50 protein-coding genes (1 of these 50 running past the window's edge) are annotated in these 57155 nt (G+C 64.6%); 25 read left to right on the forward strand and 25 right to left on the reverse strand.

Annotation, left to right across the window (positions count from 1 at the left end; genetic code table 11):
• The 8 genes from A3E1_RS0132445 to A3E1_RS0132480 all read left to right on the forward strand — a co-directional run.
• Positions 1-1350, forward strand: partial view of an FAD-binding oxidoreductase gene (locus tag A3E1_RS0132445; protein WP_020524993.1) — the 3' portion only. It extends 147 nt beyond the left edge of the window; 1350 of the gene's 1497 nt are visible here — the last part of the coding sequence; the start codon falls outside the window, past its left edge; it ends in the stop codon at positions 1348-1350.
• Complete coding sequence (locus A3E1_RS0132450) at positions 1347-1844, forward strand: methyltransferase family protein (RefSeq protein ID WP_020524994.1); 498 nt, start codon at positions 1347-1349, stop codon at positions 1842-1844. Before A3E1_RS0132445 ends, A3E1_RS0132450 begins: the two co-directional genes overlap by 4 nt.
• Before the next feature lie 9 nt (positions 1845-1853).
• Complete coding sequence (locus A3E1_RS0132455) at positions 1854-2612, forward strand: thioesterase family protein (protein ID WP_020524995.1); 759 nt, start codon at positions 1854-1856, stop codon at positions 2610-2612.
• Between the two features lie 212 nt (positions 2613-2824).
• The gene (locus A3E1_RS0132460; protein WP_020524996.1) at positions 2825-3733 is read left to right on the forward strand and encodes a cation diffusion facilitator family transporter; all 909 of its coding nucleotides are present in this window, start codon (positions 2825-2827) and stop codon (positions 3731-3733) included.
• Positions 3730-4425 (forward strand): ankyrin repeat domain-containing protein, encoded by a 696-nt coding sequence (locus A3E1_RS0132465; protein ID WP_020524997.1) that lies wholly within the window; start codon positions 3730-3732, stop codon positions 4423-4425. The genes A3E1_RS0132460 and A3E1_RS0132465 overlap by 4 nt, the downstream gene beginning before the upstream one ends.
• 10 nt (positions 4426-4435) lie before the next feature.
• Positions 4436-5470 carry a WD40/YVTN/BNR-like repeat-containing protein gene (locus tag A3E1_RS0132470; protein ID WP_020524998.1) on the forward strand — a complete coding sequence of 345 codons (1035 nt, stop codon included), beginning with the start codon at positions 4436-4438 and terminating at the stop codon, positions 5468-5470.
• Positions 5471-5491: 21 nt separating this feature from the next.
• Positions 5492-5875 carry a YunG family protein gene (locus A3E1_RS0132475; RefSeq protein ID WP_020524999.1) on the forward strand — a complete coding sequence of 128 codons (384 nt, stop codon included), beginning with the start codon at positions 5492-5494 and terminating at the stop codon, positions 5873-5875.
• Positions 5875-6723, forward strand: coding sequence for an LLM class flavin-dependent oxidoreductase (locus A3E1_RS0132480; protein ID WP_020525000.1), 849 nt, complete (start codon positions 5875-5877; stop codon positions 6721-6723). Before A3E1_RS0132475 ends, A3E1_RS0132480 begins: the two co-directional genes overlap by 1 nt.
• On the opposite strand, the gene lpdA is transcribed toward A3E1_RS0132480, so the two are convergent.
• Positions 6713-8098 carry a dihydrolipoyl dehydrogenase gene (gene lpdA / locus A3E1_RS0132485; protein WP_020525001.1) on the reverse strand — a complete coding sequence of 462 codons (1386 nt, stop codon included), beginning with the start codon at positions 8096-8098 and terminating at the stop codon, positions 6713-6715. The two genes, A3E1_RS0132480 and lpdA, sit on opposite strands and share 11 nt — an antisense overlap.
• Positions 8095-8880 carry a DeoR/GlpR family DNA-binding transcription regulator gene (locus A3E1_RS0132490; protein ID WP_026209049.1) on the reverse strand — a complete coding sequence of 262 codons (786 nt, stop codon included), beginning with the start codon at positions 8878-8880 and terminating at the stop codon, positions 8095-8097. Before A3E1_RS0132490 ends, lpdA begins: the two co-directional genes overlap by 4 nt.
• Positions 8881-8916: 36 nt before the next feature.
• On the opposite strand from A3E1_RS0132490, the gene A3E1_RS43245 reads away from it, so the two are divergent.
• Positions 8917-10095, forward strand: a complete 1179-nt coding sequence (locus A3E1_RS43245) for a YibE/F family protein (RefSeq protein WP_157631881.1) — start codon at positions 8917-8919, stop codon at positions 10093-10095.
• On the forward strand, positions 10092-10523 hold the full coding sequence (locus A3E1_RS43250; protein ID WP_020525004.1) for a DUF7144 family membrane protein: 432 nt from the start codon (positions 10092-10094) through the stop codon (positions 10521-10523). Before A3E1_RS43245 ends, A3E1_RS43250 begins: the two co-directional genes overlap by 4 nt.
• On the opposite strand, the gene A3E1_RS0132505 is transcribed toward A3E1_RS43250, so the two are convergent.
• Together A3E1_RS0132505 and A3E1_RS0132510 are read right to left on the reverse strand one after the other, a co-directional pair.
• Complete coding sequence (locus A3E1_RS0132505) at positions 10504-10947, reverse strand: SRPBCC family protein (RefSeq protein WP_020525005.1); 444 nt, start codon at positions 10945-10947, stop codon at positions 10504-10506. The two genes, A3E1_RS43250 and A3E1_RS0132505, sit on opposite strands and share 20 nt — an antisense overlap.
• Positions 10944-11330: a hypothetical protein gene (locus A3E1_RS0132510; protein WP_020525006.1), complete on the reverse strand. Its 387-nt coding sequence runs from the start codon at positions 11328-11330 to the stop codon at positions 10944-10946. Before A3E1_RS0132510 ends, A3E1_RS0132505 begins: the two co-directional genes overlap by 4 nt.
• A 72-nt stretch (positions 11331-11402) precedes the next feature.
• On the opposite strand from A3E1_RS0132510, the gene A3E1_RS43255 reads away from it, so the two are divergent.
• The 4 genes from A3E1_RS43255 (at position 11403) to A3E1_RS0132530 (ending at position 15338) form a co-directional block, all read left to right on the forward strand.
• Entirely contained in the window at positions 11403-12128 is a 726-nt protein-coding gene (locus A3E1_RS43255) for a TetR/AcrR family transcriptional regulator (protein ID WP_020525007.1), read from the forward strand.
• A gap of 55 nt (positions 12129-12183) precedes the next feature.
• Positions 12184-12930, forward strand: a complete 747-nt coding sequence (fabG, locus tag A3E1_RS0132520) for a 3-oxoacyl-ACP reductase FabG (protein ID WP_020525008.1) — start codon at positions 12184-12186, stop codon at positions 12928-12930.
• Positions 12931-13008: 78 nt separating this feature from the next.
• Positions 13009-14565, forward strand: a complete 1557-nt coding sequence (locus tag A3E1_RS0132525; protein ID WP_026209050.1) for a S15 peptidase family protein — start codon at positions 13009-13011, stop codon at positions 14563-14565.
• A gap of 95 nt (positions 14566-14660) precedes the next feature.
• Positions 14661-15338, forward strand: a complete 678-nt coding sequence (locus tag A3E1_RS0132530; RefSeq protein ID WP_020525010.1) for a response regulator — start codon at positions 14661-14663, stop codon at positions 15336-15338.
• On the opposite strand, the gene A3E1_RS45335 is transcribed toward A3E1_RS0132530, so the two are convergent.
• Genes A3E1_RS45335 through A3E1_RS0132545 form a run of 3 tightly spaced genes read right to left on the reverse strand, consistent with a single transcriptional unit; the run spans position 15339 to position 18240 of the window.
• Positions 15339-15797, reverse strand: a complete 459-nt coding sequence (locus tag A3E1_RS45335; protein ID WP_020525011.1) for a T6SS immunity protein Tdi1 domain-containing protein — start codon at positions 15795-15797, stop codon at positions 15339-15341.
• Between the two features lie 7 nt (positions 15798-15804).
• Entirely contained in the window at positions 15805-16797 is a 993-nt protein-coding gene (locus A3E1_RS0132540) for an SMP-30/gluconolactonase/LRE family protein (protein ID WP_026209051.1), read from the reverse strand.
• 9 nt (positions 16798-16806) lie between these two features.
• Positions 16807-18240, reverse strand: a complete 1434-nt coding sequence (locus tag A3E1_RS0132545) for a sugar transferase (RefSeq protein WP_020525013.1) — start codon at positions 18238-18240, stop codon at positions 16807-16809.
• Positions 18241-18471: 231 nt separating this feature from the next.
• On the opposite strand from A3E1_RS0132545, the gene ddaH reads away from it, so the two are divergent.
• A complete protein-coding gene (gene ddaH / locus A3E1_RS0132550; protein ID WP_040392523.1) occupies positions 18472-19281 on the forward strand; it encodes a dimethylargininase in 810 nt (269 codons plus the stop codon).
• A 5-nt stretch (positions 19282-19286) separates the two neighbouring features.
• Entirely contained in the window at positions 19287-20486 is a 1200-nt protein-coding gene (gene rocD / locus A3E1_RS0132555; RefSeq protein WP_020525015.1) for an ornithine--oxo-acid transaminase, read from the forward strand.
• On the opposite strand, the gene A3E1_RS0132560 is transcribed toward rocD, so the two are convergent.
• Positions 20473-21519, reverse strand: coding sequence for an FHA domain-containing protein (locus tag A3E1_RS0132560; protein ID WP_020525016.1), 1047 nt, complete (start codon positions 21517-21519; stop codon positions 20473-20475). The two genes, rocD and A3E1_RS0132560, sit on opposite strands and share 14 nt — an antisense overlap.
• Before the next feature lie 69 nt (positions 21520-21588).
• The gene (locus A3E1_RS0132565) at positions 21589-24912 is read right to left on the reverse strand and encodes an SCO7613 C-terminal domain-containing membrane protein (RefSeq protein WP_157631882.1); all 3324 of its coding nucleotides are present in this window, start codon (positions 24910-24912) and stop codon (positions 21589-21591) included.
• Positions 24913-25005: 93 nt separating this feature from the next.
• Between A3E1_RS0132565 and A3E1_RS0132570 the strand changes: the two genes are divergently transcribed.
• Positions 25006-25512 (forward strand): HdeD family acid-resistance protein, encoded by a 507-nt coding sequence (locus A3E1_RS0132570; protein WP_020525018.1) that lies wholly within the window; start codon positions 25006-25008, stop codon positions 25510-25512.
• A 308-nt stretch (positions 25513-25820) separates the two neighbouring features.
• On the opposite strand, the gene A3E1_RS0132575 is transcribed toward A3E1_RS0132570, so the two are convergent.
• The 5 genes from A3E1_RS0132575 to A3E1_RS0132595 all read right to left on the reverse strand — a co-directional run bounded on the left by A3E1_RS0132575 (position 25821) and on the right by A3E1_RS0132595 (position 33343).
• Positions 25821-26645 (reverse strand): patatin-like phospholipase family protein, encoded by an 825-nt coding sequence (locus A3E1_RS0132575; protein WP_026209054.1) that lies wholly within the window; start codon positions 26643-26645, stop codon positions 25821-25823.
• A gap of 113 nt (positions 26646-26758) precedes the next feature.
• Positions 26759-29368, reverse strand: a complete 2610-nt coding sequence (locus tag A3E1_RS0132580; RefSeq protein WP_026209055.1) for a glycosyl hydrolase family 18 protein — start codon at positions 29366-29368, stop codon at positions 26759-26761.
• A 109-nt stretch (positions 29369-29477) separates the two neighbouring features.
• Positions 29478-31205, reverse strand: coding sequence for a serine/threonine protein kinase (locus A3E1_RS0132585; protein WP_020525021.1), 1728 nt, complete (start codon positions 31203-31205; stop codon positions 29478-29480).
• A gap of 81 nt (positions 31206-31286) precedes the next feature.
• Positions 31287-32663, reverse strand: coding sequence for a sensor histidine kinase (locus A3E1_RS0132590; protein WP_020525022.1), 1377 nt, complete (start codon positions 32661-32663; stop codon positions 31287-31289).
• A complete protein-coding gene (locus A3E1_RS0132595) occupies positions 32660-33343 on the reverse strand; it encodes a response regulator transcription factor (RefSeq protein ID WP_020525023.1) in 684 nt (227 codons plus the stop codon). Before A3E1_RS0132595 ends, A3E1_RS0132590 begins: the two co-directional genes overlap by 4 nt.
• Before the next feature lie 103 nt (positions 33344-33446).
• Between A3E1_RS0132595 and A3E1_RS0132600 the strand changes: the two genes are divergently transcribed.
• Together A3E1_RS0132600 and glpK are read left to right on the forward strand one after the other, a co-directional pair.
• The gene (locus A3E1_RS0132600) at positions 33447-36545 is read left to right on the forward strand and encodes an efflux RND transporter permease subunit (protein WP_020525024.1); all 3099 of its coding nucleotides are present in this window, start codon (positions 33447-33449) and stop codon (positions 36543-36545) included.
• 130 nt (positions 36546-36675) lie between these two features.
• Positions 36676-38118: a glycerol kinase GlpK gene (gene glpK, locus A3E1_RS0132605; RefSeq protein ID WP_020525025.1), complete on the forward strand. Its 1443-nt coding sequence runs from the start codon at positions 36676-36678 to the stop codon at positions 38116-38118.
• Between the two features lie 95 nt (positions 38119-38213).
• Here glpK and A3E1_RS43265 read toward each other — a convergent pair whose 3' ends face one another.
• The 3 genes from A3E1_RS43265 to A3E1_RS0132620 all read right to left on the reverse strand — a co-directional run bounded on the left by A3E1_RS43265 (position 38214) and on the right by A3E1_RS0132620 (position 41926).
• The gene (locus tag A3E1_RS43265; RefSeq protein WP_020525026.1) at positions 38214-39716 is read right to left on the reverse strand and encodes a S1C family serine protease; all 1503 of its coding nucleotides are present in this window, start codon (positions 39714-39716) and stop codon (positions 38214-38216) included.
• A gap of 63 nt (positions 39717-39779) precedes the next feature.
• Positions 39780-41240, reverse strand: a complete 1461-nt coding sequence (locus A3E1_RS0132615) for a sensor histidine kinase (protein ID WP_020525027.1) — start codon at positions 41238-41240, stop codon at positions 39780-39782.
• Positions 41237-41926 (reverse strand): response regulator transcription factor, encoded by a 690-nt coding sequence (locus A3E1_RS0132620; RefSeq protein WP_020525028.1) that lies wholly within the window; start codon positions 41924-41926, stop codon positions 41237-41239. Before A3E1_RS0132620 ends, A3E1_RS0132615 begins: the two co-directional genes overlap by 4 nt.
• A gap of 389 nt (positions 41927-42315) precedes the next feature.
• Between A3E1_RS0132620 and A3E1_RS43270 the strand changes: the two genes are divergently transcribed.
• Positions 42316-42849 carry a hypothetical protein gene (locus A3E1_RS43270; protein WP_157631883.1) on the forward strand — a complete coding sequence of 178 codons (534 nt, stop codon included), beginning with the start codon at positions 42316-42318 and terminating at the stop codon, positions 42847-42849.
• Here the strand turns inward: A3E1_RS43270 and A3E1_RS0132630 are convergent.
• Entirely contained in the window at positions 42846-43661 is an 816-nt protein-coding gene (locus A3E1_RS0132630; protein ID WP_020525030.1) for an MBL fold metallo-hydrolase, read from the reverse strand. The two genes, A3E1_RS43270 and A3E1_RS0132630, sit on opposite strands and share 4 nt — an antisense overlap.
• Before the next feature lie 63 nt (positions 43662-43724).
• Positions 43725-44648: a LysR family transcriptional regulator gene (locus tag A3E1_RS0132635; protein ID WP_020525031.1), complete on the reverse strand. Its 924-nt coding sequence runs from the start codon at positions 44646-44648 to the stop codon at positions 43725-43727.
• 89 nt (positions 44649-44737) lie between these two features.
• Between A3E1_RS0132635 and A3E1_RS0132640 the strand changes: the two genes are divergently transcribed.
• Complete coding sequence (locus A3E1_RS0132640; RefSeq protein ID WP_020525032.1) at positions 44738-45517, forward strand: alpha/beta hydrolase; 780 nt, start codon at positions 44738-44740, stop codon at positions 45515-45517.
• On the opposite strand, the gene A3E1_RS43275 is transcribed toward A3E1_RS0132640, so the two are convergent.
• The gene (locus tag A3E1_RS43275) at positions 45495-46337 is read right to left on the reverse strand and encodes a lysophospholipid acyltransferase family protein (RefSeq protein ID WP_020525033.1); all 843 of its coding nucleotides are present in this window, start codon (positions 46335-46337) and stop codon (positions 45495-45497) included. The genes A3E1_RS0132640 and A3E1_RS43275 overlap by 23 nt on opposite strands.
• A complete protein-coding gene (locus A3E1_RS0132650; protein ID WP_026209057.1) occupies positions 46334-47074 on the reverse strand; it encodes a GNAT family N-acetyltransferase in 741 nt (246 codons plus the stop codon). Before A3E1_RS0132650 ends, A3E1_RS43275 begins: the two co-directional genes overlap by 4 nt.
• A gap of 50 nt (positions 47075-47124) precedes the next feature.
• Between A3E1_RS0132650 and A3E1_RS0132655 the strand changes: the two genes are divergently transcribed.
• The 3 genes from A3E1_RS0132655 (at position 47125) to A3E1_RS47815 (ending at position 51718) form a co-directional block, all read left to right on the forward strand.
• Entirely contained in the window at positions 47125-47811 is a 687-nt protein-coding gene (locus tag A3E1_RS0132655) for a hypothetical protein (RefSeq protein WP_020525035.1), read from the forward strand.
• Between the two features lie 74 nt (positions 47812-47885).
• Positions 47886-51536, forward strand: coding sequence for a multifunctional oxoglutarate decarboxylase/oxoglutarate dehydrogenase thiamine pyrophosphate-binding subunit/dihydrolipoyllysine-residue succinyltransferase subunit (locus A3E1_RS0132660; RefSeq protein ID WP_020525036.1), 3651 nt, complete (start codon positions 47886-47888; stop codon positions 51534-51536).
• Positions 51537-51541: 5 nt separating this feature from the next.
• Positions 51542-51718, forward strand: a complete 177-nt coding sequence (locus A3E1_RS47815) for a DUF6104 family protein (protein ID WP_020525037.1) — start codon at positions 51542-51544, stop codon at positions 51716-51718.
• Positions 51719-51738: 20 nt separating this feature from the next.
• Here the strand turns inward: A3E1_RS47815 and A3E1_RS0132670 are convergent, their stop codons facing one another.
• The 4 genes from A3E1_RS0132670 to A3E1_RS0132685 all read right to left on the reverse strand — a co-directional run bounded on the left by A3E1_RS0132670 (position 51739) and on the right by A3E1_RS0132685 (position 54989).
• Complete coding sequence (locus A3E1_RS0132670) at positions 51739-51981, reverse strand: hypothetical protein (RefSeq protein WP_157631884.1); 243 nt, start codon at positions 51979-51981, stop codon at positions 51739-51741.
• Positions 51982-52161: 180 nt separating this feature from the next.
• The gene (locus A3E1_RS43280; protein ID WP_020525039.1) at positions 52162-53121 is read right to left on the reverse strand and encodes a hypothetical protein; all 960 of its coding nucleotides are present in this window, start codon (positions 53119-53121) and stop codon (positions 52162-52164) included.
• A gap of 63 nt (positions 53122-53184) precedes the next feature.
• Entirely contained in the window at positions 53185-53829 is a 645-nt protein-coding gene (locus A3E1_RS0132680) for a response regulator transcription factor (protein WP_020525040.1), read from the reverse strand.
• Positions 53826-54989, reverse strand: a complete 1164-nt coding sequence (locus A3E1_RS0132685; protein WP_020525041.1) for a sensor histidine kinase — start codon at positions 54987-54989, stop codon at positions 53826-53828. The genes A3E1_RS0132680 and A3E1_RS0132685 overlap by 4 nt, the downstream gene beginning before the upstream one ends.
• Positions 54990-55028: 39 nt before the next feature.
• Here A3E1_RS0132685 and pta point away from each other — a divergent pair, with 39 nt between their 5' ends.
• The gene (gene pta / locus A3E1_RS0132690) at positions 55029-57089 is read left to right on the forward strand and encodes a phosphate acetyltransferase (RefSeq protein ID WP_020525042.1); all 2061 of its coding nucleotides are present in this window, start codon (positions 55029-55031) and stop codon (positions 57087-57089) included.
• Positions 57090-57155 lie beyond the last annotated feature (66 nt).

A 57155-nucleotide genomic window follows, 5' to 3' on the forward strand; every position in this document is an offset into this window, starting at 1 on the left:
CCGGCGCTCCCGCAGCCGCCCGTGGAAAGTCGCGGCGACACCGAAGCCCGTGCGGCACACACGCACGGCAAGGCTTTCCGTGACGTCGTCCGCAATCTAAACGCCGATCTCAAGCGCCCGCCCGAGTGGGTTATCTACCCACAACATGAAGAAGACATCACACGAGTCTTCGAATGGGCGATCGCCAATAACGCCAAGGTGATTCCGTTCGGCGGCGGTTCCAGTGTGACCGGCGGGATTGAGTATCGCGGGGACGAACCGTTTGTCAGCCTCGATTTGTCCGCACTCGACGGTGTGCTCGACATCGACGAGGTGAACCTGGCCGTGCGGGCACAAGGCGGGATCTTCGGGCCAGCCCTGGAGGCACAGCTCAAGCCGCATGAGTTGACGCTGCGGCACTATCCGCAGAGCTTCGAGTTCTCCACCTTTGGCGGCTGGATAGCCACGCGCGCCGGCGGTCACTATGCGACTGGCTACACGCACATCGACGACCTCGTGCAAAGCGTCCGCATCGTCACGCCTTCGGGGGTGAGCGAGGCTCAACGAGTACCAGCAAATGGAGCCGGACCCGAACCCGACCGGATGTGGCTCGGTTCCGAAGGCAGTTTCGGGGTCATCTCCGAGGCATGGGCCAGAGTTCAGAGGCGGCCAACCTTCAAATCAAGTGCCTCAATAACCTTCAGTGGGTACTCCGAAAGCGTTGCCGCCGTTAAGGAAATAGCCCAGTCGGGCCTCAATCCCGCTAACTGCCGTCTGCTGGACCCCATCGAGGCGATGCTCAACACCGCAACCCCCAGCGCCACCCTGATTCTGGGCTTCGAGTCGGCGGACCATCCGGTCGACACGGCGCTCGGCCGGGCCGTCGAGATCTGCCACGGTCACGGCGGCGAGGTGTCTACAAAGGACGAAGCCGGGCAGTGGCGGGGCGCGTTCCTCAAGGCACCTTATCTGCGCGACGGCCTCGTGCGCTTGGGCGTTGTCGTGGAAACGTTTGAGACCGCTTGTCTTTGGTCCGGTTTTCAGCAACTGCACGAAGCGATCGTCGAGGCCTTGTCCCCCGCGCTCGTGACCTGCCGGTTCACTCATGTCTACCCTGACGGTCCCGCGCCTTACTTCACCGTCTACGCGGCGGGGCAACGCGGTGGTGAACTGGAACTGTGGGATGACCTGAAAGCCCGCGCCAGTCACGTGCTGCTCGCCCATGGCGCCACGATCACGCACCATCACGCGGTCGGCCGGGACCACCTCCCGTGGTACAGGCCTTCGCCACCGTTCCTGGCCGCGATGCGGGCGGTCAAGCAAACCCTTGACCCGCATAACATTCTGAACCCGGGAGTGCTGCATCTATGAAAGGCAAAGCGGCTCTTGGCAGTCTGCTCTTCTTCATCGTCGCGCCCGGCACCGTGGCCGGACTCGTGCCGTGGTGGCTCACCAACGGCTGGCGAGGCAAGGCGCCGCTCGTGCTCCAGCTGGCCGGAGGCGTGTTTGTCCTAACTGGACTGGCCGGGCTGGTGTATTCCTTCGTGCGGTTCGTGGTCGAGGGCCTCGGCACACCGGCCCCCGTGGCACCGACCAAACATCTGGTCGTGGGCGGGCTGTACCGGTTCGTGCGCAACCCTATGTATGTCGCGATCATCGCGATTGTGCTGGGCCAGGCCATGTTCTTCGGCTCGCTGGCGTTGCTCGTCTATGCCGTCGTGACGTGGATCGTTCCGGCGAGTTTCGCGAAGTTCTACGAGGAGCCGACGTTGCGGCGGACCTTCGGTGCCGAATACGACGAATACCGCCGCAACGTTCCGGCTTGGATCCCGCGGCTAAAGCCATGGCACGCTCCCCGCGCCTAGGATGCGCTCGTGGCCTTCTACCGTCAGCTCGCTGAAGATACCTACGAGTCCACTGAACTGACCCGTGGCCCGTGGGATGCCGAGTCACAGCACGCCGGCCCGCCCGCGGCTCTGCTGGCCCGCGCCGTGGAACAGATCGCCCGGCCCGGGCTGCGCATCGCGCGGCTGACCTATGACATCGCCCGCCGCGTGCCGATCGCCCCGCTGACCGTGACCGCGTCGATGGTCCGCGAAGGACGGTCCATTTGCGTGGCTCAGGCGGCGATCGAGCCCTACATGCGGTGCACCGCGCTGCTGATTCGCACCGCGCCGGAGGTAGCCCCCGCTATGGCGGCCGGACCCCTCGTCCTGCCACCGTCAGCGTCCCAGCACGAACCGTTCTTCGACGTGGGCTGGGACACGGGCTATCACACCGGCATGGAAGTCAAGTTCGCCTCAGGATCCTTCCTGGGCAAGGGTCCCGCGACGGCCTGGATGCGCATGCGCTCACCACTGGTCGAGGGCTTCGATGTCAGCCCTGTGCAACGGGTGTGCATCGCGGCCGACTCGGGCAACGGCGTGAGCAACGTGCTCGACTTCAGCCAGCACCTGTTCATCAACGCTGACCTGACTGTCCACTTGGCACGCTATCCGCTGGGCGAGTGGGTGTGCCTGCAGGCGTCCACGATGATTCAAAGTGACGGCATCGGACTGTCCGACACGATGCTTCACGACGAGCAAGGCCCCATCGGCCGGTCCGTGCAGTCGCTCTTCGTCGGTCCCCGCTGAATATGCAGCCGGGCCGTCGCTAAACGATCTCCAACGCGCCAGTCCACGGTGTGTGCGCCCACCCCCTTTGCTTTGCACCTATAGAGGCACAAATATGCAGCGCCCTCCGCCTCTATGGGTGCAGAGCAAAGCGACTGCGCACACATACTCTGACCTCCCCGGATGCGTGTCGGAGCGGCCTCATACCGAGCCGCGGCGCGAGGCTAGGCAGCATGGCTGAGTCGGAGTCAGTGCGCACGATCGTCGTCGCGGCGGTGGCGAATCTGGGCATCGCCGTCGCCAAGGCGATTGGCGGTGTCGTGAGTGGATCGTCAGCGATGCTGTCCGAAGCGGCGCACTCGGTGGCGGACACGACGACCGAGGTGCTGCTGCTCATCGCCGTTCAGCGGGGCAAGAAGCCAGCTGACGCACGCCATCCACTCGGGCACGGCCGGTCCGCGTTCGTCTGGGCGCTTATCGCCGCCGGATTCACCTTCGTCGCCGGTGGCGGGTTCGCGATCACGCAAGGGATCCACACGCTTTCGCACGGGGAGCCCGACGGCAACATCTGGCCCTCGCTCATCGTGCTGGCCATCGCCTTCGTGCTCGAATCCATCTCACTGCGGCAAGGACTCAAGCAAGCGTCAGCGGAAGCTTCGGTTTACCGGGCCGGGCTCCGGCGGTACCTGCGAAGAACGTCAAACACGGCCGTAAAAGCCATTGTGCTGGAGGACCTCGCGGCCTTGGCCGGCTTGATTCTCGCGGCCCTAGGGCTGGTGCTGTCGAAGCTGACCGGTTCCCCGGTATGGGATGGGCTCGCCTCGATGGCGATCGGGGCGATGCTGATCTTTGTCGCGATCAGCCTGATTCGCAGTAACGCGAGCCTGCTCATCGGGGTCGCTGTCCCAGAGCGGTTAGAACGGGAACTGCAAAAAGAACTGTCCGCGGTCCCAGGCGTGCATCAGGTGACGGAGCTCTATACGAGCGTCATCGGCATGTCCGAGGTGCTGGTGGCGGCACGTGCCGTCTTCGTCAGCGATGGCGACATCGTTGCCGCGGCTAATGTGGCCGAGCGCCGGCTCATGGCGCGCTACCCCGTGATCAGGTTTGTCTTCCTCACGCCCACTAAGGTGGACGAATGAGGCTTGAAAAGGCCGAAAGCCTGGCCGTAGCAGTGACTGAGGCGATCCAGTCTGGCGACACGCACACGCTCAGTGTCCTGTTAGCCGACCACACGTCACTCGCGACGGCTGTGATCGTCGATGAGCGCGGCAACGGGCGGACCCTGTTGCACATCGCGAGCGACTTCCCAGGTCACCTGCCTCAGCGCTCCGAAACCGTGACCCTGCTGACCGCCGCCGGCGCTCCCGTGGACGGTCAGTTCCAGGGCTTCCACAGCGAGACCGCCCTGCACTGGGCGGCCAGCAACGACGACGTCCAACTGGCCGGCACCTTGCTAGATCTCGGTGCCAACATCGAGGCCGGCGGTGGGGTCATCGGCAACGGCACGCCCCTGGCTGACGCTGTCGCGTTCGGACAGTGGAAGGCCGCGCGCCTGCTGGTGGACCGTGGTGCTTCGGTCACGTTGTGGCAGGCCGCGGCCCTTGGGCTCATCGATGAGGTGCGGTCAGTTCAGGATGCCTCACCTGATGAAATCACCAACGCGTTCTGGTGCGCTTGCCACGGCGGGCAACGGGAAACGGCCGAATACCTGCTAGGCCGGGGCGCCATGCTCAACTGGGTTGGCCACGATGGCCTCACTCCCGTGCGTGCCGCGGAAAGGTCCGGGGCCGATGAGCTCGCGGCATGGCTTCGCACCCAAGGTGCCATATAGATTTACTTACATGACCCCATTGATCACCATGTCCCTGGTCGCCTCACTGTCCATGGGCGTGGCTCCAGTGCACCAACCGGCTTGGACGGCTACCGCCGACACCGGGGTGACGGCGCGGCTGCGCGGCCTCTCTGCCGTGAGTTCGCACATCGCCTGGGCGAGCGGCGGCGCCGGCTCCGTCTTGCGGACCGTTGACGGTGGCCTCTCGTGGCAACAGGTCGGTCCACCAGACACGGCCACCCTGCAATTCCGTGACATCGAAGCGTTTGACGCCAACCGCGCTGTGATCCTGTCCATCGGCCCGGGCCAAGACTCCCGCATTTACCGCACCGGCGACGGCGGCCAGACCTGGACCGAGACGTTCCGCAACAACGATGAGAACGCCTTCTACGATTGCATTTCGTTCTTCGACCCGTGGCGGGGTCTAGCCCTTTCCGACCCAGTGGACGGCAAGTTCCGCATTCTGTCCACTTCAGATGGTGGAGCGAGCTGGAAAGTGTTGCCCGACACCAACATGCCCGCCGCGCTGGAAGGCGAGTTCGCGTTCGCGGCCAGCGGCACCTGCCTCACGACGTCAGGACACAGCGCCTGGTTCGCGACGGGTGGCGGCGAGGCTTCACGCGTGTTCCGGTCACACGACCGTGGCTATACCTGGGAAGTGTCCAGCACTGCTGTCCCGAGTGGACCGACAGCTGGCATCTATTCGCTGGCGTTCCGCGACCCGTGGCACGGCGTAGCCGTGGGCGGAGCGTTTGACGCCCCAACCAGTGCGCCCGAGGGAGTCGCGGTGACCCGCGATGGCGGCCGCAGCTGGACGCTGGCACGACAGGAGCCCGGGGAGTACCGGTCGGGCGCGGCCTGGGTGCCGTTCACGCTGCACACTGTTATCGCGGTTGGACCGTCCGGCAGCGACATCAGTTACAACAGCGGCCAGACCTGGACCCGGTTCGCCGATGGAAGCCTTGACACCGTTGACTGCGCGCGCTGGCAATACCGTGTGTGCTGGGCCTCAGGTGAGCACGGCCGGGTCTACAAACTGTCGTAGGGCACGGCTACTTTGCCGGGCGTGACGCTAACCCTCACCGAGATTGAACGTGCTCTGCGCGCCAGCTGGGCCGAAGACACGTGCTCACCAGACGATCTGGAGCGCTATGGCTGGCAGCCAGACAATCCGTCCCGTGGTCATTGCGACCTCACCGCGCTGATCATCCATGACCTGTTCGGCGGCGAGTTCGTCATGGCTTCCGTGCATGTCGATGGCGAGCAGCGCGGGTTCCACAACTGGAACCGGCTCGACTGCGGCATCGAGATCGATCTGACGCGCGAGCAGTTCAAACTCGGTGAGACCCTCACCGTTATCAAGGTGGTGCAGCGTCCGCCCGGCGTCGTGCCCAAGCGCGACCCCGAATACCAGCTTCTCAAGCAGCGGTTCTTGGCTAGGCTGCGATGATGCGGGTTGGAATTATCATCTTGCCGGAACGCCGGTGGTCAGCGGCCAAGGAGCAATGGAAGCGCGCCGAGGACTACGGTTTCGACCACGCGTGGACCTATGACCACATTGGATGGCGCAGTCTGGTCGCCGAGCCGTGGTTTGACGCGGTGCCAACGCTGGCGGCAGCCGCCCTGCACACGTCGCGGATCAGGCTTGGCACGATGGTGGCTTCGCCTAACTTCCGCCACCCGGTGCACTTCGCCCGCGAAATCACCGCTCTCGACGACTTGTCTCAGGGGCGATTCAGCCTCGGCATCGGCTCTGGCGGTGTGGGTTACGACGCGTCCGTCCTCGGGCAGCGTGAGCTAACCGCCCGCAGCCGGCACGAGCGGTTCGCCGAATTCGTTGAGCTGCTTGACACTCTGTTCACGGAACAGCCGCTGACCTGGCGCGGTGAGCATTATCAGGCGGTCGAGGCTTACACGACGCCTGGCTGCGTGCAGCGCCCCCACGTCCCGTTCATCGTCGCCGCTCGCGGACCACGTGCCGCCAAACTGGCCGCCCGCTTTGGGCAGGGCTGGGTGACAAACGGTGGCCCGGTTGACACCGACGAGGAATGGTGGCGTGGCGTCGCCGGATCGGTGCGTCATTTCAACGAGACCGGTTCCACGATCGACCGTTACGTGACGTTCGACCCGGCGCCCACTTTTTCGCTGTCCAGTGTGGACTATTTCGAGGAATGCCTAGGCCGCGCAACGGAACTAGGCTTTACCGACGTCATCACCCACTGGCCCCGTCCCGACGGCCCGTTCGCGGGCTCTGAAGCGGTCCTTGAAGAAGTCGCCTCCCGCCTGGCTACATATTGATCATGTGGCCTGCGAGGCCGTGGATCGCTTCCTTCACCGCTTCACCAAGCGTCGGGTGCGCGTGTACGTTGCGCGCGACCTCGTGCACGGTGAGGTCCCATTGCTGGGCCAAGGTCAGCTCAGGCAGCAGTTCCGTCACCTCGGGCCCGATCAGGTGCGCGCCAAGGATTTCGCCGTGTTCCCCGTCTGACACGATCTTCACGAAACCTGCCGTGTCACCGAGCCCGTGCGCTTTTCCGTTGGCGGTAAACGGGAATTTGGCCACCTTGACGTCAAAGCCCTTTTCCCGCGCCTGAGCTTCCGTCCAGCCAAATGACGCGATCTGCGGCTGGCAGTAGGTAGCGCGCGGAATCATGACGTAGTCGAGCTCCATCGTCTCGGCTTTGCCGATCGTCTCGGCCGCGATGACGCCCATCGACTCGGCGGCGTGCGCGAGCATCAGCTTGGCGGTCACGTCACCAATCGCGAAGATGTGCGGAACACTGGTGCGGCAACGTCCGTCGACGTCGATCGCCCCGCGTTCGGTCAGCTTGACGCCGGTCTTCTCCAGCCCATAGCCAGTGACCCTGGGCGCGAAACCGATGGCCTGCAACACCTTGTCGGCTTCGAGCACCTGCTGCGCCCCGTCTTTGCTGACGGTCACACGCACCGAGGAGCCAGTGTCCTCAATGGACTCGACTTTCGTCGACGTGTGCACGGTGACGCCCAGCTTGCGGTAACGCTTGGCCAGCTCGGCGGAAACCTCGGCATCTTCGAGGGGTACGAGCCGGTCGAGGAATTCGACGATCGTGACCTCGACGCCGTAACTCCTTAGCACATAAGCGAATTCGACCCCGATCGCACCCGCTCCGGCGATGATGATGCTGCGCGGCAGGTCTCCGGACAGGATCTGCTCTTCATAGGTGACAACGCGAGACGAAAGTGACGTGCCGGGCAGCAGACGGGTCGTCGCGCCAACGGCGATGATGCAGTTGCCGAAACTGATCGTGTCGGAGCCGACCTGCAAGGTGTGAGCATCGGTGAAGACCGCGCGCCCGTTGAACTGCGTGATCTTGTTCTTCTTCATCAGGTAGTGGACGCCTTTGACTCGCCCATCGGCCACCTGCCGGCTGCGCGTGAAGGCGGCACCGTAATCGACCGAAACCTTGCCGTCGACGTTGATGCCAAACTTGGCCGCTTCGGTCGTGAAGATCTGCACCAGTTCCGCGTTTCGCAGCAGTGCCTTAGACGGAATGCAGCCGACATTGAGGCAGACGCCGCCCCAGTATTTCTCCTCGACGATGGCAACGCTCAAACCCAGCTGAGCGGCCCGCACCGCGGCTGTGTAGCCACCGGGGCCTGCTCCCAGGACGACAACATCAAAGTGTGCGCTCACACCTGCGACGGTACCTCGGTCACGATGAGCTCACCGACGGCTTGACGCAACACCTGCTGAGCAGGCTGAGGCAGCCCACTGTCGGTGATCACTACGTGGGCCTCGGCGAGCGCCGCGATCGTGGAGATCCCGAGCAGATCCCATTTGGAGTGATCGGCCAGGACGACCAGTTTTTCGGCGGCGGCGACCAGCGCGCGGTCCGTGTCAGCCTCCATCAGGTTGGGCGTGGTGAAACCGCCGCGCTCGCTGATGCCGTGCACGCCGAGGAACAGCAAGTCCAGGTGGAACGTGCGAATCGCCGCCACGGCAACCGGACCGACAAGGGCATCTGAAGGCGTGCGTACGCCGCCGGTCAGCACCACCGTCTGATCAGGCCGCCCTGAGCGGTAGAAGACATCGGCCACCGGGACGGAGTTCGTCACGACGGTCAGCTCGGGCACGCCCGTCAGCCTCAGTGCGAGTTCCGCTGTCGTTGTTCCCGCCGACAGTGCCACGGCCATTCCCGGGTGCACGAGTTCCGCTGCACGGGACGCGATCGCGGCTTTCTCCGCCCGATTGCGTACCGACTTGGCCGCGAAGCCAGGCTCCTCAGTGGACCCCGGCCGCACGACGGTCGCCCCGCCGTGCACCTTGGCCACCAGGCCCTGATCTGCCAGGGTTTCCAAGTCGCGCCGGATCGTCATGTCGGACACGCTGAACTCGGTGACGAGGTCGCTGACCCGCACGCCGCCGTGCAGGCGAACGCGTTCCAAGATGGCGGCCTGCCGCTGTTGCGCTAACACACCACACACCCTATTACCGTCAGCTACGTTCAGCTTGTGGAGACGGGGCACGGCCACAGCCACACCCACGAGCCGGAAGATCTTCCTCCGGCCCCAGCCCGCGTCCGCCACTTGATGCAGGCCATCTTGCTGCCTTTGGTGGCCGCCACGCTCGTGGGGCTCATGGTCTTCTGGCCCCGTGGGGCCGCGCCCACTTCTAATTCTGGTTCGCGGGTACTCGAAAGAGCACGCATCGAGTCGGTCACCCCCGTGTGCCCACAGGGCACGCCAGCAACCCCCGGCGGCAGCTGCTCGACAGCGGTGGTCCGCATCGGTGAGCAGACGTTCGACGCCACTGTCCCGAGTGGACGCAGCGCCCCGGTCGTCAAAGCAGGCGACCGCGTGGTCGTGGCTCAGGCTGGCGGTCAATACGCGGTCGTCGACTTCGATCGCGGCCGCGAACTCCTCGCCCTGATCGCTTTGTTCGCCGCCGCCGTGATCGCGTTCGCCCGCTGGCGCGGTCTCACGAGCTTGCTCGGCTTAGCGGTCAGTTTCGCGGTGCTGCTGTGGTTCATCCTGCCCGCGATTCAGCGCGGAACGTCACCGCTGCCGGTTGCGATCGTGGGAGCGGCCGCCATCATGTTCGCCGTCATCTATCTCACCCATGGTGTCAGCGTCACCACGTCGGTGGCGGTGCTGGGAACCCTTGCCGCCCTTGTGCTCACAGGACTGCTCGGGCTGCTCGTCACGGTCGTGCTCAAACTCAACGGCAGCGGAACGGACGACACAGCGATCCTGAGCAATATCCTGCCGGGCGTCGACTTACGTGGCCTTCTGCTCGCCGGGATCATCATCGGCACCCTGGGCGTCCTCGACGACGTGACCGTGACCCAGACGAGCATCGTCAACGAGCTCGCCCTGCATAACCCAGGCTTGAGCGCGCGTCAGCTATACCGTTCAGCGCTACGAGTCGGGCGGTCACACGTGGCTTCCGTGGTCAACACGATCATCCTCGCCTACGCCGGAGCGTCGCTGCCGCTCCTGCTCCTGCTCGTCGCCGGCGGCACAGGCGCGATGAACGTCCTCACGACACAGGCCCTGTCCGCCGAAATCGTCCGCAGCGTCGTCGGCACCCTGGGCCTGATCGCCGCCGTCCCCATAACGACCGCTCTAGCGGCATGGATCTGTGCGAAACGCCTCAGCGGCGCAGGCGAGAGCGTTAGCGTGACCTCATGACCGACTCTCAAGACACCCCTGAGGTGCTCGAAGAGTACGAACTAACGGTCGAAGAGGACCGCTACGACGGCTGGGTGCTTTTCGCCGCTCTGCTCATGTTGCTCACCGGCGTCTTCAACTTCATTGAGGGCCTGGTCTCCCTCATGAACGACAACTACCGAGCCGTGATCTCGCGCTTCGGCGTGCTCGTTTTCGGCCTCAACGGCTGGGGCTGGATCCACCTCATCTTCGGCCTCGCGCTGATCGCCATCGGCGTGGGCCTTCTGATGGGCCTTGAGTGGTCGGTGCCCGCCGCGATCGCCGCAGCCGGCGGGACAGCGGTCCTCCACATGCTCTATCTATTCACGTCGCCATATTGGTCGCTCGTCGTCATCGCGCTGTGCATCGCCGTCATCTACGGCCTGACCGTCAAGTGGCGATCCGTTTAGCTTTCCCTTCAAGGGTTCGCTTGAGGTTGACCATGTTCTCGCGTTCCTGGCGCCGCATGATCCGAATGAAGACCGGGAAGATTAGGCGCATCAGCAACCCGTTCGGCTCGGCATCGAACGTGGCGGCCAGTCGCGTTCCCGTGCCCTCTGGCGTGAGGTGCCCCGTGAACGTGACAGACACCGGACCGCCGTTGACATAAGACCAGTGATGCGGCCGGTCGAACGCCACGCACTCGACCTCAATGTGCTTGCTCTGCTTCCACTTGGCCAAATAGCGCGAGCCCACACCGACTTGGCCATCAGTGAGCAACTCCATGGACTCCACGCCCGGATTCCATTCGAGTTCACTGCGCAGATCCACCAGGTAGTCGAAGACGTCCTCGGGTGATCGCTCGATATAGGTAGTGCTTTCTATGACAGTCATCGCAGGCTGCTCCATCCGATGAAGATGAGAATCGTGCGGGCCAGCGCGAAAACCGGCCCGAAGGGCAGGGCGAAGCCCCACCAGAACAAGGCACCAAAAGGCAGCAGGGCCAAGGCGAGATAGGCGCCGCTGCGGTGTCCACGCCAGAGCAGCCAGCCCGCGACCCCTTCCAGCACGCACACCAGCAGGAACAGTGCTAAGAGCGGAACAGACGTTTTCAGCCCGTGCCGCTCGAACGGCCCGCCTCCATAGGCGGGGAATCCAAACACGATCGGGAGGTTCTTTCCGATCATCAAGTTGCGCATGGCAGGCAGCGTGAACACGCCGAACCCGACTGACGTCACCCAGCAAAGAACGGCCGCGATCCGGATCGACGCTCCCATGAACCCGCCTAGGCTAGAACTAATCACTAGTGGCAGCCACTAGTTATCTTGTCTAGTAGTCTCGATGCTGCGATGAGTGATGTCAAGCGCCTCCCGAACCAGAGCGCAGGCCAGAAGCCAGGTCAGAAGCGCAAAGAGCAGGCTGCGGCGACGCGCCGCCGCATCGTGGACGCGGCTTATCGCCTCTTCTGCGAGCAGGGCTACGCACTCACCACGATGGAAAGCATCGGCCGCGAAGCCAGAGTGGCGGTCCAGACCGTCTACTACGTGTTCCGCACCAAGGCGCACCTGCTCCGCGAGGTCATTGAGGTAACCGCGGCGGGTCTGCCCGAGCCCGCGCCGGTGATGCAACGTGGCTGGATGCAGGAGGCATTGTCAGCACTCGACGGCCATCGTGCACTGGCCTTGGTGATCGAGCACGGCGTGGACATCTACGCGCGGATGGCTCCGCTGAGCCAAGCCGTGCACACCGCAGCGGCTTCCGATCCTGACATCGACGCCCATTGGCAGAACATAGCTGCCGCCAGAAGGACCGGAATGGGCCAGCTGATCACGACTATCGCCGCTCATGGCCACCTTCGGCACGGCCTGACCCCTGAGCGGGCAGCCGACATCATGTTTGTCATTAACAGCCACGAGACGTTTCTTGGCCTGACCCGTGACGCTGGCTGGACCGTGCCCGAGTTCAAGGCCTGGCTCTACGAAACGCTCAGTAGCCAGCTCTTCCCACCGCACGGAAAGGTCCCGCCGAACGCCACGAAGGATCTTTCTTTCCACGATCTCGTCCAGCACCGCTAAGACTGGTGATCCCCGCGATGGTGCCGCCCCCTGAACGGGCCTTAAAGTCCCGGGCATGAGAGTTGCAGTTGTCACCGGCGCAGGCCGGGGTATCGGAGCCGGCACCGCTATCCGGCTCGCCGCGGATGGGTTCGCCGTCGCCGTTGTCGACCTGACGCAGGAGCAGGCCGCGGAAACAGTGCAGACGATCACGGACAAGGGCGGCAAGGCGATCGCCGTTGGGGCCAACGTCGCCGACGCGGAGAGCGTCAAAGCCGCCTTCGCGAAGATCGCCGACGAGCTGGGCCCGCCCGTGGTGCTCGTGAACAACGCTGGGGTTCTGCGTGACAATCTGCTGTTCAAGATGTCCGAAGAGGACTGGGACACGGTCATGTCCGTCCACCTGCGCGGGGCGTTCCTGTGCACACGTGAGGCGCAGAAGTTCATGGTCGAGCAGAAGTACGGCCGCATCGTGAACCTGTCGTCAACGTCCGCCCTTGGCAATCGGGGCCAGGCGAACTATGCCGCCGCCAAGGCCGGGATGCAGGGCTTCACCAAGACACTCGCCGTTGAACTGGGCCCCTTTGGCGTCACGGCCAACGCGGTCGCGCCCGGCTTCATCGTCACCGAGATGACCGCCGCGACGGCTGCTCGCGTGGGCGTGGACTTCGAGGCGTTCCAAGCGGCCCGTGCCGCCGAGACTCCTGTTAGGAGAGTCGGTTACCCCGACGACATCGCGCACACCATTTCGTTCCTGGTCAGTGAAGGTGCTGGATTCGTCACTGGCCAAGTTATCTATGTTTCCGGTGGTTCTCGCGGTTAAGATTTTGTTACCAACGAGTATTGTGTTCTAGCTCACCGCATGGTTACCTCTCGGTAACTTCTCCCGAAAGAGGTTGCCATGCGGAGAACTGTCCCTCTCCTGCTAGCTGCCGTATTGACCGTTGTCGGTTTGGGTGCCCCGGCCCAAGCCGCACCTACCACCGGATTCCGGTTCGTCGACATCGCCGCGTACCAAGGCGTAGTCCTCAAAGCCAATGTCATCGAACCAACGTCGGCCGGGCGTCATCCGGCCATCGTGTTCCCTTCCAGCTGGGGTCTCAACGACCTCGAATACCTTGCCCAGGCCCAAAAACTGGCCGAAGGCGGGTACACCGTGCTGTCGTACACTCCTCGTGGCTGGTGGCAGTCCGGCGGTGAGATCGACACCGCGGGCCCTAAGGACATGGCAGACGTGTCCAAAGTGCTCGACTGGCTCGTGGCCAACACGACCGCTGATGTCAACCGCATCGGCATGGCCGGTGTCTCCTACGGCGGTGGCATCAGTTTGCTCGCCACCGCACACGACACCCGGGTCAAAGCCGTCGCTTCGCTATCCGGCTGGACCGACCTCGTCGGATCTCTGTTTGGCGGCGACACGCGGCGCCTGCAATCCAGTGCGCTGCTTGGGTTCGCGGCTCAGCTCCTGGGCCGTCCGTCAGTGGAACTCAACAACATGCTCGCGGACTTCTATGCCTACGAAAACGTTGAAGGCATCAAAGCATTCGGGCGCACCCGTTCCGCCGCAACATATCTGAGCACCATCAACGCTCGCCGCCCGGCGATCCTGATGGCTAACGCCTATGGCGACTCCATTTTCCCGCCTAACCAGATCGCCGACTTCTTCTCGGCGCTCACCGGCCCGAAGCGGATGGAGCTGCACCCAGGCGACCATGCGATCCCTGAACTGACCGGCCTAGCGGGTCTGGACAACGCCGTCTGGACTTCGACTCGCCGCTGGTTCGACCGGCACCTGTCGGGCATCGCCAACGGGATCGACACCGAAAACCCGGTCGTGCTCAAGTCTTTGACAGGTGGTGCGTCCGAGTCTTTCGCGAGCTGGGCGGGTGTCCCGGCAACGACGCGGCGGCTGGGCCTTGGCTCCGTTTCTTTCTTCACGGGTACTGGAGAACTAGGCGGATCACCGTCAAGTGGCTGGACGCGGTCAGCCGAGATCAACCCGGACACGGTGGCGGCGGGTGGCCTGATCATGCTGTCGCAAGGTCTCCAAGCGCTCACGGGAATCCCGCCGACGGCATGGATTCCGGGTGTCAACCGCATCAATGCCGGTGTGTGGATCGCCTCCTCCGACAGTGGTTTGAAGGTGCGGGGAACGCCGTCTGTCCACTTGCGAGTCAAGCCGGAACGCAACGAGGGCACGCTCGTGGCCTACCTCTATGACATGGATTGGTCGGGCACGGGACGGCTGATCACCCACGCGCCACTGTCGTGGCGTGGCGGTGCCGGGTCTTACCGTGACCTGGACATCCGCCTGCCGGCGGTCAGCTATGACGTCCCGTCCGGGCACAAGCTCGTGCTCGTGGTCGATGGTCACGACGGTTTCTACCTCGACGACAACGACCTGTTCGCTACGGCGACGTTTGGCGGACCGTCCTGGGTCGACCTGCCGATCCGTTAACGAACCGCTCCACGAAATGCGCTGGCCGTCCTGCCCGAGGGCGGCCAGCGACACCTAAGCAGGATTGGTGTCAGACCTAAGGCCGACGGCCACCCATGCACATCGCGACCATAGAGCGACGCCACCTGCTCGTGGATGACCAGCCGCTCCTGCTCGCCGGCTTTCGCATGGTGCTGGAGTCACAGCCTGGCTTCACGATCGCCGGTGAGGCAGGTGATGGCGCCCAAAGTGTTTCGATGACCCGTGCGCTGAAACCCGATGTGGTTCTCATGGATGTACGCATGCCGGTGATGGACAGAATCGAGGCCACCCGTCAAATCGTCGCAAGTGGACTGTCCGCTCGCGTGCTCGTCCTGACAACGTTTGACCTTGACGAATACGTCTACGCGGCCCTGCACGCGGGAGCGAGCGGATTCCTGCTGAAGGACACGATGCCAGCTGATCTCCTCTCCGCCATCCGTTCTGTGGCCGCAGGAGACGCCGTTGTCGCACCGCAAATCACCCGGCGCCTGATCGACGCGTTCGCGCCACACTTGCCGCACGCCACAGCTGAGCCTGCTCACCTGAACACCCTGACCGACCGCGAACGGGAAGTCCTGCACGAAGTGGCACGCGGCCTATCAAACGCCGAGATCGCCGCCCGCCTCGTCCTGTCCGAAGCCACCGTGAAAACCCACGCCGGGCGGATCCTCAGCAAACTCGGCCTGCGCGACCGCGTCCAAATCGTGGTCTTCGCCTACGAGTCGGGCCTGATCTCCCGCGGAAAGCAGTAGCTACTCCAGGCGGATGTTGGTGATCGGCGTGCCGGGCGGGAGATCGCGAATCTGGTGGTGGATCTGGCCCATGATGTTGACCGTGACGGCGAAGTCGTCGGCCTGAATGTTTTCCACGGCGAACGTGCCACCGAGAACCGGCGGGGGCATGAACCCGTAAACCTGATTCTCCTCAAGGTGAAGGCCACGGGAGTCAGCGATGACGGCCAGCGCTCCCATGAGATAGCGGTCTTGACCTTGGTCGGAGGCCAGTGCTTCGAGGAGTTCCTCGTGCGTGGGCCAGAGCAGGCTGAGCGAGCCTTCGAGGGTGTCCAGATACCACCAGCCGTCCGCGGACTCCAGGAACACATCGCCAAATAGCGAGGTGAAGACCGGTTCCTTGCCGGTTAGGTCAAGGAAGGCCCACGAGTCCAGGGCCGACGCGAACTGCTCGGGCGTGAACGTCTTCGTCAGCTGCATCTGACCATCAAAGCATGACCCGGGCGACGGAACGCTCGGTCAAGGAGCCAAGCCACAGGACGTCCCCCTGCTGGCGGACCCCGGTGACCATGCAATAGCGTCCAGCCGGGCCGTGCAAAGTCCGCAGCACGTTGCCGTCGATATCGACCTGGGCGGCGAGTCCGTATTTGAGTGGCTGCGGCTGCAGGCTTTCCGGGAGCAAAGCCGCGATCCGCCGCAATGACGGATAGGGCAACAGTTTTTCCATGATGGGCAGTCGCGGGCTCGGCAGCGCGATCCAGAACGTCCCGTCCCCCACAGCCGACATGTTGTCCGGATAAGCCGGCAGATCAAGCAGTTCTGTCCGCTCACCGGTGCTCAAATCGAACCGGAGCAGACGGTGAGTGCTGTCCTCAAGGAGCAGCAGCTGATCCTCGGCTGGGCTCAGCGCGACCCCGTTGGGAAAGTAGAGGTCCATCGCGATCACTTCGGTCACACCGTCGCGATAGGACAGGAGGCGCCCATTGGGCTGATGCTCGAGAAGATCCCTTTTCCAAACCGATAGTGGGTACCGGTTAGAGCTGTCCGTGAAGTAGACGGTGCCGTCGGCGGACACAGCGGCGTTGTTACAGAATAGAATCGGCGTCCCGTCGGCGGTGCTAGTGAGGTCTTCCAGGCCACGATCGGTTAGCCGCAACAATCCCCGGTAGGCATCGCACACGATCAGGGTGCCGTCACGTGGATCGACCTCAATCCCCAGCGGGCGCCCACCGGTTTCGGCGATCAGTTCAGGCGTCCCGTTTTGCGAGCCCCAGCGCCAAATCCGCCCGTCATCACCACCAGCGACAAGCCGGCCGTCGAGGTCGACGCAAACGTCTTCAGGGCCGTGGCCTGACGGAAGGTCAAGCAGCTCAACATGATCCAGCGAAGTGTCAGTCGGCGCCCACACTCCCTCAAGCGCGGGAGGAACCGTTGCCGGAGCCTTGGCCGGGCTGATCCACCTGCGTCCCTTGGGCCTCATGCCGGCAGCTTAGTAAGCTCCGCGCGCCCTGACTACCGCTCCCACGGTCTTCCACATAATCAGCAGATCCGTCGTGAGCGACCAGTTCTCGACGTAGTAAAGGTCGAGCCGGATGCCGTCTTCCCAGGACAGGTCGCTGCGTCCACTGACCTGCCAAAGTCCGGTGATTCCGGGTTTGACGAGCAGTCGCCGCGCGACGTCACCGTCGTATTGCGCGACCTCGCTCGGCAACGGCGGACGTGGGCCGACGAGACTCATTGACCCACCGAGCACGTTGATCAGCTGCGGCAGCTCGTCGAGGGAGTAGCGGCGCAGGAACCGGCCGACTCCAGTGACGCGGGGATCCTTGCGCATCTTGAACATCAGGCCGTCGGTCTCGTTTTGTTCGGCTAGTGCCGCGAGCAATTGGTCGGCGTTGACGACCATCGTGCGGAACTTGTAGACGTCGAACTCTTCGCCGTCTTGGCCGACGCGCTTTTGTCTAAAGAAGACGGGACCGCGGCTGCTGACCTTGATGGCCAGCGCGATCGTCAGCAGCAGTGGCGAGATGAGCAGCATGCCGATGACGGCGATGAAACGGTCCGTGAGACCTTTGACGATTTTCGCCGGGCCGCTGAGATCGGGTGGCTCGACGTGAATCAGCGGCAGGCCAGCGACCGGGCGCGTCCTGATGCGCGGGCCGGCCACGTCGGTCAGTGCCGGGGCGACGACGAGGTCGATGCCGCTGCCTTCGAGCTGCCAGCCGAGCCGGCGCAGCCGCGAGGCGGTTAGCTCGGCCGAGGCCGTCACGGCGATCGTGTCCGCACTCGTCGCGGTGGCCGCTTCGACGATGGTGCGGAACGAGCCAACGACCGGGATCTCGCCCAGCCGTTGCGGTTCTGGTGTCGCCAGTGCGTGCGGGATGCAGGCGCCGACGACTTGGTAACCCGTCCAGCTCTCGCGGTCTAACTGGTGCACGAGTTCCATCACGTGCGGCACGTCGCCGACGACGAGAACGCGATGTGACCAGCCGGCTCCACGGGAGCGTGCCTTGTGCAGCGCGCGCCGGGCGACCCACCGGGCGGTCAGCAAACCGGTTGTCCCCATGACGAAAGAGAACCCGAGGAAAAGCCGGGAGATGTCGTTTTGGATGACGTAGCCACTGATCGCGATGATCCCGGCCAGCCGGAAGCTCGCCTGAAGGACCTGGCGGTATTCCTCGGCGCCGTAGCCAAGCACGCGGTCGTCGTAGCAGTGCAGGAGCTTTAGCGACAGCAGCCAGAAGAACACGAGCCCGGTCATGACCAAGACGTAGGGAACCTCGGTGCCGATGGGGCCGCCTTCTTCGGCGAACCGTGCGAAGTAGCCGCCGACGGCCGCCAGAGAGATCACGACAGCATCGATGATCACGATCGTGCGGACGTACCGGCGAAGGTGCGCTCTCGCGATCGAGACGGCACTCATCCCAGAATTTGTGGTGCCGGAAGTGATGACCGATGCTGCTGTCACCGGGACATCCTCGGACGTGGGACCGGATATGAGGACTGTTCAGACAGAAAGTAGTCACTTGAGCGCGGGTGATCCAGCGCACCAACAACGAATCGTTGGTCAACAGGCGTGAATACGCAATGAATAGCTGGCGGACGCACGTGTCAACGGTGGATGCCGTCGTCTTACGCGATCTAGCGTTAACGCATGCAGAGGCGCTTTCTCATGTGCCGGCCGACACACTTTGCCGTCACCTACAAGATCAACCCCTGGATGGACCCAACCGCACCCTACGACACCACTTTGGCCATCAGCCAGTGGGAATCGCTGGTGAGCGCATACGAGAAACTGGGGCACCAGCTCGAGTTCATCGATCCGCTGCCGGGTCTGCCAGATATGGTCTTCGCCGCCAACGGCGGCACGGTTATCGACGGCAAGATGTACACGGCTCAATTCCGCCACGCCGAGCGGGCCGATGAGGCCCCGGCTTACCGGGACTGGGCCGAGCGGGCCGGTTTTGAAGTGCACGAAGCCAAGCAGGTCAACGAAGGCGAAGGCGACATCCTCGTCGTCGGCGACGTCGTGCTCGCCGGCACGGGCTTCCGCACTTCTCACGCGGCGCACCTGGAAGCACAGGAACTCTTTGGCCGCCCGGTCATCTCTTTGCAGCTGGTTGACCCCCGCTTCTACCACCTCGACACGGCCATCGCCGTCCTGAGTGGATCGCGCGGGGAGACCCCAGCCAACATCGCCTACCTGCCGGAGGCGTTCTCGCCCGGTTCGCAGGCCGTGCTGCGCCAGCTGTTCCCCAACGCCGTCATCGCGAACATCGCCGACGCCGAGGTGCTGGGACTCAACGCCGTTTCCGACGGCCACAACGTCGTGCTGGCGGTGCAGGCCACGAACCTCATCGAGCAGCTGACCAAGGCCGGCTACAACCCAGTACCCGTGGATGTTTCTGAACTTCGGCTTGCTGGCGGCGGACCGAAGTGCTGCACCCTCGAATTGAGGAGCTGAGAAACGTGAACCTCACCCCAGGCGCCGTCGCCGATGCCGAACGCTGGACCGCGCACAACTACCACCCATTGCCGGTAGTGATCACCGAGGCTGAAGGCGCCTGGGTCACGGACATCGACGGTAAGCGCTACCTCGATTGCCTCGCCGGTTATTCCGCCCTCAATTTCGGGCACCGGCACCCGCAGCTGATCGCCGCCGCACACGCCCAGCTCGACCGGCTCACGCTGACCAGCCGTGCGTTCATCCACGACCAGTTCGCGGAGTTCTGCCATCGCCTCGCCCAGCTGACCGGGCAAGACCTGGTGCTGCCGATGAACACCGGGGCTGAAGCTGTGGAGACCGCCATCAAGGTGGCCCGCAAATGGGGGTACCGGGTAAAGGGCGTCCCCGCTGGAAAAGCGAAGATCATCGTGATGTCGGACAACTTCCACGGCCGCACCACGACGATCGTGAGCTTCTCCACGGACCCCGAGGCCCGTGACGACTACGGCCCTTACACACCAGGCTTTGAGATCGTTGCCTATGGCGACATTCTCGCGCTGGAAGAAGCGATCGACGACAACACCGTGGCCGTTCTCCTTGAGCCGATTCAGGGTGAGGCCGGCGTCATCGTTCCGCCGAGTGGTTACCTGGCAGCGGTTCGGCAGGTCTGCACGGATAACAACATCCTGTTCCTGGCGGACGAGATCCAAAGTGGACTCGGCCGCACGGGCAAGACTTTCGCCGTGGATCACGAAGGCGTTCAGCCCGACATGCACATCATGGGCAAGGCGCTCGGTGGCGGCATCGTTCCGGTGTCGGCTGTCGCCGCCTCGCACGAGGTGCTCGGCGTGCTGACGCCCGGCTCGCACGGCTCGACGTTTGGTGGCAACCCGCTCGCGTGCGCGGTCGGTATAGAGGTCGTCAAGTTGCTGGAGAAAGGCGAATATCAGCAACGTTCCGCCGAGCTAGGACAACGCCTGCTTGGCGAGCTGGAGCACCTCGACGGCCTGACAGCCGTGCGCGGCAAGGGTTTGTGGGCCGGCATCGACATAGACCCGAAGCTCATGTCGGGCCGCACGGCTTCGCTGGCCTTGCTGGAGCGTGGCGTTCTGGCCAAAGACACGCACGGTTCCACGATCCGGCTAGCGCCGCCGATCGTGATTTCGGAAGCCGAAATCGACTTCGCCGTGGATGCCCTGAAGACAGTGCTTAAGTCGGCCTGAAAATCATCGTGGGGGCTTCGGCCACCACCGATGAGACGTCCAGTGAACGGGTGCTCGACAGCGCCCCGAGGCGTCCGAACTCAACCCCTGGGAACAGTTCGACGATATCGGAGGCGCCGAGCACCCGGTGGGCTCCCTTGCTCAGGGCAAGCTCACCGTCGGCCGCACCGCCAAGCCGCACCGTCGTCCCGTTCATGCTCAGGTCGGTGACCTGAATCCCTTGCTGGGTAAGGGAAACAGACACATGTGAGCGGCTCACCTTCGCGAGCGCCTCTTCGCCCAGCCAGTGTCCTAACACGACACCCTGGCCGTTTTCCGGTGCGCGGCCAACGACCACGGGCTGTGCCGCGGTCACCACGAACCGGATGCGGATCACTCCGTCCACCCGCACCGCGAGCACCTGCTGCGGCGGCCGCGGACCGCCGTCTTGCAATGGTGCGTCATGGCGCGGACAGCTCGGCTGGGCCATGCGCAACCGGGGCACAGGGAGCCCGGCGCTACGCCGCATCGGGCCGAAGAGGCCGCACTCGGGATCGGGGCACTTCCACCAGCGCGACATCATCCGTGCGCCGACTTGATTGGGGCCGTGCGGGATCGAGGCGCGCGGGTTCAGGACCGCACCACCCGCGCCGGGCAGTGGCGCCCAGGTCGCCGGCATGGCACGGGAAATGACGGGAAGCCCGGTGAGGTCGGAGATCTCGGCGACGCGCTGCGCCGCCCCCGGCACCACTTCCACCAGACCGTCATCGCCCCAGCGGCGCATGACCATGCGCTCGTTTGAGGTCAAATCCTGATTGGACAGCAAGGATTTATCGACCACGCAGTAGGCGTAGACCTGTTCCTCACCCACCTGCCGGGCCAGAGCGTCGATCACGAGCCCCAGCCTCAGGAGGTTGGCTGGGCGTCCTTGACCGCCGTCCAGATCGGCGCAGTACATCATCTCGGCGACATCGATAACACCCGCACCCAGGGCAGGGTCGGTACCAAGACGGCGCTCTATCGCATCCAGAACCTGACTGACCTCAAACCGCATGAGCCCGAGACTACCCAATCTGCGCGCGAGTAGCGCCGCCATGCAGCGCGAGGCCGCTCGCCGAGGTCATCACGTCATCCGGGATACGGCGCTACGCAGCCTAGACAGATCTCTCAGGCGCCTTTCGTAGGTGATTGCCATGCCCACGAGCAGCAGCCCGAACACCGCGAGCGGGATCCACGCGTCCATAAACTGCCAGACAAGCGCGATCTCGTGCGCGGCCAGTATCAGCAGGGTTATCCCACCGAGCACGAACGGGGCCTGTTTGCGCCAGATTGCCCCGCCCACGACTACGATCAGGGCACCTGTCCCGAGCAGCAGACGGCGTTCCCAGGCGCCACTCTCGATCAGCACCGCGCCCAGGCTCGGCAGCAGGGCCGCGGCCAAGGCCGGACCGTAGGCGACCCAGCTCGTCAGGCCACCCTTGCGGGCCGCCGCGAAGATCCCAGCGCCGACGGCAAGCACCGCGACCGGCAGGGTGTAGGCCTCAAGCGTTTCCACCTGCTGTGCCCGCATGAGCACGATCCACGCGATCGCTTCGACGGCGGCGGCGATGGTGGCCCGCGCGACCGGCTGATGCGCCAATCCCGTCAGTCCAATCAGGACACCCCATATCGCCAGGACACCGGCGGCGTGATGCGGAGCGCCTACGCACAGCGAGAGCGCGACCAAGGCCGCCGAATGGGCTGACGCCTCAAGCGCCGTGCGCGAATCGCGTGCGAACAGGTAGCCAAGGCCAAGCAGGATCGCCGCGACAGCGAGCACCAGATAGGCGGTCACTTCCGGCTCCAGGTCCGCCGCCTGCCCAATGCTGAGCGCCAGCAACACCTTGGCGACCGCTCCAGCGATCCAGCCCGGGATGCCAATCCGCACCCCGACGAAAGCCATGACGACCGAGATCAGGGCCAGCGCCGTGATCGTGGTCCACTGCTTGGGCAAAGACCCGGCTAGGCCTGACAACGTGAGCACGACACCCAGAACGGCAACCGTGGCCTTGCCTTGCCGCATGGTGGCCACCACGATCCCGGCGAGGCCACCCAGGAGCGAGACCGCGGGAATGACCGGCCAGGGCACACCGCTGAAGGCAAGCCACGCCAGCGCCGGAAGGATCGCCGCCACGGCGGTGAGCTTCACCGAGCGCGTGTTAACCGCGATCGGCACGAGCAGCAGCGTCAAGGCGACCGTTGACCACAGGCCCACCTCTGGCGTGGCCCCGCGTCCTTCCCAGATCCGCGTCACTTGGGCAAAGGGCTCAAGAATCAGCGCGTACCAGACGGGCTTGGCCCACATCAGCGAGATCAATCCAGGCAGCAGTGGAGTCCACTTGACCCACGACCACGAGTACCTGAGCCCGGCCAGGGTCATCGCCACCGCGCTGAGCGCCGCGTAGAGCGCCGGTGACTCGTTGCCGGGAAGGTCCGGCCACAGCAGATAGAGCGCCGTGACCAGCCCGGCCACCACGTGGTAGCCACGGAACTGCCGTCCCGATCCGAGCAGGGGCACGATCAGCACGAGCACAGCCATCGTGCGCCAAGACGAGACCAGGTCCCCGCCGAAGACAGCGACCAGGGTGAACCCGAGCAACGGGATGACCAGATCCGTGACCCCGGCGGCGACGCCGGCCAGTTCGTGCCGTCCATCGATGGTGACCGCCGGGCGCAGCAGTCCCTTAGGCGCGACCGCCGACACGAATAGTCCGAGCACGGCGACGGCACCGAACACGGCCGCACCGAGCGCTGGCGTCGCCTGCCCGGCCAGAATCGCGTGCCAGACAAGGATCGCGGCCGTCGCCGATTTCGCGATGAGGCCTAGTCGCCCGGGCACGAGAAGTGCCCAAACGAGCAGTCCCGTGGCGGCGACGAGGTCCACAGTGGACGGTGCCCAGATCGCCACCGGCGGGGCACCGGGCAAAGCGAACGCCAGGGCGGCGATGCCAAGGATGACAAGGACTTTGCGCGTACGGCCGGCGGGAAGCAGGGCGGAGGCGGCCAGTGCCAAGGCCAGCGCGACCGGCATCTCCCAGTGATAGGGGCCCTCAAGGAGTTCCATGTCCCCCGCGTGCCACCACGGCACGGCCGCTGCGGCCGTTAGCGCGCCACGTGTGAGCGCCCAGCCGAACGAAACCACGCCGGGAAGGCAAAGGGCGACAATGGATCCCCAAGTCGCACCGGCTAGCCAGGGGTTTTGCAGGTAGCGCGAGAAGCCGAAAATCACCAGGACCGCGGCGAGCGCGGCAGCCGCCGCGGCTAGGACGATGCCCTCGTTGGTGAGCTGATCCACCATGGGCCGCAGGACGGCCGCGATGCTGGCCAGCACGATGCCTGCGCCAGCAAGCCCGCGGTGGGCCGCTTGACCGCTGACCGCGGCTCCCGCTGCCAGCGCCAGGGCGACCACGACAATCGCGGCCGAGGCCTCAAGGCTGTCGTGCAGCAAGAGGCCAGCCGCGCCGAAGGCGAAAGCGGTCAGGAACATGATGCCGTGCATGACCCATGCGATGGCTTGCTGAGCGGTGTTTCCCGCCGACCGCCAAATGACGAGCACGTTGCCTGCCGCCACCGCGGCGAAAACCATGGCCCAGCCGGGGCTCTGCAGTCCCGCGTTGCCAAAGTAGAGCGGCAGCACCGGCTGCGCGGTGACGAGAGCGAGATAGAGCGGCCCGCTGAGCTTGAACGCGGTGCCGTAGAAATACCCGGCGACCGTGGTCACAGCCGCGACCGTGCCCGCGTAGAGGCTGCCATCCATGCGTTGCACGTCAAGGAAGTTCACGTACCAGGCCGCGTAACCGTCCAAGACGATGAGCAGCATGCCAAGCGAGGCAAAGGTTTCCGCCGTCGCCCGGAGCCTGCGCTTGAGCACGAGCGGCGGAACCGACAGCGTGATGAGGGTGACGATGCTCAGGATCGCGGCCCGCGCGACGAGGCCATAGTTGGCCCAGGCGACCGCGGTGAAAACGATGGCGGCCGTGCCCAGGAGCAGGCCGCCGAGAATGAACAGCAAGTTTTGGACGGTCCTGGGGGCGGCTTCAGCGCGCACCGCAACGGTGGTCTGCTCCGGCGCCGGGCTCCACTTGGGCGCCGCCACCACCGGTGCGGTCATCGCCGCGAGGTTGACGGTCTGCTGCTCGGCCTGCACGGACTGCTTCTCCGCCGCGACCGCGTTACGCACCAGGGTCGCGTGATTTTCCCGCTGCCGGTGCATCTCGGTCAGCCGCGCTGACAAAGCCTCGTATTCGAGCTTGGCGGCCTGCACCTTGGCACTCAGCTCGAGGATCTGCTGGTCCAGCGTGATGACAGCGGCGGCGTGTGGATCCGGTGCGCGGCCACAGCCGGGGCAGGGCTGCTCCAGCGTGGTCAGGGTGAAGCACACCGGGCACGGGTAGGCGGACTCGTCCATGCCGCACAGCATGCCGCCTTTGATCGCCTCGCACTATCGGGCACCGTACTCAATCTGGTCCCCCCGGCATACTCAATCGCGTATGTTCAGGCCATGATCGTTGGAGGCCTGGTCTCCGTGCTCACAGGGCTGATCATGCTGATCTGGCCAGAAAAATCGCTGCTTGTCGTCGCTGCCCTGTTTGGGGTGTGGCTTCTGGTCATGGGCATTCTCAGCATTCTCCGCGCCTTCACGGCCAAGGAACTGTCAACATTCCGCCGCGTCTTCGTCGGGATCGCCGGTCTGCTCTACCTCATCATCGCGGCGGTCTGCCTACGCAACCTCTTCACGTCGCTAACGCTCCTCGCCGCCGTCATCGGTCTCGTTTGGACGGTTGGCGGCGCGGCCGAGTTGGCGAGCGGCTTTCCCCGGGTCCTTCCCGTCATCACGGGACTGCTCTCCATGGCGGCCGGCATAGCGGTGTTCCTGTGGCCCAAGCCATCCTTGCTCACGATCGCCGTCGTGGCCGGGATCGCGCTCGTCGTCATTGGACTCATCCAGGTCATCTACACCCTGGTCATCCGCCGCCGCGCCACCCACGTCGAAATGCCCGCCGCCTGAGGCTGGCGGGCGCCTAGGGTGCGGCCACCAACCATGAATGGCGGCCGCGCACTGGCGTTTGCGTCAGCCCAGGTCATACCACTTGTTTTGGCCGCATTTGCTCTGCACCCATTGAGGCACAAATATGCAGCGCGCTCGGCCTGTATGGGTGCAGAGCAAATGCGGCGCGAAAGCAGTTGCACGCTGGGGTTTGAGACGCGCTGGGCGCTGTATAAAACACGGATGCGGGCAGCCGGTTCTTGGACGCGCGGACCTTGAGGGCCTCGCGGGAGGAACGGCCGTTACCACGGCGGACATCGGAAATCGGGTTAAGGCTCTTGCCCTGACAGATAGTCCCGAGACGCGGCGTAGGCCGTGGAGACGCGATGGCGCACGCCGGCGGTGTCGCGGTAGGCCCACGGGCTTTCGTCGCCTTCTCCTCCGCCGGGCAGCAGATGGACCGTGACACCCGGTGGCGCGGAAGCGACTTCGTCGGCGAAGCGAGCCCGGCGCGCGAGTTCTAACGCGACGGCCGCCGCTTCCCACGGCCGTTCCGGTGGCGTGAGCGGACGGTCGGCCCGGCCGACCTGAAGCACGTAAACCGTTGTGGCGCCTAGGTCTACGGCCCGGCTCACAGGCGAGGGCCGAACGATCGAGCCATCGATGAAGTGTTCGCCATCAACGGTGGCGGGCGGAAGCATGCCGGGAACGGCGGCGGCGGCCATGATGGCGGGCAGGACAGGGCCTTCGGTGAACCAGTGTTCGGCGGCCCGCTCAATGCTCGCGGCCACCAGGTGCGTCGGAACCTTGAGGTTGTCGAACATGAGGTCTGGCCCCAGGTGCCGTTCGAGCATGCGCCGCAACGGTGCTGGGTTGTGCAGATGGGTTCGGGTGGCGAAGCGGCGCATCTGCCTGGGCACGGAGTCGCCGTAAACCTCATTGAGCTCTGGGCTGGCCCACAACCGGATCAAGTCGTCAATTACCGCGGGCGTCGGATCGAGGGCGACCATTGCCGCGTTGATGGCGCCGATCGAGGTCCCCACGAGAATGTCTGGCGTGATCCCGGCCCGGAAAAGGGCACGCAGCATGCCAACCTCGACGGCTCCGAGCACTCCCCCGCCGCCGAGCACGAACCCAACCGGCCCTGCCCCCACACCATCACAATAAAGGAGCCGCCGGCGTTGCCTGGTGGTTCAACGCCGGCGGCTCTGTTTCTCACCCGCCGTGCGACCTGCTGTCAGCACGGCGGGCGGTGTTCACGGGCGGCTCAGACCAGGAGCCAGAGTGCTGGTGTGGTAGCGGGTTCCCAGCCCACCAGCGAGGTGTGGTTCTGCCGGCAGGAGTAGTTCTTGCCCAGGTAACTGACCCGGGTGCCGACGGTGTAGGCGGTGCCCGGTGCCCACGCCGGATATTGGCCAGTGGCCGTAGGCGTTGGCGTCGGGCTGGAGGTGGGACTCGCCGTCGGAGAAGTGGTCGGCGAGGTCGTGGGTGACGTGGTCGGCGAGGTCGTGGGCGAAGTCGTTGGGCCACAAGGACCGTCATCGCGCCACGGCTTGCCGTCCCCGACGTTGAGGTCGGGCCGGTTGTTCTGGTTCCACCACTTCGCCGTGTAGTGCCGGCCGTTGTAGGAAACCTGCTGGTTCGTGTAGATCGTCGAGGAGTTCCAGGCCGGGGCGGTGCAGCCGGGCGGCGGCGAACTCGTGGGCGAACCGGTGGGGCTGCTCGTGGGGGAAGCGGTCGGCGACCCGGTCGGCGACCCCGTTGGTGTCACACCACCGCGGCCATAGTTGACCGCGAGATTGTAGGTCGTGCCACCAAACGTCAGCGTGTAGTTCGTCGGACCGGAAATCGGCAGCTGGTAGTTGAGCGTGAACTCAGCGAAGGAACCAGGAGCGATCGACAGGTACGACGGGATGGTCACCTTGGCATGATGGAAATCGCCTTTAAGGCCACCGATGTTGTTGCCCGTGTGTCCAGGCGTCACGGCCATGCTCCAGCCGGACTGCTGGCTCATGTTGCCCGGCGCCGACGTCCCGTAGTCGAAGTCGAGCACGGATCCACCGGGGATCGTGACGGTGGAGTTGTTGACGACCCGCAGTTCCGGGTTGATCGGGTAGTTGGAGTCACCGAGGGCGAATCCGCCGATCTGCACGTCGACGTTCAAAGTGGACGCTGGCATCGGTGTGTTCGACTTCGAGGCGCCATACGGTCCCGCTGCCGTGAGCTTGCTGTGCAACAGGTTCGTGAGCGTGTTGCCCATCCGGTATTCGCCAGCCGCGCTGTTGTAGGCGTAGTCGCCGGCGAGTTCCCAGATCATGATGCCGCCGAGGCCCTTGCTCGCCACGTAGTCAGCCTTGGCACCGAGGGACTGCTCGTCCTCAGTGGACAGGAAGACCTTCTTCGTGTTGTTCCACAGCCAAGGGGCGACTAGTGCGCTGGAGTAGTGCCGGGTGTAGGTGCCCGTCAGGTCGTCGGCCGGGTCGGTGCCCGGAGTGAGCCCGTAGGCGGCACGGTAGGACCCGGCGATTCCGTTCTCCAGGTTCTTCGCGTGCCACATCGGGTTCGACCCGGCCGGCTCCTCCACACCCGCGGTGTTCAGGTCGTGCCAAAGATTGTCGATGCCGATCGCGCCATCACCGCAGGGCGACTGTGTGCCCGGCGGGCAGTTGGCCGTCTTCGCCGCGGTGCCCCACAGGCCGTTGGTGCCACCGGTGACGTTGCGGTGGCCGCGGGTGTAGTACGGGACGCCGATGTTGATGCGTCCACTTTGGACAGCGCCACGGAAGTAGTGGTAGGCCCAGTCGGTGTTCAGGTAACCGATGCCCTGGTAGGCACCGTAAACACCGCCGGCGGTCAGTTCGTTGTCGTCACCGTTGTCATACAGAGCCGCGTTCGGGCCAACGAACTTGTTCCAGGCACCGTGCAAGTCGTACGACATGATGTTGATGTAGTCCAGGTACTGCGTGGTCTGGTAAGCCTCCATGCCGCGCAGCAGCCAGCCACTCGCCGGTGCGGCGACGGTCAGCATGTAGTACTTGCCGTCGGCGGCGGCGGCCGCGTCGAGCTTCTCACGCAGGGTCTTCATCAGCACGGAGTATGACGCGTTGAGCCCTGCCCGCTTGGCATTGGCCTGAGCGAAGTCGAGCGGGTTACCGGCGTCGTTATTGGACGTCGGGTACTCGTAGTCGATGTCGACGCCGTTGAAACCGTAGGTACGGATGAAGTTGACCACCGAGTCGGCGAAGGTGTTGATACCAGCCGTGTTCACGGTGTTGCTGGACGTCGTGGTCATCCGGTAGAAACCGCCGGAATCCACGCGCGTGCCGGCGTCGTTGAAGAAGCCGCCGGTCTCGGCCCATCCACCGACGCTGATGAGGGTCTTAACGTTTGGGTTGGCCTTCTTGTACTTGTTCAGCAAGTTGAAGTGACCGGTGTAGGAGTAAGCCGGATCCATCTCGGCACCCACGACTCCCGGCCAAGTCATGTTCGTGGCGGGGTTGTTGGTGGCGGTGGGTGTGCCGACCGAGATCTGGTTCGACGCGTTCACGTGAGCGAAGGCGTAGTTGATATGGGTCACCTTGTCCCACGGGATGTTGCTGGCCAGATAGGACGGACGGCCGTCCTTGCCGTGCCGCCACGACGTGAAGTAGCCGATGACGCGGCGCGGGTGACCCGCTCCCATCGTCTCGCGCCCGGCGGAGTCATATGCGGTGCAATAGGGCGTCGCCACTCCGGGGGTGCGATAAAGCCCGTCGGGACGACATGTCTCATGGTCTACAGCGGACGCGGCGGAGGCCGACATGACCACCGCTACGGCGGTTGCCGCCAGCCCGGTCACCACTGCGGTGACAAGGTTTATTAAGGGTTTGCGCTGCATGGCCACACGCTCCTGCGCGATTACCTAATAGGAAAGTTTGCTAAAAGTTAATCCTGTGACGGCGGCCACGCAAGAGGTGTACTCAGATGTTTAAGGCTCCGTTAGGCCTTCATGACGCCAGATCGTGAATGACGAGGTTGCTGAATGTCACGTCGTAGGGCAGGTTGCCTGGGTTGACCGGCACGGAGATCCCGAGACGCACCGAGCCCTTGTCAAACGACGAATCCAGCACGGACATCATTTCCTGTCCGTTGTGGAAGATGGCGATCTGGCTGCCGCGAAGCACAATCTTGACCTTGAACTTGGTCTTCATCGGTATCGGGCTGGCCAAGTCTTTCGTTCGCACGACGGGTTGCTGATTGTCCTGGTGCAGATAAAGGGCATAGCGGTTGTGGCAGACCTCAAGCAGATAGCCACGCAGGTTGGAGAACCTGGTCCAGATGGCGGCGCAGGCTTCCGGCTTATGCAGCGACACATCGACTTCAGCGCTCATGTCCCGCAACTCATCCATGGCACCCGGGCAGCGATAAGTGCCGGGACGCTCGATGTGTGCGGTCATGCCGTTCTTGACCGTGCATTTGCCAAGCGGCATCTCGTCTTTGGACTTCCAGGACGCCGTGTCAGAGGCCAGGGAGACCTCGATGAACGCGGGTTTCGCCGTCTGCACAGGCGTGGCGGTGGGAGAAACCGCCGGGGTGACTGATGGCGAAGGTGTCGCCGTTGGCATCGGAGTCGGAGTGTCCAAGACCGACGGTGTGGAAACCGGGCTCAGCCCAAAGTCAAACGGGGGGCGGATCGCTCCGCTGAGGAAGCCGCCAACGGCAGCGGCCAGCAAGACGGTGGCGGCGGTCAGCAACGGGATCGCCACCTTGCGGCGCTTGCGCGGAGCGTGTGTCACCACTTCTGCCACGGCGACCCCGGGAGCCAGCCGCGTGGTGTCGGTGGAGACGGGAGCCACGGTCACGACGGCCTGCTTGCTGGCGGCTTCGATCCGGGCACTCGTGCCAACGAGCTCGTCAAGCAGCTCGCGCGCGGTCGGCCGGTCGGCCGGGTTCTTCGCTAGCGCCCGCTCAACCAAGTCACGGATCAGCCCGGTGAGCCCGCTGAGATCGGGCGGCTGCGTCAGGATGCGGGCCGCGGTCTCGATGCCATTGCCCCCGGAGAACGGGGTGCGCCCGGTGCCCGCGAAGCAAACGACGGCACCCCAGGAGAAGACGTCGGCCGCCGACGTCAGCGGCAGGTTCAGCCCCGGGTCGAGCCTTTCCGGTGCCATATAAGGGATCGTGCCGATCAGCTGGTTGGAGCCAGTGTCGGTCAGCGCCGTGCCTTCGGGCGCCCTGGCGATGCCAAAGTCGATGACCTTCGGCCCGGCAAGGGACAGCAACACGTTGGCGGGCTTAAGGTCACGGTGGATCACTCCGGCACCGTGAATGCCGGTGAGTGCCGTCGCCACGCCGATCGCCAGACCGTGCAGGTTGGCCGGGCTAAGCGATCCTTGCTCCTGAACGACCCGGTTGAGCGACGGCCCTTTGACGAACTCGACGACAAGGTAAGGCGGGTCGAAATCTGAGTCGGCGTCAAGCACCTCAGCCGTGCAGTAGGCGGGCACCTGCTTAGCCCGGGCCACTTCGCTGCGAAAGCGCCGCCGAAAGTCGGGGTCGCTGGCGAGATCGTGACGGATCATCTTGAGTGCCACGAGCGGGCCGTCAGGCTTCTGGGCCAGGTAGACGCTGCCCATGCCGCCCTCGCCGAGCCTTCTGAGCAACGCATACGGCCCGAGCTCGGCCGGGTCGGATTGCCGCAGGGGCCGTCCAACCGAGGCAGCAACGCCAGTCATTTGATTCGTATCCCCGAGCGCAAGAAAGGTAACCAACCGGGGACAGCATGCCATTGCGGCGCCTTTATTGCAGCCCTGCGTTCAGCTCAAAACAGCCAAGGGCAGCGTGATCCGGAATGTCGCACCCCCGCCTTCGGTTGGGACACACACCACGGAACCGCCATGGGCCGCAACAAGACCGGACACAATGGATAGGCCCAGGCCAGAGCCGGTCGCCGGGGACCTTTCGTGATCCCGGGCGCGTGCCGGATCGACGCGATAGAACCGCTCGAACACCCGCTGAGCGTGTTCCGGCGCGATGCCGGGTCCTCGATCTGCCACTTCCAGAAGCGCCTTGCCCTTGTCCACCCCAACCCGGACGGTCACGGGCGTTCCGGGCGGCGTGTGCGAGAGCGCGTTGGTGACCAGGTTGGTGACGATCTGCCGCAGCCGGTCCTCATCGCCGATCACGACAGGAGGGTCATCGCCAACGAGTTCCAAATCGACCGGGTGCCCTTCAATCGCATCAGCAGCAATGGGTACCAAGTCAACCTGATCCTGGCGCAACGGCCGCTCTTCGTCGAGGCGGGCGAGCAGCAAGAGGTCTTCGACGAGCACGCCCATGCGGGTCGCCTCGGACTCGATGCGGGCGATGAGCGCCGACACTTCAGCCGGGTCGGTGACCGCTCCCTGGCGGTAAAGCTCCGCTAGCCCGCGGATGCCGGCCACGGGCGTGCGCAGTTCGTGTGAGGCGTCGGAAACGAACCGCCTTAGCCGCGCGACGTTTCCTTCGATCTCGTCGAGCATGCTGTTCAACGTGCCCGACAAGCGGCCCATCTCCGTCGCGGGCGCGGCGAGCGCTGGTACCCGCCGGGAAAGGTCTTTGCCCGCGACGATTTCCTCGGCCGTTTGCTCCACTTCGGTCAGTGGGCGCAAACCAACGCGCACGACGGCGACGCCGAGCAGGGCTGAAAGGCCAAGCACCGTCAGCATGACGACCAATTCGATCCCCACGAAGCGGGCCATCGTCCGTGCGGTTCCGGACATGTCGTAGGCGATAACCAAGATCCCGCTGCCGTTGTCGAGATCCGTAATGATCACGCGATATCCGGGGTGGTGCCGCTCACCGTCCACATAGAACGGTTTATCCCGCTGGGTGGGCAGTTCCGGGAGGATCAGCTTCTGGTCGGGCGCCGCGAACTCCCATTTGATGGTGCCGTCGGCATTTCGCACCTGCACGACGTAGGCGTCGAGCAGGTCCCGTTCGCGGTCAGACAACACCGGAGCGTCCACATTGGACGCATCAAATGCCTGCAGTCGCTCCTGTGCGTAGATCAGCTGCTCGTCAACGCGCGCGGTGAGGTACTTACCGAGCAGGTGCCCGCTGGCGATTCCGGCGCACGAGAATCCCGCCGCGACCAGGGTCAGCACCCCGGCGAGCAGCCGTGACCGCAGCGACCAGCGCTTGGGCCGCTTCACTGCCGTGGCAGCCTTAGCGAGTAGCCGAAGCCGCGCAAGGTGTGGATCAGTTGCGGCTCAACGATGTCGACCTTGCGGCGAAGCATCGAAATATAGGACTCAACGATGCGAGCGTCGCCACCGAAGTCGTAGCGCCATACGTGATCGAGGATCTGCGCCTTGCTGACGACCCGTTCTGAGTTCACGAGCAGATAGTGCAGCAGTTTGTACTCGGTGGGCGACAGCTTGATCAGCTTGCCATCCCGGGTCACGTCGTGCGTTTCCTCGTCCATTTCGAGGTCGGCGAAGCGCAGCACCGGTTTGTCGGCGGGGGCCGCGTAGGTGCGGCGCAGCACGGCCTTGATCCGGGCGACGACCTCTTCGAGACTGAACGGCTTGGTGACGTAGTCGTCCCCGCCGACGGTCAGTCCAGTGATCTTGTCTTGCACCCCGTCACGGGCCGTGAGGAAGAGCACAGGGATGTGCCTTCCGTCGGCACGCAACCGCCGCACGACTTCGAATCCATCGACGTCAGGCAACATCACGTCAAGCACGAGCAACTCCGGCTTGAAGGCGGCGGCGACCTTGAGGGCTTCCGCCCCGGACGCGGCCGTCCGCACGTCGAAGCCCACGAAACGCAGGCTGGCTGACAAAAGCGACACGATGGTCGGTTCGTCGTCTACCACAAGCAGTCGCTGCACGTGGCCAAGTGTGCCCTCAGGGTGAGCGCCACTCCAAGATCTTGTGGGTAACTTTCAGCTTTGATTCAGCCAACCTTGCTGGTTCATTTGGTTGGGTATCCCGGTGTCTTTCCTAGCCAGGCTTAGTCTCGCCAATCGCGGGCTGGTCGCGCTCATCACCATCGCCATTCTCGGCTTCGGTGTCGCGACCGTTCCGCAGCTCCGCCAGCAAATGCTGCCCGACCTGCAGTTCCCCAGCATTTCCGTGATCGCCTCCTACCCGGGTGCCACGCCTGAGATCGTCGAACAGCAGGTGTCCATCCCGATCGAGCAAGCGGTCTCCGGGATCGACGGCGTCACGATGATCACGAGTGCGTCCCGCAACGGGTCCTCCACCGTGTGGGTGAACTTCGACTACGGCGTTGATGTCAAGGACATCTCCGCCGACATCGAGCAGGCCCTGTCCCGCATCGACAGTCGTCTGCCCGCCAACGTCGACCCGACGGTGTTCGCGGGAACGTCCGACGACCTTCCGGTCATCGTGCTGGCAGCCAGCGGGGGCGACGACGAAGCTCTGGCGAAACGCTTGCGGGACAAGGTCGTCCCGGAGCTCAACAAGATCGATGGCGTACGCGAGGCGACCGTCAACGGAGCCCGCACCCGCCAGGTGACGATCAGCCTCGACCCGGTCGCACTGGCCGCTAAGGGACTCACGATCCAGTCGGTGACGACGGCCCTGACGGCAAACGGCGTCGCGAGTGCCGGTGGCGTGATCAACGAGAACGGCCTGTCCTACTCGGTCGCGATTGGCGGGCGGTTCACCTCGCTCGACCAGATCCGTGAGCTCTATCTAGCACCGCCCGCGGCGCCTGCCGCAGCAGGGCAAGCTCCAAAAGCGACAGTCGCCGTGAGCACCGTTCAGCTCAAGGAAATCGCCAAGGTCGAGTCTGTCGCCACGGATGCCACGACGCTAACCCGCACCAACGGCCAGCCAAGCGTCGGTGTCTCAGTGACGGCGATCCCCGGGTCCAACGTCGTGGCCATTTCACAGGCCATCAACGAAAAGCTCCCCGAGCTCAAGGGCGACGGTGAACTGACCGTCATCTTCGACCAGGCTCCCGAGGTCGAGCGCTCGATCGAAAGCCTTACCACGGAAGGGCTTTTGGGCCTGCTGTTCGCGGTTCTGGTGATCCTGTTCTTCCTGCTGTCCGTCCGGTCAACCCTGGTAACAGCAGTTTCGATCCCGGTCAGTGTGGTCATCGCCCTGATCGCGTTGTGGATGGCTGACTATTCGCTCAACATCCTGACCCTGGGCGGTCTGACCATCGCGATTGGACGTGTGGTAGACGACTCGATCGTGGTGCTGGAGAACATCAAACGGCACCTGGCCGGTGGCGAGGAGAAGAAGCACGCCATCCTCACCGCGGTCAAGGAGGTCGCGGGTGCGGTCACGGCTAGCACGCTGACCACGGTCGCGGTGTTCCTGCCGATCGCTTTGGTCGGCGGATTCGTGGGCCAGATCTTCGGCCCCTTCGGCCTGACCGTCACGGCTGCCCTTCTCGCCTCGCTCATCGTCTCGCTGACGATCGTCCCGGTGATGGCTTACTGGTTCGTCAAGCCGCCAAAAACGGCCAAGATGGATGAGGCTGAAGCCAACGGGCGCTTGCAGCGGGCGTACACGCCCGTGCTGCGCTGGTCGCTCAAGCACCGGGCCGTGACGTTGCTCCTGGCTCTCCTGATCGCTGGTGGCACAGGCTTCCTCGCGACGCAGATCGACACGAGCTTCATCGGCGGCTCCGGCACGACGCTGAACATGTCCCTGCAAATGCCAAGCGGCACAAGCCTTGCCACGACTGACGCGGCGGCCAAGAAGATCGAGCAGATCCTTGCCGACTCCGACGACGTGACCTCATACCAGGCGACCGTTGGCGGGGGCGGCAACCCGTTCGGTGGCGGGGGCGGCAACACGGCCCGCGCGAGCTTCAACATCACCATCAAGGAAACCGCCGACAGGCAGGCCGTCATCGACGACCTCCGCACGAAGGCCGAGGCCCTCGGCAAGGACGTCGGTGAAGTGACCGTTGGCGGTGCTGGTGGAGGAGGAGGCGGCTTCGGATCGTCTAATCTGGAGGTTGAGATTCAGGCTGGCGATGAAGCCACGTTGCGTGCCGCGACCAAGCAGGTGCGCGACGCCGTCGCCGGGCTAGCCGATGTCACTGATGTCAAGGACGACCTCGCCGCCAACACCGAACAGGTCCAGATCACGCTCAACCGGGCCGCCGCGGCCAACATCGGCCTGACCGACGCCTCGGTGGGACAGTTTGTCGGACAAGCCTTTAGGGGTACTCAGATAAGCCGTCTCGTTGTCGACGGGGTCGAACAGCCGGTCGTCTTGCGGACCGGTGCCGCACCGGCCGACCTCAACGCGCTCAAGGCATTGCCGATCGGGCCGGGGCTCAAGCTCGGTGACGTGGCGAAGGTCGAAATCGTGGGTGCCCCGGGCATCATCAATCGCGTTGACGAGGTGCGCACGGCTAGCGTCACCGCGACCCCGACCACGGAAGCGCTCAACGTCGTCAACCAGGCTTTGTCGGACAAGCTGAAGTCGCTGGCTTTGCCGGCGGGTGCTACGTACACCATTGGTGGGGTCACCCAAAGTCAGGCGGAAGCGTTCGGCGACCTCGGCCTCGCGATGGTCGTGGCGATCGGGCTCGTCTTCCTCGTCATGATCGCGACGTTCCGTGGAATCGTGCAGCCGCTGATCCTGATGGTCTCGATTCCGTTCGCGGCCACCGGTTCGCTGGGGATGCTCTTCATTACCGGGCAGCCGCTGGACCTTCCAGCCATGATCGGTCTGCTGATGCTCATCGGCATCGTGGTCACCAACGCCATCGTGTTGCTGGACCTGATCAACCAGTACCGCAAGTCTGGAGTGGACACCTACGAATCGATCATCGAAGGTGGCAAGCGCCGCCTGCGCCCGATCCTCATGACCGCCGTGGCGACGATTTTCGCGTTGCTGCCCATGGCTTTCGGGCTCACCGATTCCAGCGCGTTTATTTCCCAGCCGCTCGCGGTAGTAGTGATCGGCGGGCTCGTCACCTCGACGCTCCTGACGCTCGTGCTCGTGCCGGTGCTGTATTCACTGGCCGAGGGCTTCAAGGGCCGGGTGCGCCGCAAGCCCGCCGCCACGCCTGAAGTGCGCGAGCCGGCCACGGTATAGCCCTAGCCAAACCGACTACGCGGGCCAGCACCCGCGAGGGGCCGCCTCCCCTCGCCCGTGCTGGCCCGCGGCTTCGCGTGCCGGGCCGTGAAACGTGCGGTCGCGTGGGTCCTTTGAAAGACTGTCGCGCGTGGGTTACGTCGCCGCTATAGACCAGGGAACGACCTCATCGCGCTGCTTCCTCTTCGACGAGCAGGGCCAGCTGACCGCCTTCGATCAGCGTGAGCATCGCCAGATCTTTCCCCAGCCCGGCTGGGTCGAGCACGATCCGGCCGAGATCTGGGCCAACGTGCAGGCTGTCATCGAGGCTTGCCTAGCTAAGGCCGGCATCAGCCGTCAGCTGGTCCGCGCGGTGGGAATCACGAACCAGCGCGAGACAGCGATGCTCTGGGACCGGGCGACGGGCGAGCCGGTCGGCAACGCCATCGTCTGGCAGGACACGCGCACCGCGTCAAAACTCGCTAGCTACGGCGACATCGACACCTTCCGCGCCAAGACCGGACTGCCCTTGGCGACGTATTTCTCCGCGCCGAAACTGCGCTGGCTCCTCGACGCGACGGGCCGCTCAGATGTGCTGGCCGGGACGATGGACAGCTGGCTCATCTACAAGCTGACGGGGCAGCATGCCACCGACGTCACCAACGCCAGCCGGACCATGCTGATGAACCTGTCCACTTTGGACTGGGACGACGCACTGCTCGAAGCGTTCGGCATCCCGCGCGACTTCCTGCCCACGATCAAGCCTTCGATCGGCTCATTTGGCACCATCACCAGCGGCCCGCTCGCCGGAGCCGAGGTCAGCGGGGTGCTCGGCGATCAGCAAGCGGCACTGTTCGGCCAGGGGTGCTTCGAGCCCGGCGAGGCCAAATGCACCTACGGCACGGGTGCCTTCCTTCTGCTCAACACGGGAAATGCCCCGATCGCGTCCACCAAGGGACTCGTCACCACCGTGGGCTACCAACGCGAGGGCGAGCCGGCCGTCTACGCCCTCGAAGGCTCGGTCGCCGTCGCCGGAGCTCTGGTCCAGTGGCTGCGCGACAACCTGGGCATCATCAAGACCGCGAGCGAGGTTAACGATCTTGCCTCCACTGTGGACGACAACGGCGGCTGCTACATCGTGCCGGCGTTTTCCGGGTTGTTCGCGCCCTACTGGAAGCCGGAGGCGCGGGGCGTCATTTGCGGGCTGACCAGCTACGTCACCAAGGCCCACCTCGCCCGCGCCGCCCTGGAAGCCACCGCGTGGCAGGTCCACGACGTCGTCGAGGTGATGGCACAGGAGTCGGGCCAGCGGGTCGCCGCCCTCAACGTCGACGGCGGCATGACCGCCAGCTCACTGCTGCTCCAGATTCAGGCAGACCTCTTGGGGGTACCGGTCGTCCGCCCGACGATCACCGAGACCACCGTGCTCGGCGCCGCCTATGCGGCCGGCCTGGCCACCGGGGTGTGGCCGTCACAGGAGGTGCTGCGCGGCTACTGGCGGGCAGACAAGCGCTGGGAGCCGACACTCTCCACTGTGGACAGGCAAAAAGCGGCCGCCCGATGGCAGGCCGCTGTCGCCAAAACATTGCCTTAACGAAAGTTAGGGCGGTAGGTGAGATGACCAACCCCCGGAGGCCACCTCTACCCACCGCCCCTTGGGGAGGAGGCACAGGTCGTGTGCGCTTACCGCTAAGACGCTTCCCGGAGCGTCACGGTTGCGGTCTTCTGCTCACCATTCCGGGTATATTCCACCGTCACCTTCTGGCCGACGGTGCCCGATTGGACGGCTGAGACCAGGTCATCGGAGTCATTGACGACCTTGTCCCCGAATTTCGTGATGACATCGCCCTGCTGGAGCCCTGCCTCAGCGGCCGGGCTGTTAGGCGAGATCGCGCTGATCTTCGCGCCGCCCGTTTCCTCGGCCGTCACGGAGACGCCCAGGAATGGGTGACTAACCTTCTGCCCCTTCATGAGCTGCTCGGCCACGGTCTTGGCCTTGCTGCTCGGGATGGCGAATCCGACACCGATGTTGCCTTCGCCCTGTCCGCTCGTGGCGATGGCGGTATTGATGCCGATGACATTGCCGTTCATGTCGACCAGCGCGCCACCGGAGTTACCCGGGTTGATCGGCGCGTCGGTTTGCAGCAGTCCGGACAGTGAGGTGCCGCTCTCCCCGGCCCTGATCGTCCGTTCCTTGGCGCTGATGATGCCCTTCGTCACGGAACCCTGCAGGCCCAGTGGGCTTCCGACGGCAAGCACCGTGTCGCCAACGTTGACCTTGCCGCTGTCGGCCAGTGTCGCTGGGGTCAGGCCCGTCGCTTCGGCCTTGACCACGGCGAGATCGGTTCTCGGGTCAGTGCCGACGACTTTGCCCTGAATCTTCTTTCCATTCGAGAGAGTCACCGAAACGGACCCTCCCCGTGCCGACTCGACCACGTGGTTGTTGGTGAGGATGTAACCGTCCTCGGTCAGGATGACCCCCGATCCCTCACCCGACCCGGTCGCGATCGAGACCACGCTCGGCTGGATCTTGGCGGCTACACCTGCGACCGAGTTCTCATTGACCACCGGAGCCGTGTCCGTGCTCATCGGAAGGTTGATGCCGTCACCGTTGTTGATCGCGGTCGCGATCACGGCGCCGGTGATGCCAGAGCACAGCGCCAGCACACCGGCCGCGGTCACCCCGGCGATCGCCTTCACCGCCGTGGGCACCCGCTTCTTCGGCGCCGCGTTAGGCGGTGTCCACGTTGGACTGTGCGGCCCGGATACCGGCGTCTGCCCCACCACGTATCCACTTGGGCCATATCCCGCACCAGTCGTCGGGGCGGCCTGCCCAGCCGCATATCCCGCACCCACACCGGCAGCCGCATAAGCGGGCCCCGAAACCGGCTGCGATGCCGTTCCGCCGCCCGCGCCGCTCGTCGGCGTTTGCCCCGCCGGGAGGCTTTCGCCGGCGCCGTAAGCCGCGCTGCCGAAGGCCGGCTGCGATGCCGGGTGTGTGGGCGGTGTGGATTCACCGGAGGCCGAAACCGCATATGCCGCACCGGCTGCGGGGGTAACGGCCGTGTCGTCCGTGCCTGCTCCCGGCGTCGTGGACGAACTCGGCTGCCCCACCGCGGCGGCCGGTTCACCCGCCGGGGAGGTCCAGCCCTCGGCTGGCGGCTGGTTGCCTGGCTTATCGATCTCGCTCATGGTGTCTAGTCTTCCCTCGGGTACTGATGTATCTCTGGTTTTGCCCTGTATCTCAGCTGTGAATCACAACGATTCATCGACCGCCGCGTCTATTGGCAGTCTCACGATGAACGTCGCGCCCTGCTCAGGTGTGCTCTGCACCTCAACCTTGCCGTTATGAGCCGCGACGAGTGCCGCCACGATCGCCAGGCCTAGGCCCGTGCTCACGTGACCGTCGGCACGTCTTGTCCGGGCGGCGTCGGCGCGATAGAACCGCTCGAACACCCGGTCGGTCTGTTCTGGGCTGAGCCCCGGCCCGTGATCGGCCACTTCCAGCACAGCCTCGTCAGCGTCTCGGTAAAGCCGGACCTCCACGGGAGTGCCCTGTGGCGTGTGCGCCAAGGCGTTGCCCATGAGGTTGTTGATGACTTGGCGCAGCCGCGCGTCGTCACCGAGCACGATCAGTTCGCCGGAGTCCGGAGCGACCGACAGCGTGATCTCGCGATCAGGTGCTAGAACCTGTGCCGCCTGAACGGCTTCGATGGCGAGGACGCGGAGTTCGACCGGCAGCGCGCGCACAGGACGCTCTTGTTCCATGCGGGCCAGCAGCAGCAGGTCTTCGACGAGCAGTCCCATGCGCCGGGCTTCGTCTTCGATGCGCTTCACCAAGGCTGCCGTGTCTTCGGGACTGCCGACCGCGCCTTGACGGTAAAGCTCGGCGAAGCCACGGATCGTCGTGAGTGGAGTGCGCAACTCGTGCGAGGCGTCCGCGACGAACTGCCGCATCTTCTCCTCTGAACGCAGCGCCCGGTTCTCCGACTCGTGTGAAGAGGTGAATGCTTGCTCGATTTGCGTCAGCATGGCGTTGAGCGAGCGGGCGAGCGAGCCAACTTCGGTCTTGGGTTCTTCGGCTCCCTCTTCAGGGTCGGGCACCCGTCGCGTGAGATCGCCCCCGGCGATCGCCCCGGCGGTCCGCTCGATCGTCGCTAGGGGACGCAGGCTGCGCCGCACGAGATCCGTGCCCAGGGAGGCCGCCATGATGAGCGCTGCCGCGCCACCGTAGATAGTCGTTTGCAGCACTCGCTTCTTCAGGCCGTCGACTTCGTTGGTGCTCTTGGCGACCAGGAAAAGCCGGCCGTCGGAGAACGCCGAAATCATCATGCGCCACTTGTGTTTGCGGTCCTGCGAGTAGACGATCCGGTATTCCCCAAGCGATTTGCCCAGAGCTTCAGCGTTTTCGGTGAAGACCGGGCGCTCGTTTTCCGGCAAGCCGCTGTAAGCGCTGAAGTGCCACTCCGACCCCGGGTTGGGGTAGATGATGATGTAGTCACTCGGCAGAGGCAGTTTTTGTGTGCTGGAAATGACCGCCGGGGGTGCCTGCTGCAATTGTCCCGCAGCGGCAAGGAGGTCCGAGTCCACTTTGTCGGTGAGGTAGCGGCCGATAGCCAAATTGCTCGCGACTCCAATGAGGACGATCGCGAACGTCAGCAACAGCATCACCAAGGCGACGAGCTTGATGCGCAGCGGGACCCGGTTCAGCTTCATGCGGTTGGTTTACGCAACACGTAGCCCACGCCGCGCAGGGTCTGGATCAGGCGGGGCTGCACGTTGTCGACCTTGCGGCGCAGGTAGGAGATGTAGGACTCGACGATGTTGTCGTCACCCCGGAAGTCGTAATTCCAGACGTGATCGAGGATCTGAGCTTTACTGAGCACGCGGTTGGGGTTGTGCATGAGGTAGCGCAACAGTTTGAACTCTGTCGGCGACAGCTGCACCAGGTTGCCCCCGCGGTGGACCTCGTGGGTCTCCTCGTCCAGCTCAAGGTCAGCGAACGACAGCTTCGGCGTCGCGGCCGACTCGCCGGTCGTGCGGCGCAGGACCGCCCGGATGCGGGCGGTCAGCTCTTCGAGACTGAACGGCTTCGTCACGTAGTCGTCCCCGCCGAGGGTCAGTCCACGGATCTTGTCATCCGTCCCGTCACGGGCCGTCAAGAACACCACGGGCACCCGGTCGCCATCGGCGCGCAGTTTCTTGATCACGTCGAAGCCGTCGAAGTCTGGGAGCATCACATCGAGCACGACAAGATCAGGGCGCTGCTGGGACGACGCCGCGAGCGCGGCGCTTCCGCTGGTCACCGCCCTGACTTCGAATCCGGCGAAGCGCAGGCTTGCGGATAGCAGCTCGAGAATATTCGGGTCGTCCTCGACCACCAGCAGGCTCGCCTCAGGCATGAACCCATCTAACCCCGGTTCTCTACGCCCTCGCTGAGGCTTTCCTGAAAGCTCTCTGTGAGATCGACGCAGCCGCTTATACCTCTATTTCCGGACATCACCCATTCGTGCATGCACGGAAGTAGTACAGGTCACACAAATTGTGTGGTCAGCGCCTGTAGTCGCCTGCCTATCGTCGGCAAATGCCAAGTTCCCCCGGAAGTCACAGGCATAAACGCTCAAGACGTAGTCATCGTGGTAGGCATCGCGCCCATTCCCGATCGGCGGTCCCCTTACCGGGGCTTGTCCTCGCGGGTTGCCTCATCGGCAGCGCGGCAGTCTTCACCGGCAGCGTCTCAGCAACAGAACCTGTGGAACAACAGCTCGCCAACAGCGATCTAACGTCCTTCATGGCGGACCGCACGACCGAGGAAAAGACCACCTCCCGGTCCTTTGAGCGCACGTCCCCTACCCCGAGCCCGAGCCCTTCCCCCACGCCGACGGGCCCTCCCGCCCCGGTCGCCGGGCTCAATGTGACCCAGATGAAAAACGCGGGAATCATTGTCCAAGTTGGACAGCAGATGGGCTTGCCGAAGCGGGCCATCATCATCGGCATGGCGACGGCGATGCAGGAAAGCAATCTCTACAACAACGCCAGCGAGGCCGTGCCAGAGTCGTTCAACTACCCCCACGAAGGCAGCAGCGTCGACCACGACTCGGTCGGCGTGTTCCAGCAGCGGCCAAGCTCAGGCTGGGGAACCGTGGCAGACCTCATGCGCCCCGAATATCAGGCGGCGAAGTTCTTCACCAAGCTCATCAAGCTTGACTGGGAGAACATGTCGCTGACGGCGGCGGCCCAGGCCGTGCAAATCTCGGCCTACCCCAACGCATATGCCAAGCACGAGTCACGCGCTACCCAGATCGTCAGCGCTTTCGGGCTTTAGGCCTTCGCCACAGCGGGTTCAAAGCTAGCCAGCAATTCCTCTAGGGCGCGCTGGTCCGGTCCGGCAAAGGGCCGGGCCCGCGGAGCCAGGGTCAGCATGTCGGCGAACTGCCTGGTGCGGTTAAATGCCGGTGGCAGGTGGCTGCTCAGAAGAGCCGACGGATCCATAGCCACGATCGGATCGATGGTCTGCTGAAACTTCACTGGGTCGACCGTGTGCACCCAAGGGCTATCGGCTGCGGCCCAAAGCAATTGCCCCTCGCGCAGGTCAGCCTCGGGCACCTCACTGACATCGGCGGCGCTGGCCAGCTCAGCGCTCGGCAGCGGTGCCCCGAAACAGTCTGAGCTGAAACACACCCCGGTCGCGCTTTCGGTAAAGCCCATCGTGGCCGGGCTATCGAACAGTGGCGGCCGGAACACCGACAATTCGCGGTCACCCACTGAAAGCGATTGCCCGGGATTGATGAGGTAAACCCGGTCCAGGGGAATCTCCCACTCGGTCGACATGATGCCAATACAGGCGAAGTTTCCGGCCAAGCGCGCCTTTGGGGCAGCTTCCAGCAGCTTCATGAGCCCGCCTGTGTGATCACGGTCGGGATGGGTGATGAAAATCCAACGAACATCGGCCGGATCAAGCGCCGAAGAAAGCGTTTCCAGGAAGGCATCCGCCTTACCTGGCAGGCTCAGCCCGGTGTCGATCACGACAGGTTCGGCGGAATGCAGAACAAAAGCGTTGACCGGCAAGAATCCTATGCCCGGAACCATCATTTGATCGTTGAGAACAGTCACGTCAGCATTGCGATAGACGTTCATATTCCCATCGTCGAACCCTCGCGAGCACCGCGCAGCAGATCGCGCGAGAACGAGCCGTAAGTCCTAAGGCAAATCGGCCAGATCAGCGGCAGGAAGCCAGTCTCGGTCGGGATCGAAGCTCACGGAAGGCTTCAGCAACTCCAGCAACGGTGGCAACAGGGGATGCGGGTTGTCCGCCCGCCAGAGGATCGACCACGGGAGGTGGGGCGTGGGCGACAACGGAATCCGCACGACATCGGGCGGCAGAGCCCACCAGGCGCCCACCGGGGTCACGCGTTCAGGGTGCCGTCGTAACTCGGCAAGGGTGTGCTCCACGCCGAGATTGAGCGGTGTGCCGCTGATGGGGACACCGATCGCGGCCGCGTAGGACCGTAACAGCCCGACCAGTTCGGCTGGGGTGTCACCGAACGGGATCCACAAGCCTTGCTCTCGCAACGTTTCCTGGTCCAGGAAGGGTTTTGCGGTTAGCGAGTGTCCACTTAGGACAGCCGCCGCGATCGGCTCCAGGCAAATGAACCGCCGGGTCAGGCCCTCGGGAACCACGAGATCATGCGGCCGGCCCCAAGCCATATCGAGCTCTCCGCGCGCCACGGCCTCCATTGCCGACGCCAGGCTCCGTCGCATGCTCAATTCAAAGACCAGATGGGGGTACGCCGAAGCAAGCTCGCCAAGCAACGTGAGTGGCCGGTGCACGGGTCCCCAGACATCCACCTTGAGCGGCAACGGTTGCGCGCGCACGGCGAGGGCGCCCTGTGCTGCCACCGTTAGCAGTTCCCGTGCGTAGGGCAAAAACCGCTCCCCTGCCACCGTCAGCGAAACCTTCTGATGCTGGCGCAGCAGGAGCACCTCGCCAAGGGTTTGTTCCAGGCGCGAGATGCGTTTGGACAGCGCTTGCTGCGTCAGGTAAAGCCCAGCCGCCGCCCGCCCGAAGTGCTGCTCGTCAGCCGCACGCACGAACGCCCGCACCTGTCCTAGATCCAGATCCACGGCACCTACCCTGCCCCGACAACCATCGGTTGTGCAAATAGCGAACATAGTTGTTCGACTTTGCCGGACCCGCGAGGTCAACTAGACCCATGACGATCACAGGACACGCGGCTGGAGTGCCGTTCCTAGCTATACCTCCCGCGAACAACCCGGAAAACAAGCCGCTTGTCGTTGTCTGGCACCTGCTCGACGCGCCCCGCACCGAGGTCGCGATGGCGTCGGCGTTGCCGCTCAACGGAGTTGACGCGTGGCGCGTTTACCTCGGCCTCCCGTTGACGGGCAGCCGTGGCCCCGCCGGCGGATTCGACGAGTTCATCAAACTGGCTATGGAAGATGTCATTACGAATATCTACGAACCGCTGACAACGCAAGCGGTGTCAGAGTTTCCGGCAGCGCTCGCCGCGCTTCGCGAGCAACTGCCCGTTAACGAGCACCTGAGTCTCGTGGGCGGATCGATCGGGTCGATGGTGGTGCTGCGCGTGCTCACCGAAACCGGAGTCAAGGTCGACAAGGTCGCGCTCGTGAGCCCGGCGATCCAGCTGGCCGGGATGATCAGCACGGCCGAGAAGGGCTTTGGCATCACCTATCCGTGGACCGAAGCGACGCGGGCAGTCGCCGCACACCTCGACTTCCCCGCCAGGGCAAGCGAAATCACCCTCCCGGTGCTCATCGTGGCGGGCGAGCAGGATGAGCCCGGCTTCACCGGCCCGGCTGAACAGCTGTGGTCGAAACTGCCGGCTGGCTCTTCGTTCGTGAAAGTTCCCGGCATGGGTCACGCCCTCGCCGAGGAGCCGGGCATGGAAGCCGCGCCGCAGACGGCGAACGCCGCTCAGGTCGACGCGATCGTTACGGACTGGCTGTCGCGTTAGGACGGTGCACCCGCGCCGGAGACAGCCGCCGTGCTGAGGACCGCCGAGAGCCGGAAAGCGGCAGCGGTTCGTCCATGAGCACGGTGATGCTCAGGCCACGGGCCCGCACCACCCGCCACAGCGAGTGAAGCAGCGTTTCGTCGTCGACGAAAGCGGCCGCGGGCGTGCTGAAAAGCAGCGTGAATCGTTGCACCGGCGCGCCCGCGTCAATGGCGGCCTGCAGGAACGCGGGCCGCCAGACGGCCGGGTGCGCACCGCACGTCGTCGTCCCCTCCGGAAACACTTGGACGGTCTGCCCACCGCGTAGCGCCGCCGTCACCTCGCTGACCGTCCCCGGCAACGTCTTAGGCCGGGACCGGTCCACGAAGATCGTTCCCGACGCCTTAGCCAGACGCCCAATGACCGGCCAGGCAGCCACGTCATGCTTGCCCACCAACCGAATGCCGGGGCCACCAGACCGCCGTGCCGCCTGACGCTTTCCGGGCTCCGATAGCGCTTCGGCCGCCGGCCGGCCTGCCACGTCATCCGGTTCGCTAGCCAGCGCCATCATGAGCACAATGTCGAGCCACGACACATGGTTGCCCGCGAGCAAAACACCCTTACCGATCGGGGCGCCGACGAGGCTCCAGCGAATGCCCATGGCACGCAACAAACGCCGCGCCGTCAACGCCGCTTTCGCGGGCCGCACCACAGCCGCTAATAGCACGGCGGCCGCGGCGAGCAGCCGGGCGACTGTCGTGAATAGACCGACGGTCCGCTGAGCGGGCGGCAGGCACGCCTTGCCACACGGGCAAGGCGGCCGCCACAACGTCGCGCTCATGACTTTAAGAAGTGTTCTAGGTACTTGGGGTTCACCCTCTCGATGCCGAGCAGCACGAAGAAGTCAGCGCAGCCGAAAGCCGGGTCGTAGGCTGGTTCGCCACAGACCCAGGCACCCAAGCGCAGGTATCCGCGCAGCAACGACGGCACATCGGTGAGCGTGCCGGGCTGCTCCGGCGTCGGCGCCGCCCACGGAAGGTGCGGCTTCACGCGCAACTCCGGCGGGGACAAGTGCTTGCGGAAGGCGAGGTCGCGGACGGCGGCCGCCTGAGTACCCCCATCGGAAAGCGAGACCGACGCGCAGCCGGCCAGGTAGCGATAACCGAAGGTGTCCAGGTATTTCGCGATTCCGGCCCACATCAGGTTGATGACGGCACCGGTGCGGTGATCCGGGTGCACGCAGCTGCGGCCCGCCTCGACCAGCTGATCGCGCAGCACGGTGAGCGCGCTCAGGTCGAATTCGCTGTCGCTGTAACGCCGGCCGAGCCAAATCGCCCGCTGCGGGGACAGCAGCCGGTAGGTGCCCACGACTTCACCCGTGCTGTCTTCCCGCACGATCAGGTGGTCGCAATAGGCGTCGAAGTCGTCAACGTCAATGCCGGTCGGGTCGAGCTGTGCGCCGAGTTCTTCGGCGAACACGCGATACCGCAGCCTCTGGGCGGCCTCGACGAGGTGTGCGTCACCCGCGATCAGCGCGGAGTAGCCGGTGGGGGCCTTGGTCAGCAGCAAAGTGCTCATGGGGCCGAGGGTGACGGCCGCACGTGACATTGACGTGAAATGCTCTCCCCGTGGAGCCCAACAACAACCTTCTTGTCGTGGACGCCCGTTATAACGGGCCGCCCGGAACGGGTAACGGCGGCTGGACGGCCGGTTTGATCGCCCGCTTCCTGCACGATGGCCTGGCCGAGGTGACGCTCCAGAAACCTCCGCCCCTGGACACGCCACTCACGGTGATCGATACCGGGCACGGCTTGCGGGTGACGTCACCCGATGGTGCGGTGATCGCGACCGCTAAGAGTCGCGTTGACGACATCGCCCCGGTGCCGGCGGTCTCGCACGACGAAGCCGTCGCCGTTTCCCGCAACTACGCAGGGTTCGAACAACACCACTTTCCGCGTTGTTTCGTGTGTGGCCCAGCGCGTGAAGACGGCTTGAAGGTCTACCCGGGCAAGACCGCCGATGGGCGCACCGCCTCGATCTTCAAAGTTCCCGAAGACGTCAGCGACCTGACCGTTTGGGCTGCTCTCGATTGTCCCGGCGGCTGGACCGTCATCGACGAAACGCACCCTTGGGTCCTCGGCCGCATCAGCGTGGCGGTCAATGAAATCCCCAAGCCTGGCCAGGAGTGCGTGGTTATGGGCCAGTTGCTCAGTGAGGTCGGTCGCAAGGCGGTCGTGCGCACAACGCTCTACTCACCTGAAGACGCCGTGCTCGCGCGGGCTGAGGCGGTCTGGATCGCACTGCCCCCTGTGTGATCGATCACAACCGGGCGTGGCGTAGCCTTGAGGCCGGCTTTCTAAGTACTCGTTAAGAACGGGCGGAATTAGGCGTGTCGACTCAGCAGGACAACCCCCTGGCGAGCTTTGGTACGAATGAATGGCTGGTCGAGGAGATGTACCAGAAGTACCTCACCGACCCGGCCAGCGTAGATCCCGCCTGGCATGACTTCTTCGCTGACTACAAACCAGCGGTCGACTCAGCCAAGCCAGCCCCGGCCCAGGCGGCGCCAGCGGCAACCACTCCAGCTCCGGCGGCGGCTCCCGCCGTACCAGCTGCTGCTCCTGCGAAGCCCGCACCGGCGAAAGCCGCACCGGCCCCCGCGGCTAAGGCTGCTCCCAAGCCGGCCGTGACCGGTGAGCCCAGGGTCGCCAAGAACGTTCCGTTGCGCGGTGTCGCGGCGAAGATCGTTGAAAACATGGACAACTCATTGAGTGTCCCGACGGCGACCAGCGTGCGGGCCGTCCCGGCCAAGCTGCTGGCCGACAACCGGATCGTCATCAACAACCACCTCGCCCGCGGGCGCGGCGGAAAGGTCTCGTTCACGCACCTCATCGGCTATGCCCTTGTCCGCGCGCTGAACGTGCATCCCGAGATGAACAATTCGTTCGCCGTGATCGACGGCAAGCCGAACATGGTCTCCCCGGCGCACGTCAATCTGGGCATCGCGATCGATCTGTCCAAGCCGGACGGTTCGCGGCAGCTGGTCGTCCCGTCGATCAAGGCCTGCGAGCAGATGGACTTCCGCCAGTTCTGGCAGGGCTACGAAGACATCGTGCGCCGGGCCCGCCGCAATGAGCTGACGATGGAAGACCACACCGGAGCGACGATCTCGCTGACCAACCCTGGTGGCATCGGCACCGTCCACTCACAACCGCGGTTGATGACCGGGCAGAGTGCGATCATCGGCGTTGGCGCGATGGAATATCCCGCACCGTTCCAGGGCATGAGCGAACAGCAGCTCGCTGAACTGGCCGTCAGTAAGATCATCACGCTCACGAGCACCTATGACCACCGTGTGATCCAGGGCGCCCAGTCGGGTGAGTTCCTGAAGGTCATGCACGAGCTGCTGCTCGGCGAGCACGGCTTCTACGACGAGATCTTCACCGCGCTGCGCATTCCTTACGAGCCGGTGCGCTGGGTGCGTGACGTTCCCGAGGGACAGGTCGACAAGACCACCCGTGTCATGGAAATGATCCGGGAATACCGCGTGCGCGGCCACTTGATGGCCGACACCGACCCACTGGAATACGAGATCCGCCGTCACCCGGATCTCGACATCCTCGAGCACGGCCTGACCCTGTGGGACCTCGACCGGACGTTCTCGGTCGGCGGTTTCGCGGGCAAGGAGAAGATGCTCCTGCGCAACGTGCTCGGCGTGCTGCGTGACTCCTACTGCCGCCGCGTCGGCGTGGAATACATGCACATCCAGAACCCTGAAGAGCGGCAATGGATTCAGGAACGCGTCGAGAAGAAATACGAGAAGCCGTCGCCGGAAGAGCAGCGCCACATCATGGCGCGGCTCAACGCGGCTGAGGCGTTCGAGACGTTCCTCGCCACGAAATACGTTGGGCAGAAGCGGTTCTCGCTCGAAGGCGGCGAGTCGCTGATCCCGCTGCTCGACGAGATCCTGCAGGCCTCAGCCGAGTCCAAACTGGACGAGGTCGTCATCGGCATGGCCCACCGTGGCCGGCTGAACGTGCTGGCCAACATCGTCGGCAAGCCTTACGAGAAGATCTTCAACGAGTTCGAGGGACACCTGGACCCTAAGAGTGTTCAGGGTTCTGGCGACGTCAAGTACCACCTGGGCATGACGGGCAAGTTCACGACGCCTGACGGTTCCGGCGTGACCACCGTTTCGGTGACGGCCAACCCGTCGCACCTGGAAGCCGTCGACCCCGTGATGGAAGGCATCGTCCGCGCCAAGCAGGACCGCCTTGACTTGGGGCCCAACGGTTTTACCGTGCTGCCACTGCTCGTTCACGGTGACGCCGCGTTCGCGGGACAAGGCGTGGTCGCCGAAACGCTGAACCTGTCGCAACTGCGCGGCTACCGCACCGGCGGCACCGTCCACGTTGTCGTCAACAACCAGGTCGGCTTCACCACCGCTCCTGAATACAGCCGGTCTTCTTTGTACTCAACCGACGTCGCCCGCATGATTCAGGCGCCGATCTTCCACGTCAACGGCGACGATCCCGAAGCCGTCGTGCGCGTGGCGCGGCTCGCGTTCGAATACCGCCAGGCCTTCAACAAGGACGTCGTCATCGACCTCGTGTGCTACCGCCGTCGCGGGCACAACGAAGGCGACGACCCGTCAATGACCAACCCGCAGATGTACAGCATCATCGACGCCAAGCGTTCCGTGCGAAAGCTCTACACCGAGGAGCTGATCGGCCGCGGTGACATCACGGTCGAGCAGGCTGAGGAAGCGTTGCGCGATTACCAGAACCAGCTCGAGACGGTCTTCAAGGCCACCCGCGACTCGGCCAACGGCATCTCCAGCCGGCTGACCCGCGCGCGGGAGGCGGAGCCGGAACCCGTTGTCGCCACGGCGATCCCGGCCGATCTGGTCGCGAAGATCGGAGCCGCGCACACGGCGCTGCCGGAGGGCTTCACCCCGCACAAGCGAGTCCAGCAGCTGCTGGAGCGCCGCGCGAAGATGGCTGTCGAAGGCGACATCGACTGGGGTTTCGGCGAAATCATCGCCTTCGGTTCTCTGCTGGCTCAGGGTGTGACGGTGCGCCTGTCCGGTCAGGACAGTCGCCGGGGCACCTTCGTGCAGCGGCACGCCGCCATTGTCGACTCCAAGACCGGCGGAGACTTCCTGCCGATCGCTGGCCTGGCCGGAAACGACGCCCGGTTCCATGCGCACGACTCGCTCCTGTCGGAATATGCCGCGCTCGGCTTCGAATATGGCTACTCCGTGGAGAATCCGGACGCGCTTGTCCTGTGGGAGGCGCAGTTCGGGGACTTCGTCAACGGCGCCCAGTCGGTCATCGACGAGTTCATCTCTTCCGGTGAGGTCAAGTGGGGCCAGAAGACCGGCGTCACGATCCTGCTGCCGCACGGTCACGAAGGCGCCGGCCCTGACCACACGTCAGGCCGCCCTGAGCGGTGGCTTCAGCTGGCCGCCGAAGACAACATGCGTGTTGTCGTGCCGTCCACTCCGGCCAACCACTTCCACTTGCTGCGCCGTCAGGCCCTGTCCCCCAAGCGCAAACCGCTCGTGGTCTTCACGCCGAAGTCGCTGCTGCGCCACAAGCTTTGTGTGTCATCGGTTTCCGACTTCACGACAGGCACGTTCCAGCCGGTCATCGGTGATTCCACGGTGGACGCCGCCTCGGTCAAGCGCGTGCTGCTGTGCTCGGGCAAGGTCTACTTCGACCTCATCCAGGCTCGTTCCGAGCGGGGCATCACCGACACCGCGATCGTGCGCATCGAGCAGCTCTACCCGCTGCCGATCGAGGAAGTTCGCGCGGAGCTGGCCCGTTACAGCGGCGCGACCGACTTCGCCTGGGTGCAGGAGGAGCCGGCCAACCAGGGTGGCTGGTCGTTCGTGGCGCTCAACCTGCTGGAGCACCTCGACGGCGTGCGCCTGCGCCGCATCTCCCGCCCGTCAGCCGCCGCGCCGTCGGTTGGCTCGGCCAAACTGCACGACATCGAGCAGGCCGCCCTGCTCGAAGCCGCTCTGCCAAAGGTCTAATCACGATGTATTTCACCGATCGCGGGATTGAGGAGCTGACGGAACGCCGGGGTTCCGAGGAGGTCACGATTGAGTGGCTCGCCGAGCGCCTGCGCGATTTCATCGACCTCAATCCCGAGTTCGAAACCCCGATCGAGCGCTTCGCGACCTGGCTAGCGCGCCACGACGAGGACGACGACTGACGCTGCCGGGACAGTCTGCGTCACGAGCGAACGCGCCAGTTCCGCCCGGAGGTCTCGTCAAAGAACTCAATCTCGTCGCCCAGCTCCTCCGCGAGCCTCTTTGCGATCCGGAACCCGTCTTGGGCAAATGCCCGCTTATCGCCTGCGTCCAGGATCGTGTCCTGGCGGCGATACCAGTTCATGAGATCGCAGGCCAGCTGAGGCGACAGGTCCAAGCTCGCGGGATCGACATAACCCGCGGCGGTCACCACCTTGATCAACACCTGATCGATCATATCCCCCGGCTAGGGCAACCTATTGCTTCTGGTGAAGGGAGGATTTCCTCCACACCATCGCATTACTGTGGAGGAATTCCTCCCTCACACAGCAGCACATACATGCGCGCAAACGCGGCCAGCGCGTAAGTGCCCGCGCGGACAGGCGCGGGCACTTACGCGAGGAGGTCAGGCGGCGGCGAGGCGGCGGCGTTTGTAGGCGACGGCGGCCACGAAGAGCCCGACGCTCCACAGTGGCCAGATGGCCATCGGCACCACGGTGAACGAGGTGGTGCCGATCAGCTCACGCATCTCGAGCGAGGAGAGGAAGCTGATGCTCGCCTGCATCACGATGATGGCGACCAGGGTCGCGGGGACGAACGCTAGGTTGATGGGCACGCGCCAGCCGAACATCCTTGTGCCCCAAGGCTGGACGAGGCCGAGGGTGAGGATCGAGCCCACGACGGCGAAGGCGCCGAGGCCCGCGCCCGCCCACACCGCACCGCTTTCTCGGAGTTCACGGAGCCCTTCAGTGCTCACACCGAGCGGAATGCCGAGCAGCCAAGCGAAACGGCTAACGGCGTAGAGCGACGGGATGATTGCCGCGACATAGGCGGCGACGCGACCCCAGCGGACGATACGGTCCGTCTGTCCACTTTCGACAGTCGACGTGCCGCGCTGCCAGGCGAGCAGCGTCCGGGCGAGCAGGATGCCACCGAGGACGCACCACATTTGGTGAAACAAAGGGAGGTTGAAGAGGCTGGAGATCTCCAGCTTGCCGTCGAACATGCCCAGCGGCCCGCCGATCAGCAGCATCGGGGCGTAGCCAGCGAGCATCAGCAAGCGAATGTCCGGGACCACGAACAGCAGCAGTGCCACCATCAGCCATCCAAAAGCCAGAACAGCCTTCCGTGGTACTCCATGGAGCTTGGCCGAATACCGGCCGCTAATGGCGAACGCCATAACAGCCGTCGCCAGCGCTAGGACCGCCGCGATCGGGGCCAGGGTGCCGGCCGGGATAGTCCGGATCGGGTTGAGACTGTTCTCGATGTCTCCCGTCCCCGCCGGGTATCCGCCCGTGAGCGACCAGACGAGGCAGGCGATGGCGTAAAGACCGGCCCAGATGGCGGCGAAGTAACTCTTCTGCATGCCTTAACGGTCGCGAAAACGCCCAAAGGTTGGCTCCCACGCAATCGTGAACCGTCTCCCCCGCTAGGGGGAACTTCCCGGCGATACAAACCCGGATTCGTAGGCCGCGATGACGGCCTGGGTGCGATCGCGTGCGCCGAGCTTGGAAAGGACGTTGCCCACGTGGGTTTTCACGGTCTCCAGGCCGAGCACGAGCTGTGCGGCGATCTCCGCGTTCGACAGGCCGTTGGCCATCAACCGCAGGATCTCAGCTTCACGCTCAGTCAGTTTCGCGGCGAGCTTCAAACCAGGCGAGCGCGCGGCGGCGAGCCGGCGAATCGCGGCCGGGAAGAGAAGACTGTCGCCCCGGGCCACAACCCTAATAGCCTCAACGACTTCTTCCGGGCGGGCCCGCTTGAGCAGGAATCCGCTGGCACCAGCGCGCAACGCGTCGTAAACGTAATCGTCGTTCTCAAATGTCGTGACGACGATGATGTGCGGCGGGTTCGCCGAAGTCGCCAGCAGATGCTTGGTGGCTTGCAGCCCATCGACTTTCGGCATGCGCACGTCCATAAGCACGACATCAGGCCGGTGCTTGGCCACGAGCGGTGGAACGTCAGCTCCATCGGCGCCCTCGGCGACCACTTCCAGATCTGGCGCGCCGTTGACGATCACGCGCAGTCCGACGCGCACGAGTTCGTCGTCGTCGACGATCATGACGCGAGTCATAGCGGCAGCCTCACGTCGACCGTCCATTTGCCATCGTCGCCTCCCGCGTGAATCGTGCCGCCCAAAAGCGTTACGCGCTCACGCATGCCCTGCAGGCCACGACCGTTGGCACGAGCCCGGTTGCCCACGGTGTTGGTGATGGTGAGGCGCAGATCGTCTTGCACCACAATGTTTAGCTCCGCGGGCTGACCGTCCCCATGCTTAGCGGCGTTTGTCAGTCCTTCTTGGACGATCTGGTACGCCTCACGGGAAATCATCGCCGGTACGCGGGCAAGGTCACCCTGAACCGCGACGTCAAGGTCCCGCAACGTCCGCTGTGGCGTGACCGTGCCGCCTTCGCGCAACAGGCCGAGCACGTGATCGAGGTCTGCCATGGCAGCACGGCCGGTCTCCTCGATGGATGAGAGTGCTTGTGCGACAAAAGCATCGTCTTGGCCCAGCAGCTGTTTAGCCGCTGTCGCCTGCAATGTGGTGCGCGTTAAGGCGTGCCCGATCGAGTCGTGTAGCTCGCGGGCGAGCCGGTTGCGTTCGGCGAACTGACGGGACTGGGCTTCCAGCGCCACGATCCGTTCCGCCGCCGACGGGCCGAGCAGCGCCGGGGCCATGAGTTTCGCCAGAGCCCCAAGCCCAGCGACCGCGAACGCCGTGACCACAAGGAGCAGCACGCCAATCGCCGTGAGCCAGCCCGTGTCGTGCTCGTCGAGCGGGCCGATCCGCAACCCTGCCATTGCCTCTTTGGCCGCACCAAACTGCTGCAGGATCAACGCGAGCGCCATTGGCATGGCGATCAGGAGCACCAGCGCGACCACGCCACCCGCGAGCAGGTGCATCGCGAACCACAGCGCCGAGCGCAGCCGGCTCTCCCGGTCGAGCCGCACCCCGGCGGGCTGATCGGGCAAGTCAACGTCGAGCAGCGAGCGCGCCGCGACGATCTGCAGCGCTCTCGTGCCGCTGAGGAAGGCGGGCACGGACGCGATGACAATAGTCACGGTGAGCAGCGCGATGATCATCCCGAGCTGCGCGCCCTCTTGCGTGAACATCATCGCGAACATGGCGGCCAGCAGGGCATAAGGCAACGCGATCACGCCGCCGAGCAGAAGGTAGACCCCACGCCGATAGGTGCTGCCGCTCGACAGCGACTTCAGGACCGCTGCTCTCATGCGATCGAGTCTGCCCCACGGCTCCTGGATCACTAGGCTATGGGTGTGGCGAGGAGTGTCTACATCACAAGCCTGGAAGCTGGCGGCGGAAAGTCGGCCATCGCGCTCGGGGTGGCTGAAGTGCTCAGCCGCCGGGCGGGCCGGCTGGGCGTTTTCCGGCCGTTCACGCGCGACGAGCGCGATCCGGTCATCGACCTCATCGAAAGCCGGTACCAAGCGGTCAGCGCCACCGGCCCGAGCTATGAGCGCGCGGCCCAATTGCTGAGCGCCGCGAGGCGGGACAGTCTCGTGAGCGAGATCGTGGACGCCTATCACACGCTCGACCGCGAATGCGACGTCATCATTGTCGTCGGCACCGACTACGGGCACGACCTCACCGGCCACGACGAGCCCGCTCTGCCGGAGGAAGTCGGGCTGAACCTGCTGCTGGCCTCCGAGCTCGGCGCTGGTGTGCTGCCGGTGGTGCGCGGCGATGGGCGGTCCGCGCACGATGTTGCCGATGCGGTCAGAGCGGCGTATTACGCCTGCGAAGGGCTTCCGGTGCTCGCCGTGATCGCGAACCGGACCGACGCGCGCGTCAATGTGGACCTTCCCGTTCCCGTCTACTCGATCCCCTTCCTGGCCGCCATTGCCGCCCCGACCGTGGCCGAGATCCAAGTCGCGCTCAATGCCGTGGCCGTGCACGGGGCCACCGATGCCGCCTTGTCGCGAGATGTCGTGGATGCCTTGGTGGGCGCGGCATTAGTACCCTCGTTTTTGGACAATCTGCGCGACAACTGCCTGGTGGTCACGCCGGGCGACCGCTCAGATCTCATCGTCGCGACGGTGGCCGCGCATCACGCCGGTCAGGCCTCGGTCGCTGGATTGCTGCTGACACTGGGAATTGAGCCTGATCCACGGGTCATTAATCTGGTGAGCAAATTCCGCGTAGAGCTGCCCATTTTCGTCGTCGGTTCCGATAGCTACGACACGGTCGCCGCACTGACCGGGCTCGAAGGACGTTTGCGCCCCAACAACCCACGCAAGGTGATGGCCGCGCTCGGGCACTTTGAGTCCCATGTGGACAGTGTGGAACTGGCCGCCCGCATGGACTTGGCCCGCTCGGATCGCGTGACCCCGCTGATGTTCGAATACGAGCTGATCGAGCGAGCGCGTTCGGACCGGCGCCATGTCGTTCTCCCGGAAGGCAGCGAGGAGCGCATCCTGCGCGCGGCGGAATCCCTGACGCGCCGCGGTGTGTGCGACCTGACGTTGCTGGGCAACGCTCCCGCCATCGAGAAGCGCGCGCGTGAGCTGAGCCTCGATCTCGACACCGTGCGCGTCGTCGACCCGGCCACACATGAGCGGTGGCGCAACGAATTCGCGATCGAATACGCCCGTTTGCGCGCGCACAAGGGCATGACCCGCGATCTGGCCTACGACCTGATGACGGACGTGAACTACTTCGGCACCATGATGGTCCACACCGGACGTGCTGACGCGATGGTTTCCGGCAGCGTGCACCCGACGGCCGACACGATCCGGCCTGCCTTTGAAATCATTAAAACCTCCTCTGGGGTACGCGTTGCCAGCAGCGTGTTTTTCATGTGCTTGCCCGATCACGTGCTGGTGTATGGCGACTGCGCGATCAACCCCGACCCCAATCCGGAAGAGCTTGCCGACATCGCGATCTCCTCGGCCGACACGGCGGCCCGCTTCGGCGTAGAGCCCCGCATCGCCATGCTGTCCTACTCGACGGGTGTCAGCGGGCACGGAGCCGACGTCGACAAGGTCGCCCTGGCAACGAAACTCGTGCGGGAGCGCCGCCCTGATCTGCTCGTCGAGGGCCCGATCCAATACGACGCTGCCGTCGACGCCGGCGTCGCCGCGACGAAACTCCCGTCAAGTGAAGTCGCCGGCCGCGCGACCGTGCTCATCTTCCCCGACCTGAACACGGGCAATAACACTTACAAGGCCGTGCAACGCTCCGCTGGCGCGATCGCTATCGGCCCGGTCATGCAGGGCCTGCGCAAGCCCGTGAACGACCTGTCCCGCGGGGCAACCGTGCGCGACATCATCTCCACGGTCGCCATCACCGCCATCCAGTCCCAAATCGACTAGGCAAAAGGGGCTTGTGCACGAGGTTCGCTATCGGTGAGACTGCTTGTCTTTTGGAACCTCTCGATA

It is taken from the genome of Catelliglobosispora koreensis DSM 44566, from assembly GCF_000379685.1.
GTDB lineage: Bacteria > Actinomycetota > Actinomycetes > Mycobacteriales > Micromonosporaceae > Catelliglobosispora > Catelliglobosispora koreensis.

Excerpts from the sequence above, each read along its gene's own strand:
- A3E1_RS0132640 (WP_020525032.1), top strand. The coding sequence starts at position 44,738 with ATGACGATCACAGGACACGCGGCTGGAGTGCCGTTCCTAGCTATACCT.
- A3E1_RS43270 (WP_157631883.1), top strand. The coding sequence starts at position 42,316 with ATGGCGGACCGCACGACCGAGGAAAAGACCACCTCCCGGTCCTTTGAG.
- A3E1_RS0132620 (WP_020525028.1), bottom strand. The coding sequence starts at position 41,926 with ATGCCTGAGGCGAGCCTGCTGGTGGTCGAGGACGACCCGAATATTCTC.
- A3E1_RS0132505 (WP_020525005.1), bottom strand. The coding sequence starts at position 10,947 with ATGACTGTCATAGAAAGCACTACCTATATCGAGCGATCACCCGAGGAC.
- A3E1_RS0132570 (WP_020525018.1), top strand. The coding sequence starts at position 25,006 with ATGATCGTTGGAGGCCTGGTCTCCGTGCTCACAGGGCTGATCATGCTG.
- A3E1_RS45335 (WP_020525011.1), bottom strand. The coding sequence starts at position 15,797 with ATGCAGCTGACGAAGACGTTCACGCCCGAGCAGTTCGCGTCGGCCCTG.
- fabG (WP_020525008.1), top strand. The coding sequence starts at position 12,184 with ATGAGAGTTGCAGTTGTCACCGGCGCAGGCCGGGGTATCGGAGCCGGC.
- A3E1_RS0132685 (WP_020525041.1), bottom strand. The coding sequence starts at position 54,989 with ATGAGAGCAGCGGTCCTGAAGTCGCTGTCGAGCGGCAGCACCTATCGG.
- A3E1_RS47815 (WP_020525037.1), top strand. The coding sequence starts at position 51,542 with ATGTATTTCACCGATCGCGGGATTGAGGAGCTGACGGAACGCCGGGGT.
- ddaH (WP_040392523.1), top strand. The coding sequence starts at position 18,472 with ATGCAGAGGCGCTTTCTCATGTGCCGGCCGACACACTTTGCCGTCACC.
- A3E1_RS43250 (WP_020525004.1), top strand. The coding sequence starts at position 10,092 with ATGACCGACTCTCAAGACACCCCTGAGGTGCTCGAAGAGTACGAACTA.
- A3E1_RS0132615 (WP_020525027.1), bottom strand. The coding sequence starts at position 41,240 with ATGAAGCTGAACCGGGTCCCGCTGCGCATCAAGCTCGTCGCCTTGGTG.
- A3E1_RS0132470 (WP_020524998.1), top strand. The coding sequence starts at position 4,436 with ATGACCCCATTGATCACCATGTCCCTGGTCGCCTCACTGTCCATGGGC.
- A3E1_RS0132540 (WP_026209051.1), bottom strand. The coding sequence starts at position 16,797 with ATGAGGCCCAAGGGACGCAGGTGGATCAGCCCGGCCAAGGCTCCGGCA.
- A3E1_RS0132525 (WP_026209050.1), top strand. The coding sequence starts at position 13,009 with ATGCGGAGAACTGTCCCTCTCCTGCTAGCTGCCGTATTGACCGTTGTC.
- pta (WP_020525042.1), top strand. The coding sequence starts at position 55,029 with ATGGGTGTGGCGAGGAGTGTCTACATCACAAGCCTGGAAGCTGGCGGC.
- A3E1_RS0132480 (WP_020525000.1), top strand. The coding sequence starts at position 5,875 with ATGCGGGTTGGAATTATCATCTTGCCGGAACGCCGGTGGTCAGCGGCC.
- A3E1_RS0132545 (WP_020525013.1), bottom strand. The coding sequence starts at position 18,240 with ATGAGTGCCGTCTCGATCGCGAGAGCGCACCTTCGCCGGTACGTCCGC.
- A3E1_RS0132465 (WP_020524997.1), top strand. The coding sequence starts at position 3,730 with ATGAGGCTTGAAAAGGCCGAAAGCCTGGCCGTAGCAGTGACTGAGGCG.
- A3E1_RS0132680 (WP_020525040.1), bottom strand. The coding sequence starts at position 53,829 with ATGACTCGCGTCATGATCGTCGACGACGACGAACTCGTGCGCGTCGGA.
- A3E1_RS0132565 (WP_157631882.1), bottom strand. The coding sequence starts at position 24,912 with ATGGACGAGTCCGCCTACCCGTGCCCGGTGTGCTTCACCCTGACCACG.
- A3E1_RS43275 (WP_020525033.1), bottom strand. The coding sequence starts at position 46,337 with ATGAGCGCGACGTTGTGGCGGCCGCCTTGCCCGTGTGGCAAGGCGTGC.
- A3E1_RS0132530 (WP_020525010.1), top strand. The coding sequence starts at position 14,661 with ATGCACATCGCGACCATAGAGCGACGCCACCTGCTCGTGGATGACCAG.
- A3E1_RS0132650 (WP_026209057.1), bottom strand. The coding sequence starts at position 47,074 with ATGAGCACTTTGCTGCTGACCAAGGCCCCCACCGGCTACTCCGCGCTG.
- A3E1_RS0132580 (WP_026209055.1), bottom strand. The coding sequence starts at position 29,368 with ATGCAGCGCAAACCCTTAATAAACCTTGTCACCGCAGTGGTGACCGGG.
- A3E1_RS0132585 (WP_020525021.1), bottom strand. The coding sequence starts at position 31,205 with ATGACTGGCGTTGCTGCCTCGGTTGGACGGCCCCTGCGGCAATCCGAC.
- A3E1_RS43255 (WP_020525007.1), top strand. The coding sequence starts at position 11,403 with ATGAGTGATGTCAAGCGCCTCCCGAACCAGAGCGCAGGCCAGAAGCCA.
- A3E1_RS43280 (WP_020525039.1), bottom strand. The coding sequence starts at position 53,121 with ATGCAGAAGAGTTACTTCGCCGCCATCTGGGCCGGTCTTTACGCCATC.
- A3E1_RS0132560 (WP_020525016.1), bottom strand. The coding sequence starts at position 21,519 with ATGCGGTTTGAGGTCAGTCAGGTTCTGGATGCGATAGAGCGCCGTCTT.
- A3E1_RS0132630 (WP_020525030.1), bottom strand. The coding sequence starts at position 43,661 with ATGAACGTCTATCGCAATGCTGACGTGACTGTTCTCAACGATCAAATG.
- A3E1_RS0132510 (WP_020525006.1), bottom strand. The coding sequence starts at position 11,330 with ATGGGAGCGTCGATCCGGATCGCGGCCGTTCTTTGCTGGGTGACGTCA.
- A3E1_RS43265 (WP_020525026.1), bottom strand. The coding sequence starts at position 39,716 with ATGAGCGAGATCGATAAGCCAGGCAACCAGCCGCCAGCCGAGGGCTGG.
- A3E1_RS0132460 (WP_020524996.1), top strand. The coding sequence starts at position 2,825 with ATGGCTGAGTCGGAGTCAGTGCGCACGATCGTCGTCGCGGCGGTGGCG.
- A3E1_RS0132450 (WP_020524994.1), top strand. The coding sequence starts at position 1,347 with ATGAAAGGCAAAGCGGCTCTTGGCAGTCTGCTCTTCTTCATCGTCGCG.